Annotated in this window: 61 protein-coding genes (2 of these 61 running past the window's edge); 30 read left to right on the top strand and 31 right to left on the bottom strand. The window is 29.9% G+C overall.

The features are described from left to right. The 10 genes from AJ889_RS06875 to ileS all read right to left on the bottom strand — a co-directional run. Positions 1-865: the 5' end (the start) of an endonuclease MutS2 gene (locus AJ889_RS06875; RefSeq protein ID WP_074484710.1), read on the bottom strand. The gene continues 1,346 nt to the left of window position 1, outside the view; the window shows 865 of its 2,211 coding nt (coding positions 1-865); the start codon lies at positions 863-865; its stop codon lies off the left edge, out of view. After that, a complete protein-coding gene (locus AJ889_RS06870) occupies positions 855-1,205 on the bottom strand; it encodes a hypothetical protein (protein ID WP_002783335.1) in 351 nt (116 codons plus the stop codon). Before AJ889_RS06870 ends, AJ889_RS06875 begins: the two co-directional genes overlap by 11 nt. Further along, positions 1,198-2,496: a UDP-N-acetylmuramate--L-alanine ligase gene (gene murC / locus AJ889_RS06865; protein WP_074484709.1), complete on the bottom strand. Its 1,299-nt coding sequence runs from the start codon at positions 2,494-2,496 to the stop codon at positions 1,198-1,200. The genes AJ889_RS06870 and murC overlap by 8 nt, the downstream gene beginning before the upstream one ends. Before the next feature lie 63 nt (positions 2,497-2,559). Then, positions 2,560-4,533, bottom strand: coding sequence for an LTA synthase family protein (locus AJ889_RS06860; protein WP_070293327.1), 1,974 nt, complete (start codon positions 4,531-4,533; stop codon positions 2,560-2,562). 11 nt (positions 4,534-4,544) lie between these two features. Continuing rightward, positions 4,545-5,321 carry a carbon-nitrogen hydrolase family protein gene (locus AJ889_RS06855; RefSeq protein ID WP_002852935.1) on the bottom strand — a complete coding sequence of 259 codons (777 nt, stop codon included), beginning with the start codon at positions 5,319-5,321 and terminating at the stop codon, positions 4,545-4,547. Further along, a complete protein-coding gene (gene xseB / locus AJ889_RS06850; protein WP_002853034.1) occupies positions 5,314-5,487 on the bottom strand; it encodes an exodeoxyribonuclease VII small subunit in 174 nt (57 codons plus the stop codon). Before xseB ends, AJ889_RS06855 begins: the two co-directional genes overlap by 8 nt. Beyond that, the gene (guaB, locus tag AJ889_RS06845; protein WP_002852968.1) at positions 5,484-6,941 is read right to left on the bottom strand and encodes an IMP dehydrogenase; all 1,458 of its coding nucleotides are present in this window, start codon (positions 6,939-6,941) and stop codon (positions 5,484-5,486) included. The genes xseB and guaB overlap by 4 nt, the downstream gene beginning before the upstream one ends. A gap of 9 nt (positions 6,942-6,950) precedes the next feature. Further along, positions 6,951-8,312 carry an Asp-tRNA(Asn)/Glu-tRNA(Gln) amidotransferase subunit GatA gene (gatA, locus tag AJ889_RS06840; RefSeq protein ID WP_002852939.1) on the bottom strand — a complete coding sequence of 454 codons (1,362 nt, stop codon included), beginning with the start codon at positions 8,310-8,312 and terminating at the stop codon, positions 6,951-6,953. Next, positions 8,309-8,419 (bottom strand): membrane protein, encoded by a 111-nt coding sequence (locus tag AJ889_RS06835; RefSeq protein WP_002869114.1) that lies wholly within the window; start codon positions 8,417-8,419, stop codon positions 8,309-8,311. Before AJ889_RS06835 ends, gatA begins: the two co-directional genes overlap by 4 nt. Further along, positions 8,413-11,166, bottom strand: coding sequence for an isoleucine--tRNA ligase (gene ileS / locus AJ889_RS06830; protein ID WP_070293325.1), 2,754 nt, complete (start codon positions 11,164-11,166; stop codon positions 8,413-8,415). The genes AJ889_RS06835 and ileS overlap by 7 nt, the downstream gene beginning before the upstream one ends. Positions 11,167-11,265: 99 nt before the next feature. Here ileS and AJ889_RS06825 point away from each other — a divergent pair, with 99 nt between their 5' ends. The 10 genes from AJ889_RS06825 (at position 11,266) to rpsR (ending at position 17,998) form a co-directional block, all read left to right on the top strand. After that, the gene (locus AJ889_RS06825; protein WP_070293323.1) at positions 11,266-12,354 is read left to right on the top strand and encodes a CinA family protein; all 1,089 of its coding nucleotides are present in this window, start codon (positions 11,266-11,268) and stop codon (positions 12,352-12,354) included. A gap of 11 nt (positions 12,355-12,365) precedes the next feature. After that, entirely contained in the window at positions 12,366-12,791 is a 426-nt protein-coding gene (locus tag AJ889_RS06820; protein ID WP_002859154.1) for an N-acetyltransferase, read from the top strand. A gap of 63 nt (positions 12,792-12,854) precedes the next feature. Further along, on the top strand, positions 12,855-13,475 hold the full coding sequence (locus tag AJ889_RS06815; protein WP_002852938.1) for an NAD(P)H-dependent oxidoreductase: 621 nt from the start codon (positions 12,855-12,857) through the stop codon (positions 13,473-13,475). Then, positions 13,475-14,080 carry an NAD(P)H-dependent oxidoreductase gene (locus AJ889_RS06810; protein WP_032586321.1) on the top strand — a complete coding sequence of 202 codons (606 nt, stop codon included), beginning with the start codon at positions 13,475-13,477 and terminating at the stop codon, positions 14,078-14,080. Before AJ889_RS06815 ends, AJ889_RS06810 begins: the two co-directional genes overlap by 1 nt. Before the next feature lie 124 nt (positions 14,081-14,204). Further along, positions 14,205-14,741 carry a CDP-diacylglycerol--glycerol-3-phosphate 3-phosphatidyltransferase gene (gene pgsA, locus AJ889_RS06805; RefSeq protein WP_002853053.1) on the top strand — a complete coding sequence of 179 codons (537 nt, stop codon included), beginning with the start codon at positions 14,205-14,207 and terminating at the stop codon, positions 14,739-14,741. After that, a complete protein-coding gene (gene rseP / locus AJ889_RS06800; RefSeq protein ID WP_002852927.1) occupies positions 14,738-15,844 on the top strand; it encodes an RIP metalloprotease RseP in 1,107 nt (368 codons plus the stop codon). Before pgsA ends, rseP begins: the two co-directional genes overlap by 4 nt. Further along, on the top strand, positions 15,837-16,703 hold the full coding sequence (locus AJ889_RS06795) for a VirK family antimicrobial peptide resistance protein (RefSeq protein WP_002859152.1): 867 nt from the start codon (positions 15,837-15,839) through the stop codon (positions 16,701-16,703). The genes rseP and AJ889_RS06795 overlap by 8 nt, the downstream gene beginning before the upstream one ends. A gap of 86 nt (positions 16,704-16,789) precedes the next feature. Further along, positions 16,790-17,167: a 30S ribosomal protein S6 gene (gene rpsF, locus AJ889_RS06790; RefSeq protein ID WP_002853062.1), complete on the top strand. Its 378-nt coding sequence runs from the start codon at positions 16,790-16,792 to the stop codon at positions 17,165-17,167. Between the two features lie 8 nt (positions 17,168-17,175). Beyond that, positions 17,176-17,727, top strand: a complete 552-nt coding sequence (locus AJ889_RS06785) for a single-stranded DNA-binding protein (protein WP_070293321.1) — start codon at positions 17,176-17,178, stop codon at positions 17,725-17,727. Between the two features lie 10 nt (positions 17,728-17,737). Beyond that, on the top strand, positions 17,738-17,998 hold the full coding sequence (gene rpsR / locus AJ889_RS06780; RefSeq protein ID WP_002853032.1) for a 30S ribosomal protein S18: 261 nt from the start codon (positions 17,738-17,740) through the stop codon (positions 17,996-17,998). A 60-nt stretch (positions 17,999-18,058) separates the two neighbouring features. On the opposite strand, the gene lon is transcribed toward rpsR, so the two are convergent. Beyond that, complete coding sequence (gene lon / locus AJ889_RS06775; RefSeq protein ID WP_002853487.1) at positions 18,059-20,434, bottom strand: endopeptidase La; 2,376 nt, start codon at positions 20,432-20,434, stop codon at positions 18,059-18,061. A gap of 16 nt (positions 20,435-20,450) precedes the next feature. Beyond that, positions 20,451-21,098 carry an outer membrane protein assembly factor BamD gene (locus tag AJ889_RS06770; RefSeq protein ID WP_002860191.1) on the bottom strand — a complete coding sequence of 216 codons (648 nt, stop codon included), beginning with the start codon at positions 21,096-21,098 and terminating at the stop codon, positions 20,451-20,453. Positions 21,099-21,258: 160 nt separating this feature from the next. Between AJ889_RS06770 and fliW the strand changes: the two genes are divergently transcribed. The 5 genes from fliW to AJ889_RS06745 are packed head-to-tail and all read left to right on the top strand — an operon-like array spanning position 21,259 to position 23,786. After that, positions 21,259-21,648 carry a flagellar assembly protein FliW gene (gene fliW / locus AJ889_RS06765; RefSeq protein WP_002852982.1) on the top strand — a complete coding sequence of 130 codons (390 nt, stop codon included), beginning with the start codon at positions 21,259-21,261 and terminating at the stop codon, positions 21,646-21,648. Then, a complete protein-coding gene (locus AJ889_RS06760; protein ID WP_002859150.1) occupies positions 21,648-22,379 on the top strand; it encodes a pyrroline-5-carboxylate reductase in 732 nt (243 codons plus the stop codon). The genes fliW and AJ889_RS06760 overlap by 1 nt, the downstream gene beginning before the upstream one ends. Next, positions 22,376-22,678, top strand: coding sequence for a type II secretion system protein (locus AJ889_RS06755; RefSeq protein ID WP_002853046.1), 303 nt, complete (start codon positions 22,376-22,378; stop codon positions 22,676-22,678). Before AJ889_RS06760 ends, AJ889_RS06755 begins: the two co-directional genes overlap by 4 nt. Then, the gene (locus AJ889_RS06750; protein WP_002858296.1) at positions 22,675-23,337 is read left to right on the top strand and encodes a hypothetical protein; all 663 of its coding nucleotides are present in this window, start codon (positions 22,675-22,677) and stop codon (positions 23,335-23,337) included. The genes AJ889_RS06755 and AJ889_RS06750 overlap by 4 nt, the downstream gene beginning before the upstream one ends. Beyond that, a complete protein-coding gene (locus tag AJ889_RS06745) occupies positions 23,334-23,786 on the top strand; it encodes a hypothetical protein (RefSeq protein ID WP_002859148.1) in 453 nt (150 codons plus the stop codon). The genes AJ889_RS06750 and AJ889_RS06745 overlap by 4 nt, the downstream gene beginning before the upstream one ends. Here AJ889_RS06745 and AJ889_RS06740 read toward each other — a convergent pair. Genes AJ889_RS06740 through yajC form a run of 15 tightly spaced genes read right to left on the bottom strand, consistent with a single transcriptional unit; the run spans position 23,783 to position 39,719 of the window. Next, positions 23,783-24,412 carry a uroporphyrinogen-III synthase gene (locus AJ889_RS06740; RefSeq protein WP_002869541.1) on the bottom strand — a complete coding sequence of 210 codons (630 nt, stop codon included), beginning with the start codon at positions 24,410-24,412 and terminating at the stop codon, positions 23,783-23,785. The two genes, AJ889_RS06745 and AJ889_RS06740, sit on opposite strands and share 4 nt — an antisense overlap. Further along, positions 24,390-25,022 carry a thiamine phosphate synthase gene (gene thiE / locus AJ889_RS06735; RefSeq protein WP_002852670.1) on the bottom strand — a complete coding sequence of 211 codons (633 nt, stop codon included), beginning with the start codon at positions 25,020-25,022 and terminating at the stop codon, positions 24,390-24,392. Before thiE ends, AJ889_RS06740 begins: the two co-directional genes overlap by 23 nt. Beyond that, positions 25,012-25,824: a bifunctional hydroxymethylpyrimidine kinase/phosphomethylpyrimidine kinase gene (gene thiD, locus AJ889_RS06730; RefSeq protein ID WP_002869542.1), complete on the bottom strand. Its 813-nt coding sequence runs from the start codon at positions 25,822-25,824 to the stop codon at positions 25,012-25,014. The genes thiE and thiD overlap by 11 nt, the downstream gene beginning before the upstream one ends. Then, on the bottom strand, positions 25,821-26,507 hold the full coding sequence (locus AJ889_RS06725; RefSeq protein ID WP_002852847.1) for an endonuclease III domain-containing protein: 687 nt from the start codon (positions 26,505-26,507) through the stop codon (positions 25,821-25,823). Before AJ889_RS06725 ends, thiD begins: the two co-directional genes overlap by 4 nt. After that, complete coding sequence (locus AJ889_RS06720; RefSeq protein WP_032585146.1) at positions 26,504-27,265, bottom strand: ATP-binding protein; 762 nt, start codon at positions 27,263-27,265, stop codon at positions 26,504-26,506. The genes AJ889_RS06725 and AJ889_RS06720 overlap by 4 nt, the downstream gene beginning before the upstream one ends. A gap of 1 nt (position 27,266) precedes the next feature. After that, positions 27,267-30,203, bottom strand: a complete 2,937-nt coding sequence (locus AJ889_RS06715) for a DEAD/DEAH box helicase (protein WP_032585148.1) — start codon at positions 30,201-30,203, stop codon at positions 27,267-27,269. Beyond that, positions 30,203-30,598: a polymer-forming cytoskeletal protein gene (locus AJ889_RS06710; protein WP_002859143.1), complete on the bottom strand. Its 396-nt coding sequence runs from the start codon at positions 30,596-30,598 to the stop codon at positions 30,203-30,205. The genes AJ889_RS06715 and AJ889_RS06710 overlap by 1 nt, the downstream gene beginning before the upstream one ends. After that, entirely contained in the window at positions 30,535-31,437 is a 903-nt protein-coding gene (locus AJ889_RS06705) for a M23 family metallopeptidase (RefSeq protein ID WP_002853442.1), read from the bottom strand. Before AJ889_RS06705 ends, AJ889_RS06710 begins: the two co-directional genes overlap by 64 nt. Further along, a complete protein-coding gene (locus tag AJ889_RS06700) occupies positions 31,424-32,608 on the bottom strand; it encodes a folylpolyglutamate synthase/dihydrofolate synthase family protein (RefSeq protein WP_074468975.1) in 1,185 nt (394 codons plus the stop codon). The genes AJ889_RS06705 and AJ889_RS06700 overlap by 14 nt, the downstream gene beginning before the upstream one ends. Further along, positions 32,574-33,971 carry a hypothetical protein gene (locus AJ889_RS06695; RefSeq protein WP_002856019.1) on the bottom strand — a complete coding sequence of 466 codons (1,398 nt, stop codon included), beginning with the start codon at positions 33,969-33,971 and terminating at the stop codon, positions 32,574-32,576. Before AJ889_RS06695 ends, AJ889_RS06700 begins: the two co-directional genes overlap by 35 nt. Then, positions 33,955-34,467, bottom strand: coding sequence for an LPS assembly lipoprotein LptE (lptE, locus tag AJ889_RS06690; RefSeq protein WP_002860199.1), 513 nt, complete (start codon positions 34,465-34,467; stop codon positions 33,955-33,957). The genes AJ889_RS06695 and lptE overlap by 17 nt, the downstream gene beginning before the upstream one ends. Beyond that, positions 34,464-36,893 carry a leucine--tRNA ligase gene (gene leuS / locus AJ889_RS06685; protein ID WP_070293318.1) on the bottom strand — a complete coding sequence of 810 codons (2,430 nt, stop codon included), beginning with the start codon at positions 36,891-36,893 and terminating at the stop codon, positions 34,464-34,466. The genes lptE and leuS overlap by 4 nt, the downstream gene beginning before the upstream one ends. 9 nt (positions 36,894-36,902) lie before the next feature. After that, complete coding sequence (secF, locus tag AJ889_RS06680) at positions 36,903-37,874, bottom strand: protein translocase subunit SecF (protein WP_002853635.1); 972 nt, start codon at positions 37,872-37,874, stop codon at positions 36,903-36,905. After that, positions 37,874-39,454: a protein translocase subunit SecD gene (secD, locus tag AJ889_RS06675; protein WP_032585150.1), complete on the bottom strand. Its 1,581-nt coding sequence runs from the start codon at positions 39,452-39,454 to the stop codon at positions 37,874-37,876. The genes secF and secD overlap by 1 nt, the downstream gene beginning before the upstream one ends. After that, the gene (gene yajC / locus AJ889_RS06670; protein WP_002786346.1) at positions 39,447-39,719 is read right to left on the bottom strand and encodes a preprotein translocase subunit YajC; all 273 of its coding nucleotides are present in this window, start codon (positions 39,717-39,719) and stop codon (positions 39,447-39,449) included. Before yajC ends, secD begins: the two co-directional genes overlap by 8 nt. Here yajC and AJ889_RS06665 point away from each other — a divergent pair. Next, positions 39,692-41,017, top strand: a complete 1,326-nt coding sequence (locus tag AJ889_RS06665) for an apolipoprotein N-acyltransferase (RefSeq protein WP_002853913.1) — start codon at positions 39,692-39,694, stop codon at positions 41,015-41,017. The two genes, yajC and AJ889_RS06665, sit on opposite strands and share 28 nt — an antisense overlap. A 236-nt stretch (positions 41,018-41,253) precedes the next feature. On the opposite strand, the gene metK is transcribed toward AJ889_RS06665, so the two are convergent. Beyond that, positions 41,254-42,450 carry a methionine adenosyltransferase gene (metK, locus tag AJ889_RS06660; protein WP_002852836.1) on the bottom strand — a complete coding sequence of 399 codons (1,197 nt, stop codon included), beginning with the start codon at positions 42,448-42,450 and terminating at the stop codon, positions 41,254-41,256. A 139-nt stretch (positions 42,451-42,589) separates the two neighbouring features. Between metK and sstT the strand changes: the two genes are divergently transcribed. The 13 genes from sstT to aat are packed head-to-tail and all read left to right on the top strand — an operon-like array spanning position 42,590 to position 54,838. Beyond that, complete coding sequence (sstT, locus tag AJ889_RS06655) at positions 42,590-43,813, top strand: serine/threonine transporter SstT (RefSeq protein WP_032585153.1); 1,224 nt, start codon at positions 42,590-42,592, stop codon at positions 43,811-43,813. A 9-nt stretch (positions 43,814-43,822) separates the two neighbouring features. Further along, a complete protein-coding gene (locus tag AJ889_RS06650; RefSeq protein WP_002934671.1) occupies positions 43,823-44,710 on the top strand; it encodes an aspartate carbamoyltransferase catalytic subunit in 888 nt (295 codons plus the stop codon). Between the two features lie 3 nt (positions 44,711-44,713). Next, positions 44,714-46,435, top strand: coding sequence for a M3 family oligoendopeptidase (locus tag AJ889_RS06645; RefSeq protein WP_052775742.1), 1,722 nt, complete (start codon positions 44,714-44,716; stop codon positions 46,433-46,435). Further along, positions 46,429-46,866: a hypothetical protein gene (locus AJ889_RS06640; protein ID WP_002861821.1), complete on the top strand. Its 438-nt coding sequence runs from the start codon at positions 46,429-46,431 to the stop codon at positions 46,864-46,866. The genes AJ889_RS06645 and AJ889_RS06640 overlap by 7 nt, the downstream gene beginning before the upstream one ends. Continuing rightward, positions 46,863-48,938, top strand: coding sequence for an ATP-dependent helicase (locus AJ889_RS06635; RefSeq protein ID WP_060809531.1), 2,076 nt, complete (start codon positions 46,863-46,865; stop codon positions 48,936-48,938). The genes AJ889_RS06640 and AJ889_RS06635 overlap by 4 nt, the downstream gene beginning before the upstream one ends. Continuing rightward, entirely contained in the window at positions 48,935-49,753 is an 819-nt protein-coding gene (gene truB / locus AJ889_RS06630) for a tRNA pseudouridine(55) synthase TruB (RefSeq protein WP_002852653.1), read from the top strand. The genes AJ889_RS06635 and truB overlap by 4 nt, the downstream gene beginning before the upstream one ends. Beyond that, complete coding sequence (csrA, locus tag AJ889_RS06625) at positions 49,747-49,974, top strand: carbon storage regulator CsrA (RefSeq protein ID WP_002852854.1); 228 nt, start codon at positions 49,747-49,749, stop codon at positions 49,972-49,974. Before truB ends, csrA begins: the two co-directional genes overlap by 7 nt. Next, a complete protein-coding gene (locus AJ889_RS06620; protein ID WP_002934676.1) occupies positions 49,971-50,738 on the top strand; it encodes a 4-(cytidine 5'-diphospho)-2-C-methyl-D-erythritol kinase in 768 nt (255 codons plus the stop codon). Before csrA ends, AJ889_RS06620 begins: the two co-directional genes overlap by 4 nt. After that, entirely contained in the window at positions 50,735-51,187 is a 453-nt protein-coding gene (smpB, locus tag AJ889_RS06615; RefSeq protein ID WP_002860207.1) for an SsrA-binding protein SmpB, read from the top strand. The genes AJ889_RS06620 and smpB overlap by 4 nt, the downstream gene beginning before the upstream one ends. Before the next feature lie 10 nt (positions 51,188-51,197). Continuing rightward, positions 51,198-51,800, top strand: coding sequence for a TlpA disulfide reductase family protein (locus tag AJ889_RS06610; RefSeq protein ID WP_002867200.1), 603 nt, complete (start codon positions 51,198-51,200; stop codon positions 51,798-51,800). Then, positions 51,800-52,090: an ATP-dependent Clp protease adaptor ClpS gene (locus tag AJ889_RS06605; protein ID WP_002852892.1), complete on the top strand. Its 291-nt coding sequence runs from the start codon at positions 51,800-51,802 to the stop codon at positions 52,088-52,090. The genes AJ889_RS06610 and AJ889_RS06605 overlap by 1 nt, the downstream gene beginning before the upstream one ends. Then, positions 52,087-54,216, top strand: a complete 2,130-nt coding sequence (locus AJ889_RS06600; protein WP_014516801.1) for an AAA family ATPase — start codon at positions 52,087-52,089, stop codon at positions 54,214-54,216. Before AJ889_RS06605 ends, AJ889_RS06600 begins: the two co-directional genes overlap by 4 nt. Then, a complete protein-coding gene (gene aat / locus AJ889_RS06595) occupies positions 54,191-54,838 on the top strand; it encodes a leucyl/phenylalanyl-tRNA--protein transferase (protein ID WP_002826100.1) in 648 nt (215 codons plus the stop codon). Before AJ889_RS06600 ends, aat begins: the two co-directional genes overlap by 26 nt. A 21-nt stretch (positions 54,839-54,859) precedes the next feature. On the opposite strand, the gene cetZ is transcribed toward aat, so the two are convergent. The 3 genes from cetZ to AJ889_RS06580 form a co-directional block, all read right to left on the bottom strand. Further along, positions 54,860-56,149: an energy taxis response protein CetZ gene (cetZ, locus tag AJ889_RS06590; RefSeq protein ID WP_002860211.1), complete on the bottom strand. Its 1,290-nt coding sequence runs from the start codon at positions 56,147-56,149 to the stop codon at positions 54,860-54,862. A gap of 80 nt (positions 56,150-56,229) precedes the next feature. Next, on the bottom strand, positions 56,230-56,856 hold the full coding sequence (locus AJ889_RS06585) for a MarC family protein (RefSeq protein ID WP_002860212.1): 627 nt from the start codon (positions 56,854-56,856) through the stop codon (positions 56,230-56,232). A 14-nt stretch (positions 56,857-56,870) separates the two neighbouring features. Next, positions 56,871-57,230, bottom strand: a complete 360-nt coding sequence (locus AJ889_RS06580; protein WP_002935045.1) for a methionine-R-sulfoxide reductase — start codon at positions 57,228-57,230, stop codon at positions 56,871-56,873. Between the two features lie 89 nt (positions 57,231-57,319). On the opposite strand from AJ889_RS06580, the gene AJ889_RS06575 reads away from it, so the two are divergent. Then, on the top strand, positions 57,320-57,671 hold the 5' end (the start) of the coding sequence (locus AJ889_RS06575; protein ID WP_002935041.1) for a ferritin-like domain-containing protein. The gene runs 446 nt beyond the window's last position; only the first 352 of its 798 coding nucleotides appear in the window; its start codon is at positions 57,320-57,322; its stop codon lies beyond the right edge, outside the window.

Genomic DNA, 57,671 nt, shown 5'->3' with positions numbered 1-57,671 from the left:
CGAAATTTTTAAGCACTAAATCCGTACTTTGATCACACAAAACAAATTCAAAATCCCTTTTTTTAGCAAGCAAAACCCTAGCACTATAATGATCAAAAAGATCAAAGGCTGTATTGATAAATTTTAAAAAAGGTAGATTTTTTACTAAAAAAGCTGAGAAATTTTTAGCGTATTCATAATAAATTTCTTCTTTTTGATTTTTGATTTTTTCTATATCATTTTGCAAATTTTCAACACTTAAAGGCACGATATAAAAGCCACCGCCATTACTTCTGCCTATGATTTTTGCTTTAATAGCGTGATTAAACCCGCCTCTTACAAGCAAGGCTTCAAGATTGTTTATAAGATGGATTTGTGTATCGATAAGATAAGGCATTAAAGCTTTTGTATAGCAAAATTTCTTAAACTCAGCTATTATGCTTTCATTTTTTAATCTTAGAGCGGCATTAAGATTTACAAGTCTTTCATCTAAACTTTCTTTTAACTCCCCTTTTTCATCGAAATTCAAACAAAGCTCCAAAGCCCCGCTAACAAATTCTATCTTTTGTAGCCAAGAGTCTAAATTTGTTCCTAGTTTTATTTTTTTTAACTTTTCAAAATAACGAAAAATTTTTACAAATTCAAAAATTTCATCTAAATGCAAAATTCCTTGCTTACTTAAATGAACCAAGGCTTTATCAAGATTGCTAAGCTCTGGCATAGTAGGAAATTCCACCTCGCAAAGCTCATGTATACGTTTAAAATGAAGATCAGAATCTCCTTGCAAAAAAATCTCCTTATCTCTTGCAAAAAGAGCTTTAAACTCTTCTAAATAGCTGTTTAAATCAAGCTTTGAGATCAATTCTTCTTTTGTATCATTCATCATTTAACCTACAATCTTTAATATCTATGATTAAAGAATTAAAACTTTGATTATTATCCTTTGAAATAAAACTTCCTGTACCAAATTCATAATTAAAATACGCCTTAGAAACATTGATATCTTTACATAAAATATTTTTATTTTGATTAAAAGCTACGATAATATCTGTTCTTAAATGACTTTTTTGTGTGTTTTCAAATTCAAAAAATACTGCTAAAACAATAAAAATCACAAGCAAAATACCAAAAAAAGGTTTAGTTTTTTTGCCTAATTTTTCACGCAAAGCAAAAGTGATTAAGGCTAAAATTAAAATAATTAAAAAATATAAAAAAAACCTACTCATTTTTTTGCCTTAATTTATTACTGATATCTCCTGCACCAAAACCTATAATAAGCCCTTCTTCAAAAACTTGCTCCTTAGAAGCCACCAAAAATTTACCCTCTCTTTTGATATCTTCTACAAATAAAGCCTTAGGAAAAACTGCTTTTAAATCAAGCCCTATAGGCTCTTCTCCTGCAGCATAAACAGGTAAAATTATAAGCTCGTCTACACCTTCAAAAGCCTTTGCAAATTCCTTTAAATTTGCAGCCAAACGCGTGTAGCGGTGGGGTTCAAAGATAGCTGTGATTTTCTTATATCCGCCTAATTTTGCGTATTCTTGTGCTGCACTTAAAGTCGCTTTTATTTCGGTGGGATGATGACCATAATCATCGATTAAAACCAAATTTTCATCAGCATGTAAAATATCAAAACGCTTTTTAATACCTTGATAATTTTTAAGCCTAGTTCTTATCGTTTCTATATCTAAGAAATTTAAAGCCGCCAAAATCGCCAAAGACGCATCAAGGGCTAAATGATATCCCATGCCAAAAACCTTAAATTCACCTAAATCTTTCAACTCAAAGCTTGTAAAAGGTTTGAAATTTTCTATACGCATGGTGCAGTTTTTGATATCTTTGCTCGGATAAAGCTTGGTTGACTCATTTTTATAATTTTTCAAAAACTCATCTTCAGCATTAATCACGCGAATTTTAGCCGTATCTAAAAACTCCGCATAAGCATGATGGAGTTTTGAAACTTCATTGCCATAATGATCTAAATGCTCTGCTTCTGCATTAGTAACTATAGCCAAATAAGGATTTGAATTTAAAAAAGAACTATCGCTCTCATCAGCTTCAAAAACAAGGTTTTGGCTTTCTTTATAAATCATATTTGAACCAAATTCTTTTAAAATCGCTCCGATGATCACAGAAGCATCATCAAGCAAAGAAGCCAAAATACTTGAAGTTGTGCTTTTTCCATGTGCTCCTGCAACTGCAAAAACGCGCTTATCTTCTAAGATAAGAGGTAAGGCCTCCTTGCGTGAAAGGCATTTAATGCCTAATTCTTTAGCGTGTTTAAATTCAGGATTTTCTTCTTTGATAGCAGCAGAATAAATAACTAAATCTTTGTTTAAAATATTGTCTTTATGATGAGGGATACTGACCTTAACCCCTTCTTTTTCTAGTTCTTTAGTGATTTTACTCTCTTTAAGATCACTTCCGCTAATTTTAAAACCTTTTTCTTTTAAAAATCTTGCTAAAGCGGAAATTCCTATACCGCCTATGCCGATAAAATGGATATTTTGCATCATTTAAACCTTTATACTTTAAAGGCTAAATTTTAGCACTTTTTTACTAAAAAGAAAATATAAATCCTATTTTGAAATGCCTAAACGCTCGGCTAATTGATATAAATTTAACTCTCTATAAAATTTATCAAAGTCTTTAGTATAAACATCAAGATTAAAAGCTTTATTCATATCTTTTAAAGTATCATTACTTTCAAAATAGTACCCTTTACCGCCACTATAAATACCTTTTTTATCAATCCATACAGCATCGTTGATCCCAAATTCTAATTTCTCATCACTTGGTCTTGCTAACATATTTCTTCCGCCTACGCTTAAATACTTGACATTATTTAAACTTAAAGCATAAAGAGTTGGAAAAATATCTTTATGAGATCCTACACGATCTTTATCATAATAAATATTATCTTGCAAATCCTTAGGAATATAAAGATAAAAAGGTACACTATAAGCAAAAGCTTTTTGGGAATTTAAATCCATACTCATTTCGCGTACTCTATGATCTCCAGTTGCTGCTATAATAACACTATTCTTAAATGGACTTTGTTTTACTTTATCTAGAAATTTTCCAAATTCATTATTTGCATAAGTATAAGCTTTGATAATATTATCTTGTTTATCTTTTTCATAAGGAAGCATATTAAGCAAAGTTTGTGGAATGTTTTCTAATTTTGGCAAATCATTTTGTGGAATTTTATAAGGTGGATGATTGGATATGGTAAGAGCAATTATAAGGGTGTTGTGTGGATTTTTTTGAAGCAAGTCATAAACTTTTTTATATAAAAACTCATCAGCTACTCCATAACCATTTTCACTATCTTTTGCTCCATTATACTCTTTCATTAAAATATTTTCATCTATAATCTCATCTACTCCCAAAATACTGAGATAATTTTTAATATTTTGCCAAGATCCATTACCTGCACTTACAAAAATCACCTTATATCCTGCTTTCTTATAAATAGCAATAGGTGTTAAATCCAAATAAGTTTTCTGAAATTTGCTTGTAGAAATATTAGAAAATGGACTTACAAAAAATAAGTTTGCAAAACTTGGTATAGTTCCATTACTAGAACTTAAAAAACGTTTGAATAAAAAATCTTGCTTAAAATGTTTATCTAACGAACCCAAAAAATTATGTTCTGTATTTGCAAAATCAGCCAAATTAAGCCCAAAACTTTCCATTAAGTTAACAAATACACTAGGATGATTCTTTTCAGCTTTTAGATTTATAGGACTTTGATGCAAATAATCAAAAAGTTTTTCTTTAAGTTCTTGTGCTTTTAAAGGTGTGATAGCCTTCAAAGCTGCTTCTTCTTTATATTGTTTTAAAGCCCAAGAAAATGCCATAATTGGATTTAACATTGTATCATTTACAACACTATATTCGCTAAAAGAATAATTTTGCACATTTATAGCCACATGCTTAAATGGACCCCTTAAGGCTACAACATAAACAATAATTAATATTAAATTTAAAGCTATCAAGGGAAATAATCTTAAATTAACAGGTTTTAGCTTTAAATTTAATATTTTCAAATTTAAAAAAACTACAAAAACTCCAAAAATCAACATTAAAGCTAAAATTTTTAAAATTGGATAATCATGATAAATAATACTTAAAATAGTTTTTGCGTTATCATCTTTTAGAGTAAACATAAAAATATCAAATTTAGTCTTGTAAATTTCGTAATAATAGTATTTTGCATAAGAAAATCCTATACAAAGACAAGAAATAACAATTATATAAATGCTTGAAAAAATGAAATAAAAATTTTTACTATATATTATTAACTTATTATTTATTTTTATATTAGAAAAAATTAAACTTAAAAAACCACAAAGCAAGAATGGTAAAAACGCTGCGCTTAAAAATCTTATATCATGAAAAACACCCAAAAGATACATTAAAAAGATTTCATTTTTATCACTAATTAAACCAGTAGGGATGAAAGAATTTTGCATTAAAATACGATTAATGGCAAAAGTTACTATAAATAATACGCTAAAAATAAAAATTTGAAGTAAAATTTTTCTCATATTTACCTTCTTTAAAAATTCTTAAGAATTTTATCAAAACCCCAAAGTTTTCTTGCTTCATCACTTTTTTTAGGCTCTATAATAAGCATTTCTTCTTCAGAACCTAATTTACTTTCTATCTCGCCAAAAGCATTAATAAACAAAGTATCGCCGTAAAAATTCCACTCATCTTTTGTTTTGCCTATGCGATTTACTCTTAAAATGCTTGTAGAATTTAAAAAAGCTCTTGTTTTTAAAAGTTCTTCCCATCTTTGTTTGCTTTCAAAGGTACAAGCACTAGGAACGATAACCAAATCAATTTTTTTCGCCATAATCTGTTGCCAAAAAATATCAAAATGTGTCTCAAAACCAAAAAGCAAAGCACATTTTAATTTTTCATAATTAAAAGTAAAAATTTTTAATTCTGATGGAGTTTTGTTGCTGAAAAATTTTTCTTCATTCCAATGTTCATAAGGCATTAAAATTTGCTGTTCATAACTTTTCACACCATTTGGAGTAACTTTTAAGCAAAGTTTTTTATAACTTTTAGCTTCAACGCTTACATAAGGAGCGATGATTTCTAATTCGTATTTTTTAGCAAGTTTAATCAAGCTTTCTTTTTTAGCTTCGCTTTGTTCTTTTATCATATTTTTTGGCATATGCAAAAGTTCTGTAAAAAAACTGTTGATCACATATTCTCCCAAAACTACTAAATTTACTCCATTGTCTTTTGAAGCTTTAAGATAATAATCAAGCCTTGATTCACTTAAAGCTAAAGTTGGAAACTGTAAAGCTGCTATTTTACTCATCAATTTGCTCCACTTCTAATTTTGCTTTTTCAAGCTCAAGTCTTGCTTTTTTGATACTCTCTAAACCTTCTTTATAAATTTTTACACTTTCATCTAAGGCAAGCTCTTGATTATTTAATTTTTCCAAAGATTCATTAGCGTGTTTTAAATTTTCTTCAAAACTCATTGATGATTAACCTTGTAGTTTGGTGCTTCATGAGTGATAGTAACATCATGCACGTGACTTTCTTTAAGTCCTGCAGTGGTAATTTCAACAAATTCGGCTCTTTTTTGAAAATCTTCTATATCTTTAGCCCCAACATAACCCATAGAAGAACGCAAACCTCCTAAAAGTTGATGCACCACGCTTCTTATACTTCCCACATAAGGAACACGCCCTTCTATACCTTCAGGAACGAGTTTATCTTGGGCAGTACCTTGCTGAAAATATCTATCCGAACTTCCCTTTTGCATAGCACCAAGTGAGCCCATACCACGATAAGACTTATATTGTCTTCCTTGATAAGTAAAAAGCTCTCCTGGACTTTCATCTGTTCCAGCTAAAAGAGATCCTATCATAACAGAACTCGCACCCACAGCTAAAGCTTTTGCGATATCACCTGAATATTTGATCCCGCCATCGGCTATCACAGGAACGCCAAATTTATTTGCTTCTTCTACGCATTCATCAATGGCTGAAATTTGAGGCACGCCCACACCTGAAACAATACGTGTAGTACAAATACTTCCTGGCCCAATACCTACTTTAACCGCATCTACTCCTGCTTCACAAAGTGCTTTTGCTGCAGCTGCAGTGGCGATATTTCCTGCGATAAGATCTAAATTTGGATATTTAGCCTTAATTGCTTTTACTGTATCAATAATACCCTTAGAATGCCCATGCGCAGAATCAAGCACAACAACATCAACGCCTGCTTCAACTAAAGCATCCACACGATCCATTTGCCCTACTCCTATAGCCGCACCCACGCGTAATCTTCCAAAATTATCTTTATTGGCATCAGGATATTCTTTGCGTTTTTTAAGATCTTTTATAGTGATAAGTCCTTCCAAGCGTCCTTGTTCATCCACTATAGGAAGTTTTTCTACTTTGTTGGTACTGAAAATTTTTTCCGCATCATCTAAAGTACAACCCTTTGGAGCAGTGATTAAAGGCATTTTAGTCATAACATTTTCAACCAAATTTGAAAAATCACTCTCAAATCTTAAATCACGATTGGTGAGTATGCCTATTAGTTTCTTATCTTCATCTACTACAGGAACACCTGAAATTCTATACTCTGCCATAATTTCTAAAGCCTCCGCAACACTTGCCTTAGGACTTACAAAAATAGGATCGATAATCACCCCGCTTTCGCTTTTTTTCACTCTTTTTACTTCTCTAACCTGCGAGGCTATATCCATATTTTTATGAATCACTCCAAGTCCTCCAAGTCTTGCCATCATGATAGCAGCTCTGTGTTCGGTAACTGTATCCATAGCCGCAGAGATTAAAGGCATATTTAAAGTGATATTTTTTGTTAGTTTAGTGTGAATTTTTACTTCCTTAGGTAGAACTTCAGAATACCCAGGACGCAATAATACATCTTCAAAAGTTAAAGCTCTTTTTACAATTTTCATCTTTCATCCTTAATGTTTAATCATTTGTTCTAAACTTAAAGCCCCATCTAACAAGGTTTGTTCATCATAAGCTTTGCAAATCAGTTGTGCTGATATATTAAGCCCTTCTTTATCTTTTGCAACAGGCACACTAATGCCTCCAAGTCCTGCTAAATTTACAGAGATAGTATAAACATCTTCTAAATAAGTTTGCATAGGGCTTTTTTGAGTATCAAATTTAAAAGCCGTTGTAGGAGTTACAGGCATAAAAATAAGATCACAATCTTGCAAAATTTCTTCATATTTTGCCTTAATAAAAGCTCTAGCTTTTTGTGCTTTAATATAATACGCATCATAATATCCACTGCTTAAAACAAAAGTTCCTAACAAAATTCTTCTTTTTACTTCTTCTCCAAAACCTTCGCTGCGTGTATTTACATACATTTCTTTTAAATTTTGGATATTTTCAGAACGCTTGCCATAACGCACCCCATCATAACGACTTAAATTTGTACTTGCTTCAGCTGTTGCGATGATATAATACGCCGCAATATCAAACTTAGAATCAAGCAAATTTTTATATACAATCTCATGTCCATTAGCTTTTAACATATCTATGGTTTTTAAAAGTGCATTTTTTACTTCACTATCTGCATCATTGACATAATTTTCAATCACTGCAATTTTTAATTTTTTATTTGCATTTAAATTTGGAGCGGTTTTGATAAACTCGATATTTGCACTCGTGCTATCCATTTTGTCATATCCTGCGATCGCATCATATAAAATTGCCGCATCTTCTACATTTTGCGTTAAAACCCCGATTTGATCCAAACTTGAAGAATAAGAAGCTAAGCCATAGCGACTCACTCTTCCATAACTCGGTTTAAATCCTACGCAACCACAAAAAGCTGCAGGCTGACGTACAGATCCTCCTGTATCAGAACCCAAACTTGCCAAAGCCAAGCCACCCGCTACCGCAGCAGCACTTCCGCCACTTGAACCACCTGGCACACGCTCAAAATTTAAAGGATTTAAAGTTTTGCCATAATAAGAACTCGCTGTTGAACTTCCCATAGCAAATTCATCCATATTGCAACGCCCAAAAGGAGAAAAACCATTAGCTTTTAAATTAACAATCACACTTGCATCATAAGGGGCGATATAACCTTGTAAAATCTTACTCGCACTAGTAAGCTCCCAGCCCTTTACGCTGATATTATCTTTTATAGCTACAGGCACACCTTCACCTGAAACACTTAAGTCTTTATCTAAAAATTGTTCGATATAAGCACCTATTTTTTTTTCTTTTTTTGCTTTTTCATTGAGTTCTTTTTTTAAATTTTCAAGTTCTTCTTTGGAGTATTTTAAAGCTTCTTTTAAAGTTATCATTTATTTTCCTTTGTTTTTTTGATCAAAAATACTGCTAAAGCACTAAAAGCCAAAACCACCGCTATAGTTGTGATGATAATGCTATTTGGAATAGGATTTTCTAGCATTGAACTCCTTTTAAAACTTCTTCACATCTTAAACAAGGTGTTTCTTCATCTTTACTTTGAAGTTTCCAACATCTTGGGCATTTACAAAGTGAAGCTTTGGTGATTTTAAATTTCTCATTCTCTACTTCAAATTCAGCCAAAATTTCTTCATTTTCATTGCTGATTTGACTTACCATAAACCAATCGGCTAATTCCTCATTTGGGAATTTATTAAAACTGATGTTTAAATTTAATTCCAAAGTAGATTTAATGATTTTATCTTTTTTAAGTATATCAATTTGTTCAAAAAATTTCTCTCTAGCACTCATTAAAAATGTATCATCTATACCAAAATCATAATCAAAATCCTGAGTTAAACTTAGATCAAATACATCTTTTGCATCGCCTTTGATTAAAACATTAGCATGTTCTAAAGCCTCATCTACACTATAGCTTAAATTTGGAGCAAGTAAATTTAAAAGCTCTTTTGCTATCAAAGCCATAGCCACTTGAGCAGATTTTCTTCTTTGGGCATTTTCGCTATCACAATAAAGTCTATCTTTACTGATATCAAGATAAATCCCACTTAAATCCGCACTTAAGAAATTTAAAAGCAAACTAAAACCTTTAGCAAATTCATAAGCAAAAAATGCCTCTTTGCTTGCTTTAAAAACTTTAGTTGCACGGCTTAATATCCATTTATCGATAAAGCTAAATTCTTTAACTTCTAAATCTTTTAAGTCATTTGTATTGGCAAGTAAAAATCTTATAGTGTTTCTTATTTTGCGATATTGTTCACCCACTTGTTTTAAGATATTGTCTGAAATTTTTAAATCACTTGAATAATCACTTAAAAGTATCCAAAGTCTTAAAATTTCAACTCCATAGGTTTTTGCTACATATTCAGGAGCGATCACGTTGCCTTTAGATTTAGACATTTTTTGCCCTTTTTCATCGGTGGTAAAACCATGAGTTAAAATGCTTTCATAAGGTGCACTTTCATTGATCGCTGTACCTACAAGCAAAGAGCTTTGAAACCAACCCCGATGTTGATCGCTTCCTTCTAAATACATACTTGCTCTTTTTTCTCCTGCGTCATAAAGTCCGCTATTTAAAACCGCATTAAAAGTACTTCCACTATCAAACCAAACATCTAAAATATCATATACTTTTTCTAAATTTTCAGCGTTGTATTTTGAATTTGTAGGAATTAAATCTTTGATTTCAAACTCCCACCACGCATCAGCGCCGTGTTTTTCAAAAATAGCCGCTACAAAGTCAAAAAGCTCATCATCAAAAATGACTTCTTTAGTGTTTTTATCTCTAAAAAAGGCTATAGGCGTTCCCCAGTCCCTTTGTCTTGAAATACACCAATCTGGGCGATTTTCCACCATAGAACCTATTCTTTTTACCCCACTTTGCGGATAAAAAGCTGTTTTTAAAAGTTGTTCTTTTGCACACTCTCTTAAGGTTTTTCCTTGAAGTTTTGGCTCATCCATTAAAATAAACCATTGTTTAGTAGCTCTATAGATTACAGGTTTATGTGTTCTCCAGCAAAACGGATAAGAGTGTATAAATTTAGAAGAATGTAAAAGTTTTTCGCCTAAAAGTTCTAAAATTTTTTCATTGGCCTTAAAAATATGAAGACCTATAAACTCTTCAAGCAAATGAGAAGGCAAAAGCTCTTTAGCTCTTAAAGTTTCATCATAACATCCACCATCATCAACAGGCATTAAAACTTCAATACCGTATTTCAAACAAGCATAGTAATCATCTTCGCCATGTCCTGGTGCAGTATGCACAAGTCCACTTCCACCATCCATCAATACATGCTCACCCATAATTAAAACAGATTTTCTTCCATTTAAAGGATTGATAGCTTCAAGTTTTTCAAATTCTTTTGCGTTTAATTCTTTTTGAATTTCTCCACTTGTAAGTCCTTTTTCTACCATACTTTTAAGTAAAGCACTTGCAAAAATCAAACCCTCTTTGGTGATCACATAATTTTCATTAGGATTTAAAGCTATAGCTTGATTAGCCACTAAAGTCCAAGGCGTAGTTGTCCATATCACTGCGCTTGCTTTTGAAACACCTAATTTTTCGCAAGCTTTTACATCTAAATCAAAAGCCACAAAGATAGAATAATCTTCTTTATCTTGATACTCTACTTCAGCTTCCGCTAAAGCTGACTTTGCCGCCCAACTCCAAAAAACAGGTTTAGAACGCTCGCAAAGTAAGCCTTTTTTAGCAATCTCACATAAAGTTCTATAAATCGCTGCTTCAAACTCAAATTTCATAGTCAAATAAGGCTTATCCCAATCCGCAATAATGCCTAAATTTTTAAATTCTTCTCTTTGGATATCTACAAATTCACTCGCATGTTGTCTGCAAAACTCACGAATTTCTTTTTTACTTAAGCTTTTTTTCTTTTCTCCAAGCTTTACTTCTACTTGTTGTTCTATAGGTAAACCATGACAATCCCACCCTGGAGTAAAACGCACACTCTCACCTTTAAAATAATGCGTTTTGATAATAGTTTCTTTTAAAATTTTATTTAAAGCATGTCCTATATGGATATGTCCGTTAGCATAAGGGGGGCCATCGTGTAAGGTAAAACTTTTTTTCGCATTTTTGCGATTTTCTTTCATTTTTTCATAAGCATAATTTTGCTCAAACCATTTTTTAAATCTTTGCGGTTCAAGTTCCGCTAAATTCGCCCGCATAGCAAAAGTAGTGCTGGGCAAAAGTAGAGTTTCTTTGTAGTCCATTTTTTCCACCTAATTTTTAATAATCTTAAATTCTACTCAAATTAGCTTTAATTTCTACTTTGTTTTTGGCTATAATTATAAGAAAAAAAAGGAAAATTTATGAAACATTTGCTTTATCTTATAGGAGATGAGCTTACTATAAACGAAAAATTCAAAAATTATATTTATAGAACTTATGAAGAAAAATTTAAAGAAATCAACGAAATTCGCATACAAAGTAAAACCGATAAAGATTTACCTTTTTTACTTGAAAATCTCTTAAATCAGTATGATTTTATCACTTTATTTACAAGCCCTTTGCATTATGCGACTGTTGCTAAAATTTTAGCAACTTTAAATGATGATAATCTTATCTTAAAAGATGATACCTTGGTTCCAGATAAAGCAGAATTTAGTAAAAATAGCTTTGTGTGTAATTTTTCAAATTCAAAAATCAATGTCGTTAAAATAAATCCAAGCGAAAAATTACCCAATCTTCTTGGGCATATAAAATTAAATTTTGCATATTTTTGCATTTTTGGCATGGATGATGAAAGCGCTATATTACTACTGCAAACCCTAACAAAATCTTATGAGATAAATATAAAATTAACCAAGCTTTTAGATAATCTTGTGCTTATTAAGGCCACTTGCGCTAATTTTGGAAAACTTGATGGTTTTTTAAATAGCGTAAAAAATCTTTTTGGACAAAAGGTGTTTTTAGGTAAAGATCCTATACATTTTATAAGCTCTAAACTTTTAGAAAAAAAATTAAAAATTTCTTTTGCTGAAAGTTGCACAGGTGGACTTTGTGCAAGTACCTTAACCAAAATTTCAGGTGTAAGTGAAATTTTTGAAGGTTCTATTGTAAGTTATTCCAACCGCATCAAACACGAATGGCTTGGAATTAGCGAAAGCGTCTTAGAAAATAATGGCGAATACAGTGAACGTTGTGTTTATTTTATGCTAAAAGGTATTTTTAAAACAGCTAATCCTGATTTTGCCTTAGCTATTAGCGGAGTAGTTGGCGAAAAAGATGAGGGAAAAATAAAATCAGGCACTATTTATATAGGTGCAATGTTTAGAGATGGAACTTTTATCCAAGAAACGCTTTATTTAGATGGAGATCGTGAATTTATACAAGAACAAGCTGTTTTGGCAACTTTTTGCTTACTTTTAAAATTAAAACCTGAAATTTTTGAAATTTAAGGGATTTAAAAATGAAAGAAATTAAGCTAAAAGAAGACTTGGAAAAAATTTATCCCTTGATAAAACAATTAAGAAATAACCTATCTTTGAAAGATTTTTTAGACAAAATCCAACTTGCTACACAAACTCAACATTATAAACTTTTTGCCTATGAAAATGAGGGAAGCTACAAAGCAGCTTGTGGAGTCATGCCCTTTAATGTACTTTATCATAATCATTGTCTTTATATTTGTGATTTTGTCGTAGATGAAACTTTAAGAGGAAAGGGTATAGGTCAAGCTTTTTTGAAAAAAATCCAAATTTGGGCAAAAGATCGAGGATATGAAGAATTAGAACTAAGTTCAAGTTTTTTTAGAACACAAGCTCATGAATTTTATATCCAAAAAATGGGTTTTGAAAAATCCGGTTTTGTTTTTAAGAAAAATATCAAACTATAATATTTTTTGATTAAGCTTTGCATTTTATAATTAATATTATTATTTTTGATTTTAAGGAATAAAATGAATTTTAAAGAACTAATTTCAAAACGCAGAGCTTGTAAACTTTTTAATGATAAAAAAATCAATGAAAAGGATTTGCATTTTATCTTAGAAAGTGGAGTCTTAGCCCCAAGCTCACATGGATTTGAGCCTTGGAAATTTGTAGTATTAGAACAAAAAGAACATAATCTTAAGCTCTCAACTCTATGTTACAATCAACAAAATGTAGCAAGTGCGAGTCATAATATTATTTTTCTAGCAAGAAAAGATCTTCAAAGCAAAGATGAATTTGCACAAAAACAAGTGCGTCGTTTCTCAGGTTCTAGCGAAGAAAATTTTCAAAAAATTTTAGAAATTTATACTCATAAAACCAATGCAATGAATGATAATGAACTCTATCATTATGCACAACTTCAATGCTATCTTGCTATGATGCAAATGTCACTAGCTGCAATGAGCTTAGGTATTGATTCTTGTATGATAGGTGGCTTTGAAAAAGCTAAGGTTGATGATTTTCTTAATTTAACTTATCCTTTTGAAACTGCTGTAATTTTATCCTTAGGATATAAAGCCCATGAACCAAAATATTCTACTCAACGCTTAAATTTTAATGAAGTCGTCGAATTTTACAAGGAAAAATAATGAAAAAAGAACTTGAAATTTTTAGTACAAGATATTCTTGTAGAAATTTTAAAAATGAAAAACTCAAAAAAGAGGATTTAAATTCTATTTTAGAAATAGCAAGATTAAGCCCAAGCTCCTTAGGACTGGAACCTTGGAAATTTATAGTAGTGCAAGATGAGAAAAGAAAAGAAGAACTTTCTAAAATTTGCAACCAGCAAAAACATGTAAAAGATTGCGCTGCGTTAATTATCATCATTTCAAGACTTGATTTTTTGGATTATTTTGAAGAAAAACTTAGAAAAAGAGATATGAGTGAAACAGAAATTCAAAAACGCTTAGATGCTTATATGCCTTTTTTAAAATCTCTAAATCAAGAAGAAAAAATATCTTATGCAAGTGAACAAGCTCATATAGCTCTAGCTAGCATACTTTACAGTGCTAATGCTTTAAATATAGCAAGCTGCACTATAGGTGGTTTTGATAAACAAAAGCTTAATTCTTATTTATCACTTGATATTCAAAAAGAAAGATCAAGTTTGGTGGTGGCTTTAGGATATTGCAACGATGAAAAAAATCCTCAAAAAAATCGTTTTAGTTTTGATGAAGTTGTAAAATTTATTTAAATTTTGCTTTTAAGCAAAATTTAAATAAAAATAAACTGATTCTTTTTTGTATTTTTACTAAGTCTTTGCTTAAATTTTATACAATTTTGATTATAATTTTACATTTAATTTCACAAGGCTTGTTATGAATTTACCCAATATCTTGGCGATTTTTAGAATGGTTTTAGCGCCTTTGCTATTTTTTTTATTAATTCATCATTTTGAAAATATTCATCAAAGTTGGATTAACTATTTTGCTGCTTTAACTTTTTCATTAGCAGCTTTAAGTGATTTTTTTGATGGATACATCGCAAGAACTTGGAAACAAACTACAAAACTGGGTGGAATCTTAGATCCATTAGCCGATAAAATGCTTGTTTTAGCAGCTTTTTTAGGGCTTTTACTTACAGGAAAAGCTAATGAATGGGTAATTTATATTATATTAGTAAGGGAATTTTTTATCACAGGTTTTAGAGTTGTAATGATTAGCGAAAATTTAAATGTCAATGCTTCTTTTGCAGGCAAACTTAAAACCGCTTTTCAAATGACTGCGATAGGATTTTTAATCATGGAGTGGATAGGCGGTGAAATTCTACTTTACATAGCTTTGATTTTAACTCTTTATTCTGGATTTGAATACATCTATACTTATATAAAAGCTCAAAAAAAAGGAGAAAAATGAGATCTTTATTATTTTTAATTGTTATTTTGATTTTGGGAATTAAATTTTATTCTATTGAATTTTTAGCAACTGTTTTAGTCATCTCATTTTTAATTTTCTTTCACGAATTAGGACATTTTTTGGCTGCAAGATCTTTGGGTGTAAAAGTTGAAGTTTTTAGTATAGGATTTGGAAAAAGTCTTATAGAGCGTGAATTTAAAGGCACAAACTATCGCTTAAGCACTTTACCACTTGGAGGATATGTTAAACTTAAAGGACAAGATGATATGCGTCCTGGTTTTGAAAATCTAGACAAAGATAGCTATAGCATTTTAAGCCCTTTAAAAAAGATTTATATTCTTTTTGCTGGACCATTTTTTAATCTAATTTTAGCTTTTTTTCTTTATATTATCATAGGAAATTTAGGTCTAAACAAACTTGCTCCGCAAATAGGAAACATAGCGCCAAACTCTGCTGCACAAGAAATAGGACTTCAAAAAAATGATACTATCTTAGAAATTAACGGTATAAGAATTCAAACCTTTGATGAAATTTCAAAGCATTTAAGTTTAGATCCTTTGAAAATATTAATCAATAGAGAAGGAAAAAATTTAGAATTTATTTTAACTCCAAAAATAGGACAAGGATACAATGACTTTGGACAAATCGTTGAAAAACCTCAACTTGGAGTCAGTCCAAATGGGACAAGCACTCTTGTAAAACACCAAGGTTTAGAAAGTTTTAAATATGCCGCACAAGAAAGTTTTCAAGCTTCTACACTCATCATCAAGGGTATTGTAAAACTCATAAGTGGTGAAGTTGAAGCAAAAAATTTAGGCGGTATTATCACCATGACTGAAATTACCTCAAAGGCTGCACAAAATAGCTTTACTTTGCTTTTATTTATCACTGCTTTAATTTCTATAAATTTAGGCATTTTAAATCTTTTACCTATTCCTATGCTTGATGGAGGACATATACTTTTTAATCTTTATGAAATGATTTTTAGACGCAAAGTTCCACAGCGTACTTTTGAATATTTAAGCTATACAGGCATGGCAATACTTTTAAGTTTAATGCTCTTTGCAACTTATAATGATATATCAAGGATTATAGGTGAATAAAAAATTTTCCTACCCTATTCCAAATTTTACTGATAGAAGAAAAAGTATAATCTTTTGGCGCTATTTGCGTTTTCAAGCAAGAAAAATTTTATATTTTCCTCAAGTAAGACTTCTAGAAAAAACGCTTAATAAAGAAAAAAATAAACATTTAAAAGACTTTTTCTCTCAAAGACCCTATGCTTGTTACAATGCTACAAGAAGATTTTGCGATAAAAGTTTTAAAGCAAATGAACGTGTTAAAACACTTATTTATGATGTTGATAAGGGACTCGCTTGTTTTAAATTTCTTCCCGAGGAACAAATAATTTTTTCTTTTGATGAAGATTTTGAGCTTTTTTTAGGATATAACTATAATGTTTGCGAAGAAGGTTTTTGGGCTTTTTCTTTAAAATTTAAAAAATACACAATCTTACAATGTAATTTTTGCTTTACTTTAGAAAACAATCTTCTACTTTCTTGTATACAAGGACATAAATACAAAGATTTTAATATTTTAGAAATTAATAAAATTTTAACTAAAAAATGTCATGGTTTGCGCCCTGTTGCTTTACTTATAGAATGCTCTAAGATGCTTTGTGAAATTTTAAAACTTCAAACTACTTTAGGTGTACATGAAAAAAATCAAATCCGTTCTCAAAAAGGAAAAGAAAAAGGCTATTTTGTAGATTATCAAAAAATTTGGCTAGAAAATGGTGGAGAATTAATAAAAATCAATAAACACAAATACTATAAACTCCACCACTCTCAAAAAAACCTAGAAGAAATCCCTTCGCAAAAACGCTCCATGTATAAAAAACGTTTTGCTATGCTTGAAGAAATCAAAACAAATTTAGATAAAACCTTAAGTATTCAAGACTAATTAAGTATATTTTGATATAATCTAGTCTTGCTTTATGCAAAATCCTTGCTCATAAAAATGGGCTTTAATATCCATAAGGAGAAAAGATGAAACATTATGAGGTTTTATTTATCTTAAAACCAACACTTACTGAAGAGGAAGTGAATGCGAAGTTGGAATTCGTTAAAGAAGTCCTAACCAAAAATAGTGCAGAAATTGAAACTGTTGTTCCAATGGGTACTAGAAAATTAGCGTATAAAATCAAAAAATACGAAAGAGGAACTTATTTTGTGATTTATTTCAAAGCTCCTACAAACTTGATCGCTGAGCTTGAAAGGGTGTTAAGAATCACTGAAGAGGTAATAAGATTTTTAATCGTAAAATATGAAAATAAAAAAGAAATTGCAGCTTGGGAAAAACTAAGCCACGGGATTAAGCAATCTAAAAAAGAAATTAAACCTTTAGATGCTCCTGAAATTCAATAAGGAAAAAGATGTTTAACAAAGTTGTTTTGGTTGGAAATCTTACACGTGATATAGAAATGCGTTATGCACAAAGCGGTAGTGCTATTGGAGCTTCCGCTATAGCAGTAACAAGAAGATTTACCGCAAATGGAGAAAAAAGAGAAGAAACTTGCTTTATTGATATAAGCTTTTATGGTCGCACCGCAGAAGTTGCAAACCAATACCTTACAAAAGGTTCAAAAGTACTCATAGAAGGACGTTTGAGATTTGAACAATGGAGTGATCAAAATGGACAAAATCGCTCTAAACATAGCATTCAAGTTGAAAATATGGAAATGCTTGGCAATTCCAATACTCCACAACAAGGCGGAAATTTTGGCAATAATAGCTTTTCAAACAACAATTATAGTGGAAACTATGAAAATCAAAGCTATGATCCTTATATGAGTGAAAATCAAAATTTTAATAAAGCAAAAGCAAACCCTGCTCCACAGAGAAACCAAAGCCCACAACACGAAGAAAAATTAAAAGAAATTGATATCGATGCTTATGATAGCGATGATACTAATTTACCATTTTAAAGGATAAACTATGGCAGAAAAAAGAAAATACTCTCGCAAATATTGCAAATACACTGAAGCAAAAGTTGAATTTATTGATTATAAAGATACAGCAATGTTAAAACATGCTTTATCTGAAAGATTTAAAATCATGCCACGCCGTTTAACAGGCACAAGCAAAAAATACCAAGAAATGGTAGAAGTTGCAATCAAACGCGCAAGACATGTAGCCCTTATCCCTTATATAGTGGATAGAAAAGAAGTAATCAACAATCCTTTTGAAGGACTATAATCTTTTAAAAGCAAACTTGTAAAAAGTTTGCTTTCTTATACATTTATTCTCAAAATAAAATTAAACCAAAGTATATTCTAAAACATCACTGAAAGTATCGACAGCAATGATTTCCATATTGTCTCTAACCTCACTAGGAATATCTTTTAAATCTCTTTCGTAATTTTTTCTTGGAATTAAAGCTGTTTTTATATCTGCTTTATAAGCTGCAATTAATTTTTCTTTTAATCCACCTATTGGTAAAACTTTTCCTTTTAAATCTATTTCACCCGTCATTGCAACATCTGCTTTAACCTTTTTATCACTAAAAATAGAAGCAATAGCTGTGCTTATCGTAATACCTGCACTTGGGCCATCTTTTGGAGTAGCTCCATCTGGCACATGTATATGAATATTATAACTATCATAAACATTAACTTTAGGATCAATAATTATTTTTTTAGGTATTTTTATTTTTCCTTCATCGATTAAAACTTTTATCATGCTAAAAGCAATTCTAGCTGATTCTTTCATTACATCACCCAAACTTCCTGTGAGCGTTAATTCTCCTTTACCTTTAATTTTTACAGCCTCTACTTTTAAAACATCTCCACCTACGCTTGTCCAAGCCAAACCATTGACCTGACCTACTTGATTTTCTCCATTATTTTTTTCTATTTCAAAAACTTTTTTATCTAAAAATTCATTCAAATTTTTTGTATTAATAATGACTTTTTTAATATTTTCTAAAAGTAGTTTTTTAGCACTCTTACGACACAACTCTGCCACTTTGCGACGCAAATTTCTAACTCCTGATTCACGAGTATAATCGCTAATGATTAGCTCTATAGTTTCATCATCAATAAATAATTCATTGGATTTTAAGCCATGTTTTTTAAGCTCATCTGGAATTAAATATTTTTTCATTATATGAAATTTTTCACTTGGAGTATAAGAGCTAAGTTCTATAAATTCCATTCTATCTCTTAAAGGTGCAGGAATATTGCTAATATCATTTGCCGTTGCTATAAAAATGACTTTACTTAAATCAATATTAAAATTTAAATAATAATCCCTAAATTTAGAATTTTGCTCTGGATCTAAAATTTCTAAAAGCACCGCACTTGGATCGCCTCTAAAACTGCGATTTAATTTATCAATTTCATCCAATACAATTACAGGATTAATTTGTTTTGCCTCTATGAGTCCTTGAGTAATACGTCCAGGCATAGCGCCTATATAAGTTCTACGATGACCACGCAGCTCATTAACATCTTCAAGTCCACCTAAAGCTATACGAATAAGCTCTCTTTTTAAAGCTTTTGAAACAGAATTTGCCAGTGAAGTTTTACCAACGCCAGGAGGCCCATAAAGACAAAGTATAACTTTAGCACCATCTTTTTCTGCTATTTTTCTTTTTTCTAAAAGTTCCCTAACTGCAAAATATTCTTCTATGCGTTCTTTTGGTTTATTTAATGCATAATGATCATGGTTGAGCTGTTTTGAAACTTCCTTAATATCAAGTTTTTTCTTAGAAATTTTTTCAAAAGGAACATCTAATGCTGTTTCTATGTAAGTTTGAATCATCGATGCTTCGGAATTATCTTGATGAATGCGTTCGAATTTTTCAATTTGTTTTTTGATTTCTTTATAAGCGTCTTCGTGCATAAATTTCTTCTTTAACTCCAGACGCTTTTGATACTCTCTAACCTCATCTTCTTTTTGCGTATCAGAACCAAGCTCTTTTTGAATTTGTCTTAATTGTTCTTTTAAAAAATATTCTTTATTTACCTTATCAATACGAGAATGTACTTTATTTTTAATTTCTTTTTGAATTTTATTAGCTTCTATTTCTTGAGCAATTAAATCTATTAATTTTACTAATTTTTGCTCAAGATCTGTTAAAACAAAAAACTCATAAGCAACTTGTTTTTTAATACGCACAGTATTTAAAATCAAATCGCAAATCCTAGATGCATCAAAACCTTCTTCAATTGTTCTTAAAAGATCTGGAGAAAAATAATGACTAATATTTGCCAAATTTTTTACTTTCTCTTTTAAAACTTCAAGAAGTGCTTCTTTTTTAGTTCCTTCTAAAAAGTCTTCTTTTATAAGTTCTATCTTGGCTTCTAAAGGTTTATTAGAAATTTGCTCTATAATTTTACCCTTGGCATATCCTTGAAAAAGTATTTTCACTCTTCCATCAGGCAAAGGAACTTTTCGCATGATAGTCCCAATCACTCCGCAATTATAAATTTCATCAAAATTTCTTCCATTTTCCAACTTTGAAGGTGCAACAAAAAGCATGCTATCATTTTTAATCGCAAGATCTAAAGCTTTCATATTGGATGAATCGTTAATAAAAATAGGAGTTATCATAAAAGGATATAAAAATAATTCATCTTCAACCAATACTGGTAAATTTGCTGGATAATTTTGTATCTCTTCAATCTGCATTTATTTTCCTTGTTTATTAAAATCTTTCAAATATACTTCTATACCAAGGAAGCTCAGGTTTGATAATACTTTGCTGATAAAATTCACTTTCTTGAAGTCTTTGTTTATAAATTTGTGCACTTTCATCATGCCCTATGCGCTGGTATAGATTTTCTATAGTACTATTAAGATAAAAAACCGCTAAATTAAATTTTGTAAGCATTGTTTGAACCAAAGGTTCATATTCTGTATAAGGATAATCTTTCAAAAAAGTATCTATTTCTTTTTGGCTTTCAAGCATTAAAGCCTGATTACGATTTGGCACTGCAAATGCATCAAATTTTGCCTTAATTTTAAGATAACGAATATAATCAGCATTGCGTGAATTTCCAAATTTTTTATTATATTCATCTAAATAAAATTCAGCTAACTTATATTCCTCTTCATCCATATGAGCTTGTGCTAAAATAATTAAAATAGTTTCCAATAAAGGATCGGCAACATGCTCACTTGCCATACCATTATAATGATCATCAGCTTTTTCCAAATCCTTGTCCTGCAAATCTTTAATAATTTGCTTATACCACTCACTAGCACTAAGATTGTATAAACCTTCATCATTTTTCGTACTACACGCACTAAAAAAAACACTTAAAAAAACCAATAAAAAAATACCTTTTTTCATACTTCACCTTGATTTATATTCTCAAAAATATATATTTTAACGATTTTATAATTATGTTCTTCTAAAATTATAATAAAATTAATTAAATAATTTAAAATTTTGGAATGATTATTGCTTATTTTATGTTAAAATATTAAACATTATAACTTGAGGAGAAAACATGACCCTAGCTGTTAAATGCCCTATCTTAGGTTTTGAAGAAACCAAAAATATGGAATTTTCAACTATCGATGAAGTATTTGTAAGACTTAAAAGTCTTGATGGTAAAGACTTTTCTTTTGTTTTAATTAATCCTTATTTGATTAGACCTGATTATGAATTTGATATACCAACTTATTATCAAGAGCTTCTTTCTTTAACACCTGAATCTAATATGAAAATTTTTAATATAGTAGCCATAGCAAAAAGCATTGAAGAATCGACAGTGAATTTTCTAGCTCCAGTAGTCATTAATCTTGATAATAATACTATGGTACAAGTGATACTAGATACAGTTAATTATCCCGACTTTTTTCAAGCTGATCAAATTGCTAATTATATTAAAAAATAATGCTCTATATACTTGCAAATGGATCTATGGCAACAGCCTTAGCCTATGGGTTAAAAGATGATTATGAAATTTGTATAGTAGGAAGAAGTATAGAAAAACTTCAAGCCCTCGCCAAAGAAGGCTTTAAAACCTTACTTTACAAAGATTTTAACATAGAAGGTAAAGATGTTATTTTAGCATTTAAACCTTATGCTTTAGAAAATATTGCTCAAATGCTAAAAGGACAAGCACGTATCTTAATCTCTGTTTTAGCCAATGTTGATTTTGAAAAACTACAAACCATCAAAGCTCAAAATTATGTTAGAATAATACCCAATACAGCAGCTAAATACAAGGCTTCAACCACACCATATATACTTAAAAACTCTCATTTTGAAAATGAAATTTTAGACATTTTAAAAACTTTTGGCTCGGCTTATAAATTAGATAATGAAATACAAATGAATGCAGCTATGGCAATTAGCGGCTGCGCTCCTGCTTTTTTAGCACTTATAGCAGAAAGCATTGCTAATGCTGGAGTTTATGAAGGTTTGTCAAAAGAACTTAGTCTCAATCTTACGCGCTCTTTATTTAAAAGCTCTAGTGCTTTACTAGAACATGAACATCCAGCTATTATCAAAGAAAATATTTGCTCCCCTGGCGGAGTTACAATAAAAGGCATAAAAATACTCGAACAAAAAGGAATTCGCGGAAGTTTTTTTGAAGCCATAAATGCTAGCAGCGCTAAATGAAAAAGGCTTTCATACTTATAGAAAGCATTAGTGCTATAACGATCATATCTTTAATTTTCATTGGCATTTTTTATTACTATATTCAACTTTACAAAAACTATGAAAATTTAAATATTTTTGAAAGACTCTATAAACTTCAAGAAGAATTATATGAAAAGCCTATTTTTAAAACCATCATACTTCAAACTTCAGCCTTAAAACCTATAGTTTTACAAGAACAGTTTGTTAATGATGGTATATTTCAATTTCAAAAATTATACTTTCAAGATCAAAATTATAGCGTTTATTTTAAAGAATGAGCAAAGCTTTTACACTTTTTGAACTTATAATATCACTAATACTTTTTACTTTTATAACTAGCTTACTTTCAAAACCTTTAATGGATTTTTATCATTTAAATTTTACTGCTTTACATACAAACAATCTTATCACTCAAGCACATTTAAACTTGCTTAAAATAGAAAAATTAATACAAAATTGTATTAATATTACATTTTCACAAAATACATTAAAATGTCTTTTAAAAGATGAGTTAATTAGCCTAAAAGATAATAAACTTTATCTTATTAATTCTGCTCTTATTTTAGAAAATAATCATACACTTTATTCACCTCATTCTGATTTTAAAACACAACTCCAAAATAGAAAAGATTTATATAACGACAATGAACATATTAGCTATGCTTATAAAATTAATAAGATTGAAAAAATATCTATCTTGGAAAATGGTATATCTGCAAATTTTACAGGTAGTTTTATTCCTTTGCAAGCTCAATTAGTTATCAAATTGCAAAATGAAGAACTTATATATGAAATAAAGCCAAAATTTAATGAACAATTAAACCAACAAGGATTAATTTCTAAAAACATAAGCTCATTTAACCTGCAAAACAATAAATTAAAAATTTGCCTAAAAAGACAAACAAAACATTGCCTTGAAAAAAGAATTTTACTGTGAAAAAAGCTTATGTTTTAATTTGGACAATTTTTTTAATACTACTAATAAGTCTATGGATGAGCTTGACCTTAAACATATCCAGCTATACTCCAAAAATAATCCAAGATAGTTATTACTACCTTCAAGCTCAAATTTTAAGTCACAATGCAACGCAATTTTCTAAATATTTTTTATATCAAGCAAAGCAAGAAAATAAAGAATGTTTAGACAATATATATTTTAATTACACAAAAGCTTTGATTAAAATAAAATATTTTTATCCTATTGCACAATGTGTTAATTTTAAATTTTCCAACTTCAATCCCGATGCAAATTTAAGCAAAGATGGTGTTATTATAGCCCACATTAGCATTGCTTTAAATCGTGATAAAAATGTCAATGATGAAATTTTACTCACAAAAAGCATTATTATTTATCCCAAAGAAAATTTTTGGAATTTAAAAAATTAAACCAAAGTCTTAGCGAGCTTAACACAGTCTAAAAGACTTTGATTTGCGCATATATAAAGATTTTTAAAATTTAAAAGCTTCTTTGCTGTGCTTTGCCCTATAACTACAACCTTATCTTCTTCTTTTAAGCTATAAAATTTTAAAAAATTTTCTACACTTAAAGGAGAGGTGAATATAAAAATAGCAGGATAGATAAGCTTTTTGTCGCCTTTTTTAAAAACATTTTCATAAACAATCATTTCATCTAAATCCACACCTACATTTTTAAGATCCAAATTTAAAGTTGAAACAATATTTTTAGCCCTTAAATACAAACATTTTTGCATTTTTAACTCCTCTTTAAATTCAAGAAAAAGATCTTTTCCATAAGCCTTTGATGGAATTTTAATCTTTTTAAAACCTAAATTTTTAGCGTATTGAGCTGTACTTTGTCCCACAGCGTATAAATTGAGTTTGAAATTTAAAGTGATTTTTGCATGTTGTAAAGCTTTTAAAGCATTTTTTGAAGTGCAGATTAAAGCATCATACAAACTCAAATCCACACTAAAATCATAAAAAACAATCTCATTTAAAATAAGATTTTCCACCCCTTCAAAAGGAGTTTCATTTAAGAGATAAATTTTCATAGATTTTACGCTTTAGCTCTTTAGCTGCCAAAAAAGCATCTTTAGCATCCATGATCGCCCTAACCACAGCCACACCGCTTAAATTTATACCCTTTAACTCAACAAGTGCTTCTTTGTCAATCCCACCTATGGCTACAACCCCTATAGGGCTTTTATCACAAATTTGACTTAAAAGCTCAAGGCTTAAAAGCGAACTTTCTTTAGTAGGCGTTGCCTTAATAGCTCCACAACCTAGATAATTTACTCCTTGTATAAACTCAAGTTGTTCTAACTTTTTAAGACTTAAGCCTATGATTTTTTCATCTCCTAAAAGCTTTCTAGCTAATTTTGCTTCTAAATCTTCCTGTCCTAAATGCACCCCATCAGCATCTAAGGCTAAAGCTATATCCACCCTATCGTTAATCAAAAAAGGTATTTTATAAGACTTGCAAAGTTTTTGCACCTTTAAGCCTAGTTTATAAAATTCTCTTGCATTAAGCTCTTTTTCACGAAGTTGTATGATACTTACTCCGCCTTTTATAGCATTTTCTAAAGTATTTAAAAAACACTCCTCGCTTTTATTTCCCTTAGTAGCAACCAAATAAAGGCTAAGATCTAATTTATTTTTCATCTAGAAACTTGAAAAAATGATTTGTAGGACCACAACCTTTTCCAAGATTAAGTGAATAATAAATCGCATTTCTTACATACTCTTTAGCTTCACTAACAGCGTGAAATAAATCCTTGCCTTTAGCTAAATTACTAGCAATAGCCGAAGAAAGCGTACAACCTGTACCGTGAGTATTTTTAGTTTCTATGCGTTCGCCTTTTAAAATATAAATTTCTTTTCCATTATAAAGCACATCATTGGCATTTGCTTCACTATGTCCGCCTTTAAGTAAAACTGCCTTAGCCCCCAAGCTGCATAAATGCTTAGCTGCTTTTATCATCTGCTCTTCATTAGCGATCTTAAAACCACATAAAAACTCTGCTTCAGGAATATTAGGAGTAAGAATGTCTGCAAATTTTATTATAGTTTGTTTGAAAAAATCACAATTTTCTTGCGGCATTAAAGCATAGCCATTTTTGGCAAACATTACAGGATCAATAACTACATTTTGAGGTTTAAACTCGCTTAAATTTTTAGCTACACAGCTCATTAATTCACAAGAACCTATTATTCCGATTTTAGTTGCCTTTGGCACTATATCTTCAAACACGGCAAGCATTTGTTCATCCACGCTTTGAGTAGGTATATCGTGTACAGAAATCACCCTTGCGGTATTTTCAGCTACCACACTTAAAACCACACTCATACCAAAAAGATTGTGTGCACTAAAGGTTTTAAGATCGGCTTGTATCCCTGCTCCACCACTACAATCACTCCCTGCTATAGTTAAAACAGGTATAAGTTCACTTCCTTTTGCTTTCATAAATCTTCCTTTAAAATTTTGATCCATTCTTCACCCTTAGGGCTTAATTTTTGTCCTTTAAAACTCTGTTTTGCAAAAGCTACAATCAAAGCATGAAAAATTTGATAAAGTTCGTAAAGTTCGCATTTTTTTCCTAAAATTTTATACAAATTTTCTTGCTCACTCTCTATGTCACTTTGAAAAAATTCTCTTAATTCTTCATAATTTTCAAACTCATAACCTAAGTAAAAAGCCAAACGCAAACTATAATTATCTACAACCAAAATCTCTCTTTTGCAAAGATAGTTTAAAATACTATCAACGCTTTCAAAACCTAAACCTTTGATATTTAAAAGCCATTCTCTGCTTGCATTTGTTTTAAAATTTTCTAAATTTTCATAAGTGTTTATGATACTTTCTACCAAACCTTTTAAACGCTTAGTTTTGGTATTATAAAATCCGCTAGGCTTAATTAAAGTTGCAAGTTCTAAATTGGATAAAGTATTGATTTGTTCTAAGCTTGCAATATTTTCTTTTTTTAAATTTTCTAAAGCTTTTAAGACATTTTTCCAATTTGTATTTTGAGTTAAAACGACAGAAATTAAAAGCTCAAATTCACTCAATCCTTGATTTTCAAGCCAATCAAAATCATGATAATTTAAATCCAAATTTAAAAGCTTGGTAAAAATTTGTGCTCCAGTCATTTAAAATTCTCCTTAAAAGCTAAATAAAATTGCTTTGCGGTACGACCACTTCTACTTGCTCTTAGAGTAGCAAATTCTTTAGCTTTAGCGTACAAAAGCTCTTTATCACAAGAATAATCTTTAAAATAAAAATCTATCATCTTTAAATACTCTTCTAAATTTCCCTGATAAAAACTTAACCACAAACCAAATCTATCACTCAAACTTAATCTTTCTTCAGCAGCATCGCTTAAATGAAGTTCTGTATGTGTGATTTGCGTATCAAGATTATCAGTAATGCTTTCACTTAATAAATGCCTACGATTTGAACTCGCATAAATAATTACATTATTTGGGGCTTTTTCTATGCTTCCCTCAAGTAAAGGTTTTAAAAATTTATAACTATCATCTCCCTTTTCAAAAGAAAAATCATCACAAAAAAGTATGAATTTAAAATTTTCTAATCTGATTTCATCGATGATATCTGCTAAGGCAAATAAATCTTCTTTATTTAATTCGACAAGTCTTAAGCCCTGTTCTTTAAATTCATTAAATATAGCTTTAATTAAACTTGATTTTCCAGTGCCCTTAGATCCCCATAAAAGTGCGTGATTTGCTCCCTTATCTTGAATGAAATTTAAAGTATTTTCATAAAGTGCTTTTTTTTGACTTTCCATACCTACTAAATCTTTTAAAGCAATAGGATCGATTTCAAAAATAGGCTTTAAATAATCTTTTCTTGCTCTATAAATTGCTGCATAAGTTTTATTCCAATCCATTTTAAGCCTTTCTTAAATGCGTTAAAATTGCCTCTAAAATATCATCATCATCTTTGCTTTTTGCCTTGATGAGTTCTTTTTCATCATTTAAAGCAGTAAATTGAATATTTTGCTCATAGTTACTAATGCTTTTAAATTTATTTAAAGCTAAAATTTTAATAGTAATCAAAGATAAAAATTGCTTAGTATAAATGTCAAGTTTTCCAAAGCGATCTTCAATTTCACCTTCAATCTCATAAACCTCATAAACTTGCTCACACTTGCTAAGTCTTCTATAAAGTTCTAATCTTAAGCGATCTTCGCTGATAAGCTCACTATTTAAAAAGGCATTAACATTGAGTTTTAAATCAAGTTTATTTTCTTTTTGATCCACTTCATTTTTACTTAAAGCATTAAGTTCATCTTCTAACATTTTAAGATATAAACTATATCCAATTTGCTCGATACGTCCACTTTGATCCACGCCTAATAAATTTCCACCGCCACGAATTTCAAGATCATGATAAGCCAAAACAGAACCTGCGCCTAAAAAAGAATTACTTTCTAAAGAAACTAGACGCTTTAAAGCATCTTTTGTGATAGCATTTTTATCTTCGATTAAAAAATAACAATAACCTTGCTTATCACTTCTTCCTACACGTCCACGCAATTGATGCAAATCAGCCATGCCAAAACGATCGCTTTTTTCTACTATGATAGTATTTGCATTTGGTAAATCAATCCCACTTTCTACGATAGAGGTACTTAAAAGCAAATCATATTCTTTGTTTTCAAATTTCAACATTTCTTCTTCTTGTACCTTAGCATCGATTTTAGAATGTAAAATCAAAATACGCAAAGTAGAAAAAAGTTCTAATAAATGTTTTTTGCATTGCTCTATACTTGCAATATGATTATGAATATAAAAAATTTGCCCACCACGTCTTAACTCTCTTGCTATAGCTTCTTTTAAAAGTGCGTCATCATTTTCTTTGACAAAAGTTCTTACATCCATTCTATCTTCTGGTGGAATTTGCAAAACACTATAAGATTTTATAGAACTTAAAGCTTGATTTAAGCTTCTTGGTATAGGGGTTGCTGACATGGATAAAATATGTGAATTTTGAGTGATTTCTTTAAGCTTTTCTTTTTGCTTCACTCCAAATTTATGCTCTTCATCAATAATAACAAGGGCTAAATTTTCACATTCTACACTTAAAAGTGCATGAGTTCCTACAACTACACAAGCTTTATTTTCTTTTAAATTTTGTAAAACTTGTTTTTTTTCTGCACTACTTGTAAAGCGATCCAGTTTAAAAACCTTTATATCAAAAGGATCAAAACGCTTTTTTAAGGTTTTATAATGCTGATGAGAAAGCAAAGTCGTAGGCGCAAATAAAAATGCGCAAAATCCACTTTTAACTACTGGATAAATAGCATTCATAGCGACTTCTGTTTTTCCAAAACCCACATCACCGCTTAAAAGCCTATCCATGACTTTTCCACTTTGAAAATCTTGCAAAATTTCATGACAAGCTTTATCTTGATCGCTTGTATAAATAAAACCCGCACTAGCTATAAAATCAGTCTGTCTATTTAAATCCACTGTAATTTTTTTTGCTTGCACCAAAGATCTTTTAGCCGCCATAATAACAATTTCAGAAGCTATGGCTAAAAGTTTAGTCTTTAATTTTTCTTTAAGTTTAATAAAGCTTGTTTTACCTAGTTTATCTAAGCTTGGAATAGATCCACTCACGCCCAAATATTTATCAATCAAATAAAGATTTTCCACTGGTAATAAAAGCTTATCAGAATTTTGATACTCTATAGCAACAAACTCTTTTTTTGCTCCGCTTATCACTATCATCTCAAGACCTAAAAATTTACCTACCCCATAATCTTCGTGTACTATATAATCCCCATTTTTAAGCTCATCTATAATCAAACTAGCTTTTTTTCTTGTTTTTTGTTTTTCTTTTTGATTTAAAGAAATAATTAGCTCTTCAGGACTAATAAGATTAAGCCTTAAATCACTTTTTACAAAATGGATATTTTGAGTATCTTCAAGCTCTAAAGCTTTAAATAAAGCTTCGTTTTTAGCTAAAAGTATGATTTTTTTATTTTTATGAAATTCAAAAAAATCTTTATTGTAAGAACTTTGCAATTCTTTAAATTTTTTAGCTTGAGGTAAAATTTTTGCATTCACAAAACTTATATCTTTTTCATATTCATTAATATCAAACTTTTCACAAGCTAAAAAATCAAGTTCTAAATAATCAAAAAAATCATCAATACACCAAAAGCCTAAAGAATTGATATCATGTATTAAAGTATCGCTTTGAAAATCTTCTAATTTGTCCTTAAAAATTTCATAATTTTCTTTGTCAAAATATTTTAAAAAAGGACAAATTTCAAAATGTTCTAGTTCGTTAGGAATAGACTTTTGACTTTGCAAATCAAAATATCTTATACTTTCAATCTCTTCGCCAAAAAGTAAAATTCTAATAGGATTTTCTTCATTGATACAAAAAATATCAATAATATCCGCACGAATTGAAATTTCACCTTTATCCTGAACTATATCTACAAATTCGTATCCCAATCTTGAAATTTCATCTTCAAAACATTTCAAATCAAAATTTTGTTTTTTATCGATATGATAATTTTGTAAATGTTTTTTTGAAGGAAGTTTTTTTAAAACAGTATTTAAAGGAGAAATAAGGATTTTTTTTTCTTCTTCTTTATGATAAGCATTTAAAATCTTACAAAGATCAAAAAGTTCTTTAGAAAAAGCCCTTAAATCATCTCCAAACTGCGCTCTAAAATCAGGTAAAACAAAGGTTTTTAAACCCTTAAATCGTGAAACTTGAGCGAGTAAATCTGCTTGTTTTTCATCTTTACAAAGAAAAAGTTCACAAATTTTTGGATTTTGTAAGTATTCATAAAATGAAGCTTGCATTATTCTTCGTTGTTATTTTCAATAAGTTTGATAGTATCTTCTTTAATTTTACTAGTTCCATTAAAGCGACCGCCATTTTCTATAGAAATTTTTTGCGTTGAAATATCACCATTAACAACTCCGCCCGCTAAAATTTCTAAACTATTAGCCTCAAGTTGCCCTTCAAAACACCCATTTACTACAATTTTATCTGCTTGTAATTCACCTTTTAAATTTCCATTTTTTCCGATAACCACAATGCTTTCAGAATGAATAATGCCACTTAACTCTCCATCAACATGGAGCATAGAAGCAAAATAAAATTTACCCTCAATTCTCGCACCTGAAGAAATTACTGTTGTTTCTGAGCTAGAGCTGGATGTTGGGCTGATACCGCCTTTATTAAAGATTGCCATGGAACTCTCCTTTCTTGATTAAAAAAATCATTCATATTTTTTCTTTGCAAATTTAAAAAATACAAAGGTTCTAAAGTTTTATTAATAAACCTTACCTCATAGTGCAAATGCGGCCCCGTAGAAAGACCTGTATTGCCACTATAACCTATCAACTGCCCTTTATTAACAAATTGACCTGCTTTGACCACTTCTTTGCGCATCATATGAGCAAATACTGTTTTAAAACCAAAATTATGCAATAAAATTACATTATAGCCATAGCCATTATCACTATAACCTGAAAATTCCACTACTCCACTTGCTGGTGCATAAATAGGGGTACCAATTTCTGCTCTTAAATCAATACCAGGATGAAATTCCCTTCTTTTTAAAAGCGGATGCTCTCTCCAGCCAAAATTTCCTGTAATGCCTTTATTTTCAATAGGCCATCCATTAGGAATTTGTCCCAAAATTCCAAGTTGCTGCTCATTGGTAAGCTGAAGATTATCAAGTCTTGCACTAATTGTAAGATTATTTTCTACTTCTAAGCCCAAAGCCTCTTCAAAAGAAGCTATTTTATCTTCTATAGCTGCATACTGCTGAGTTTTTTCTTCTATGCTTTTTTGCATTTGCGAATTAGATAATTCCAATTCTTTGCTTTTTTTCAAAAGCTCCTCACGCTTTTCACTGATATCGCTAAGTTTGCTATCGAGATATTTGATATAAAAACCACTAAAAACTAAAAATAAAACAATAAAAGCAATAGTATAAAAAACTATTTTTTTGATTATTTGATTTAAATAAAAATGTCTTGAACCGTTAATATCTGTAATGGTAATAGTGAATTTATTTTTTACCACACCACTCCTTTAAAAAATTTTCTACCAGCATAAAAGAACCAAAAACTAGATTTTTTTTATTCTCTTCTAATTTTACAAATTCTTTGCATTGTATACCTAGCTTTGATGCAATACTATAAATTTCATCATCGGCCAGCTTTCGTTCTGCACTTTTATATTTATATATTTGTATTGTATCAATAATAGGCTTTAATGTATTTAAAATTTGAAAAATATCCTTATCCAAATAAGCATTATAAATAAGATTTATTTTTTCTCCTTGAAATTTATCAAGCATAGCCTTAGCAGCCATGGGATTATGACCCACATCAACAAAAAAATTTGGAGAAATTTCTTGGCATCTTCCTTGTAAATTTAACTCTTGTAACTTTTTTAAAGCTTCTAAGGTTTTTTCTTGTGAAGTTAAAATTTCACAAGCCTTTAATGCAAGCTTTAAATTATGCTTTAAAAAACAAGGTAAAACAAACTTTTCACAATAAATCTCAAATTTTTCTTTCAAAAAAGGATTTAAGGAAGAAACTTGCAAATTAGCTTTTTTTAAAAAAGCAATTTTTTTTGCTAAATTTAAAACATTTTGCTCTTGCTCATCACTTATAAGTGCTATAGGCGCCATAACTTTAAGCTTGGTTCTTGCAATATCTTCTAAAGAATTGCCCAAAATTTGAATATGGTCAAATCCAATTCTTGTAAAAATATTCATTCTTCTTTCAAAAACAGAAGTAGCATCATATTCTCCACCCACTCCTGCTTCTAAAACAATAAAATCACATTTTTGAAATAAAATCATAGCTAAAAAAGTAGCATATTCGAAATAACTTAATTTTTGCAAGTCTTGTTTAAAAATTTCTTCAAGTCTTATATGAGCTTGTTCTAATTCTTCATCATTTGCAATCTTACCATCAAGATAAAATCTTTCATTAAAACTGAAAATGTGCGGACTAGTATAATGCCCTATTTTATAATTTAAATTTTCTAAAAGTTGGGTTAAATATCTACCCGTGCTACCTTTACCATTTGTGCCTATAAGTTGAATTATGGGAATATTTTTAAAATATTTCTTATATTTTTCATACATTCTAAACATCAAAAAACGATCAATTTTATCGTAATTTATACTTTTTTGAGCTAAAAAATTCTCAACTTTCATTATATTGTTCATTAACCGCTGCAATTTGCTTTATTAACTCATCTAAAATATTAATACTTGGCTTACTTTGCTTATCAAGATAAGCCACGTGAATTTTAGGAGTTATAATATCTTGCTTATAAATAAATCTAAAATTTTCTATAGTTTTAAGATTTGTATTTACAAGCTGTGTAATTTCATCTTTGCTTTTTCCTGGCGAAACAATCAAATAACTCTTTTCATCTATCATCCACAGTTCATCAAATTCGCTACAAGAATCTTTTAAAATTTTTTTAAATCGAACAAAAATTTCATTCAAACTTCCCATACCGTATTTTTCCATAATGAAACGGTAATTTACTATAGAAAATAAAGCTAAAGAATAATTAACTTTATACTTATTAAAATTTTCATCCATTTTATCAAGCTCTTTAAGAACACTCCAAGCCTCTCTCTCTTCTAAGCTTTGCGTGAATTCAATTTGATTATTTAAAGATGTAATTTTTTCTCCAAGTTGTTTAAATTTTAGTTTTAAATCCTCAAAACTAAGTTTTACTTCCCCATTTTCATCTGGTTTTAAAGTATTGATAAAATCCATATTTTTTTCATTCGATTTATTAAGTAAGACAAGCAATTCATAGATTTTTTTTAGATTATCATTAAAAAAATTTAAATTTTTTTGGACATACATATTATCAACCATTATACGATGATTTATAAATTCCATTAGTTCATTTTTAAAATTTTCTTCGCCTATTACAAAAGGCTTTTGTGTTAAATTTTGTATAAAACCTTGAATTTTTAAATCTTCTACCAATGAAGGATTTAAACCCAAGCATAATAATTCACTAAAGTGCTCATAACTACGCTCTTCAAGTTTAACTAAGAGTTTTTTAATCACGCTATCATAATCATCATATTTACTAATACCATATTTGCGAGCTTGTTCTTCTAAGTCATTTTCATCGTAATTTCTTTCAAGCTCTTTCCATTTTTTAGTAAGCAAGTAAATACTTTCACTATCCATAGTTTTAGAAATTCTAATCGAAGTCACCTTAGCCAAATCTCTTATCTTTTTATCCTTACTTATTTGCAAAGTTTTAGATATGGTATATAAAAAATCAAAAAATTCACTAAATTGTTTTCCGCTTTGTCTATTTAAAACAGAAATTAAAAAACTAATTAGTTCTTCTAAACTTCTTATAGTTTTAGAATTTAATTCTTGTTGATAAATCGGTAAAAGCAAGGTTTTGTATTTATCAAGTTTAGCCTTATTTGAACTTGTAATACCATATTTTAAAGATAATTCTTCAAAAATTTCCGTATAATTTTCAGGAGTTGGTTTTAGTTTTCTTTCTTTTAATGCAATTAAAGTTTGCTTTGCTATTTCATTAGTATTTGGAATCACGTTTTTGCCCTTTAATAGCAATTACGGAAATAAACTCATCAAATGCCTCGCTTGAAGCTGCTCGAATAGCCTCATACCTTGCAGAATCACTAATAATACTATTTGGAGAAATTTCAAAATTATAACTTCCACTTGTACTAAAAGCCTGACTTGAACCATCTTTAAAGACAACATTAAAATCTAAATTTAATTTAGCTTTATAACTAATAACATAGCCATTTTTATCATAAGCTAAAGGAATAAATTCTAAATTATTCATTTTAACATTGATTACATCATCAGCTTCATGTTTTAAAGCAAGTTTACGCCCTAATTTTGAAATTACCATTTCTTTTAAAGTATCGGCAACATAGATACTATTTTTTGGGTCTTGTTGACTTAATTCAACATTAACATAAACCTTCTCATCGAAAATATTATTAGCGATTTTTGATGTAGGAACATATCCACAAGCACCTAAAAATAAACCTATACAAAAAATTAAAATCTTTTTCATTTAATCACTAGATTAACTAGCTTTCCTTCCACATAAATTTCTTTAACTATACTCTTACCTTCAAGCCATTTAGCAGTATTTTCTTTTGCAAAAGCTAAAATTTCTTCTTTACTCGCACTACTTGAAATTTCAAATTCAGCCCTTTTTTTACCATTAATACTTACAGCTAAATTTAAAGTATCTTTTACAAAAACCTCTTCCTTAAGTTCTAATTTTTTGAAATTTTTACATTTAAAAAGCTCCTCGCTAAGCTCAAAACAAACATGAGGAATAATAGGCTCTAAAATATTTAAAATAATATAAAAAGCCTCTTGCTCCAAAGCTTCATTTTTACAAAGCGCTAAAGCATTTAAAGCTTCCATGCAAGCTGCAATTAAAGTATTAAAAGCAAAACTTTGATGATAAACTTCAAAAGATTTTTTCAAAGCTTCATATACCTTTAATCTTGCATATTTTTCTTCTTTATTTAAATTTTCTTGTTTTAATTCTACAAGCTCACCTTTTTTAACATTTTGCGCCCTATCATAGAGTTTACAAATAAATCTATAAGCCCCTTCAACCGCATCATCATTCCATTCAAGCTCTTTAGCCGGAGGCGCAGCAAAAAGTATAAAAAGTCTTGCGGTATCAGCACCGTATTTTTCTATAATCTCATCAGGATCTACAACATTGCCTTTTGATTTTGACATTTTAGCTCCATCTTTTAACACCATACCCTGAGTTAAAAGTCTATCAAAAGGTTCATTTTGTGTTAAATAACCCAAGTCTCTTAAAACTTTTTGGAAAAATCTCGCATAAAGCAAATGCAAGATTGCATGTTCAATACCACCTATATATTGATCCACACTCATCCAATACTTTACACTTTTTTCATCTAAAGCTTTTTCCTGCCAAGTTTTCTCATCACTTGCGAAACGTGCAAAATACCAAGAACTTTCAAAAAAAGTATCTAAAGTATCACTTTCTTTTTGAGCCTCTTTGCCACATTTGGGACAAATACAATTTTTCCAAGTTGGATGTTTATCAAGTGGATTACCCTCACCTGTAATTTGCACATCTTCAGGTAGGGTAATAGGTAAATTTTCTAGTTTTTGAGGCACTATACCACAAATTTGACATTTAATCATAGGAATAGGCGCACCCCAATATCTTTGGCGTGAAACACCCCAATCACGAATTTTAAAATTTACAACCCTTTTTCCTATATTTTTAGCTTCAAACTGAGAAATAATTTTTAATCTTGCCTCATTACAATCAAGATTATCAAATTCTTGACTATGGATTAACTTTCCTGATTTTTGCGTATAAGGTAAATTTTCTTGAGTTTGAATAACTTGTTTGATAGCAAGATTATATTTTGTTGCAAATTCAAAATCTCTTTCATCATGAGCTGGAACAGCCATAACCGCTCCACTACCATAATCAGCCAAGACAAAATTAGCCACCCATAAAGGAATTTTTTCTCCGCTTAAAGGATGAATAGCATAAATTCCTAAAAAATAGCCTTCTTTTTCAGAACTTTGTCTTTCTCTTGGACTTTGATTTTGAATAGCTTTGATTTTATTTAATACATCTTGATTTAATAAATTTTGTGAAAGCAAATTTTGAACAATCTTATGTTCTGGAGCTAAAGCGATATACGAAACTCCATAAATTGTATCTGCTCTTGTAGTAAAAACTTCTAAAGAACTTTCTTTGGTTTTTTGCTTGCTTTCTTCGTCTAAATTTAAAGAAAATTCCAAACCTTCGCTTTTACCAATCCAATTTTCTTGCATAGTTAAAACTTGATTAGGCCATTTATCTTTTAATTCTTCTAAATCTTTTAAAAGTTCCTCAGCATAAGCAGTAATTTTTACATAATAACCTGGCATTTTTTTCTGCACTACTTCATGACCACAACGCCAACATTTTCCGTCTTCAACTTGCTCATTAGCCAAAACCGTTTGATCTTGTTCACACCAATTTACATTTGCTTCTTTAGTGTAAATCAAACCTTTTTCAAACATCTTAATAAAAAATTCTTGCTCAAATTTTGTATAAAGTGGATCTGAAGTAGCAAGCATTCTTTTTTTAGAAAAAGAAAAACCTAAAGAAAAAAGTTCTTTTTTCATATAAGCTATATTTTCATAAGTCCATGACTTAGGATGAATTTTATGTTTAATAGCTGCATTTTCAGCAGGCATACCAAAACTATCAAAACCTATAGGATGTAAAACATTAAAACCTATCTTGCGATAATATCTTGCTAAAACATCACCTATAGTATAATTTCTTACATGCCCCATGTGAATGCGTCCGCTAGGATAAGGAAACATCGATAAAATATATTTTTTAGGCAAATTTAAATCATCTTTTGGCTCAAAATATTCATTTTCATCCCAAATTTTTTGCCATTTTTTTTCTATTAAACTTGCTTCATAAGCCATAAATTCTCCTTACACTGTTCCTTTTTCATACATTGCACGATTGCGTTCTTTATCTTGTTTTCTTTTTGCTTTTTCAATTTCTTTATTTCTAAACTCAAGCACACTAAATTTAAACCATAATAATGTCGGACTTGCAACAAAGATAGAGCTTAAAGTTCCCGCTATAATACCTACAATTAAAGCCAAAGAAAATCCTTGTATCATTTCCCCGCCAAAGAAATAAAGTATCACAACGGTTGCTAAAGTCAACCCTGAAGTTAAAACCGTTCTTGATAAAGTTGCTGAAACACTTTCATTGATAATAGGTGCAAGTTCGGTTTTTTTACTTGTTTTAATGCCTTCTCTGATTCTATCAAAAATAATAATTGTATCATTCAAAGAGTACCCAAGCACAGTTAAAACAGCAGCCAAAGTATCTAGATTGACATCAATTTTAAATAAAGAAATTGCCCCTAAAGTAATCACAACATCATGAATTTCACTGATTATAGCCGCAAGAGCAAAACGCCACTCAAAACGCAACGCTATATAAATTAAAATTGCTATCAAAGATACAGCTATAGCCATAAGTCCTTTATTTCTAAGTTCATCACCTACTTTTGGACCTACCACATCAGCACGACGCACTTCAAATTTTCCCGTATCCTTTAAAAGAGTGCTTATATGCTCGCCTATATCATTGCTTACATTATCATTACTTCCTAAAAAGCGTATGGTTACTTCTTCATTACTTCCAAATTCAGTTACAGATAAATTTTGAAAAGTTCCTTGTTTTTCTAAAATTTCTCGAATTTGTGTTATAGGAGCTGCATTTTCATATTTAAGCTGAACTAAAGTTCCTCCGCTAAAATCAATGCCATATTGCAAACCCCTATCCCAAAGCAAATAAATAGAACCAAAAAACAAAATAAAAGAAAGAGAAATAGCAGCAAAACGCATTCTCATAAAATCATAAATTTTCTTTTCGCTAAAAAACTGCATTATCTTCTCCTATAGCCAAACCAAAATCTTGCATTATTACTTTTTTCTATGCGTTGCATAAAATAATCAAACATTCCATGAGTTCCCAAAATAGCTGTAATCATAGAAACAACGATACCAATTCCCAAAGTCACAGCAAAACCTTTAACTGCTCCTGTTCCATAAGCATAAAGTGCTACCGAAGTAACCAAAGAAGTGATATTTGAATCTATAATCGCACTCATAGCATTTTTATAACCTTGTTCTATACTAACTCTTATATTTACTCCATCTCGCAAGAGTTCTCGTATACGCTCATTGATAATCACATTTGCATCTACTGCCATACCCACAGTTAAAACAAGTCCTGCCATCCCTGGTAAAGTTAAAGTTGCTCCAAACATAGCCATAACGGCAACTACTACCAAAACATTAACTAGCATTGCAATATTTGCAAAAATTCCTGCCACACCGTAATACATCATCATAAATACTACAATAAAAACCGATGCACCGATTAAGGCTATCATACTCATTTTAATACTATCAGCACCTAAAGATGGTCCTATGCTTCTTTGTTCAAGTAATTTTACAGGCGCAAGCAAAGCTCCACTTCTTAAAGCTACCGCCACATCGCGTGCTTCTTCTTGAGTAAAAGCTCCACTGATTTGCCCACTACCTCCGCCTATGCGTTCATTGATAGATGGAGCAGAATATACTTTATTATCAAGTACAATAGCAAGACGCTTTCCAACATTTGCTCCTGTATAATCAGCAAATTTTTTAGAACCCTCGGCATTTAAAGTAAAATTAATCACAGGATAATTACTCTTATCGCTAAGTCCTACTCTAGCATCAGTAAGCATAGATCCATCTAAAATAGGTATACTTTTTAAGGTATATTTTAAATTTGGATTTCTAGAATCAGGCACTAAAATCAGTCCATAACTCGCAGCCTCAGCATCGCTCATTGTAGAAGCTTGACCCATTTTAGAATCATCAACTTCCATAAGTTGCAAATGTGCTGCTTTTGTGATGCGTTTTTTTGCTCTTAGTTCATCTTCTTTGGTTTTAATCCCTGCAAGTTCAACCAAAATCTTATCATCACCTTGTTTAGCAACTGTTGGCTCTGCTAAACCAAATTGATCAAGCCTATTTCTTATGGTTTCAACTGCTTGCAAAAGTGCAAAATTTTCTATATTTTTTACTTCTTCTGAGGTAAAAGAAATTTTATAGTGCATATTTTCACTTTGTATATTAATTCCTTTTATTTCTTTAAGCAAATTTTCAACTTTTGCAATATCTGCATTATCAAGCAAAGTAAATTCTAAAATATCATCATGGGTATTTAAGCCATCATTTAAAATATTTTCTTTATTAAAAGAATAACTCAATGAAGATGCAATTGATTTTATTTTAGATTTTACAGCTTCTTCATTATCTACACCTAAGAGCATATAAAGCCCACCTTGCAAATCAAGCCCTAAATTAATCTTCGCACCACGTTCTGACTGCAAAAAAGAAGGGAGTGAAAAAGCCACTCCAAAAATAAATACCGCTATAAAAATAATCAAGCGATAATTGATTTTAGAATTACGCATCAATTTTCTTTGCTATAAATTCTCTTGAAATTTTTGCAGTAACATTGTCTTCATTAAGCTTAACTTTGATAAAATCCTCCTCTGGTTTTACGACTTCACAAATAAGTCCGCCATTAGTGATGATTTTATCTCCTTTTTGCAAAGACTCAAGCATTTGTTTATGTGCTTTTGCTTGTTTTTGTTGCGGTCTGATCACCAAGAAATAAAAAATTGCAAATAACACTACAAGAGGTAACAATGAAGTTAAAATTGAATTTTCTGCCATATTTTTCCTTTATTCCAAAAAAATTAAACACTAATTCTATCATTTTTAAAATAATAAAAGTCTTTTTTATTGCAATTTTACTTTCAAATTCTATTTATCTATCATTTTTTGAAAATATTTTTACACAAACTATTAGCCCATTTTTAGCTATTTGGGGGTTAGTTTTACTTCTAAAAAGTAAAAATTCTAAACAATATTTTTGGATAGGTTTTTTTGTAGGGATTCTTTGGTTTTGGTGGATTGGTTTATCTTCAATTTATTTTAATCTAAACTATTTAGTACCAATTATACCAATTATCATTGGTTTTATTTATGGACTACTTTTTAGATTATGTTATTTATTAAAATTTGATTTTTTAAGGCTTTGTGGAATTTTTTGCATAAGTTTTATCCATCCTTTAGGATTTGATTGGCTTAATTGGGGAATTTTTACAGTTTATGGTTTTTTTGACCCAAGTTATCGTGGTATTATTTGCATATTTTTAATAGCATATTTCATCTATGAGGGTTATATATCAAGATATTATAAAATAGCGATTGTTCTTATTTTATTCTTTAGTGGATTTCAATATAATGAAAAACAAGCTCAAACTCTTAATTTAAACTACAAACTCATCAATACTAATATCTCTCAAAATCAAAAATTTTTACAAGAAAATTTAAAATCAAATTCTGATATCTTAATTCAAGATATACTTCAAGCTATAAATGAAAAAAAAGAACTTGTAATCTTGCCTGAAACCGCTTTTGCTTTTGATTTAAAAAATACCAAATATGAGCTCATGCTTAAAGAATTATCTTATAAAATCACCATTATTACAGGAGCATTTCATGTTGAAAAAGAGCATACTTACAATAGCACTTATATCTTTAAAAAAGGCAATGTCTATATTTTAAATAAGCATTTTTTAGTTCCCTTTGGTGAAGAAATTCCATTTTTTAAAGACTTAACAAAAAAATATTTTCTCAAAAATATTGAAGAATTTTCCAAAGGTCCTATACAAAGCAAATATAAATTAGATAATCAAATTATCACAAATGCAATTTGTTATGAAGCTACCAAAGAACAAAACTATCAAAATTCACAAATTATTATAGCCCTAAGCAACAATGCTTGGTTTAATAATAGTAGCGAATACAAACTCCAGCAACTCTTAATGAAATTTTATGCAAGTAAATATGGGGTTAGTGTTTATCATGCTACAAATGGCAAAGAGAATATAGTTATACTCCCTAAAAAGCTTTTGAGCAAAGATTGGAAAAATTTATCCAAAGAAATATTTAATGATAAAAAATAATATTAAAATTTTAATTTTAAAGTAATTTAAGTTATTTTATATTATAATTCTGTCAAACAATATTTTGACTTAGAGGGGTTTTTACCCCAAAGCTAAATTAATTTAGCTTCCTTCCTAACTTTTATATTTATGAGGGATATTGAAAAATATCCCTCTAAGTCAAAAATTAATATAACTTTATTAATTCTTTATAATTATACAAGCCTTGTTTAAGCTTGTATAATATTGTTAATTTTTTAAAGTAGCTTTTTAAACTGTTCTAGAGCATCAAGTTTTTCCCAAGGATAGTCCTTTTGTCCTACTTGCCCACGAGCTGCTACATCCGCATAAAGAAAAGTTTCTTTACTTGGTTTATCCAGATGAAATTTATCACGGATCCAATTTGGCGTTAAAGAGAAATTTTGCATTACAAAATCACTTAAAACATCGTCATTTACACTGGTATTTGTGCCCATACAATCCACGCTTACCGAAGTAGGTTTTGCAACACCTATAGCATAACTAAGTTGAACTATACATTTTTTAGCAAGCCCTGCTGCAACTATGTTTTTAGCTAACCATCTACCTGCATAAAGTCCACTTCTATCAACTTTAGTATAATCTTTGCTCGATTGCGCACCACCACCTATTGGAGAATAACCTCCAAAACTATCTACTATAAGTTTTCTTCCTGTTAAACCACTATCATGTAAAGAAGAATGATTAACATATTTACCAGTTGGATTGATTAAAATTCTAGTCTTATTAGGATCAAAAAGTTCTTTTGGTAAATTACTATCTAAGATAAGTTTCATCACTAAAGATCTTAAATCTTCTATTTTCATACTTTCAACACAAGGTGCAGAAACTACTATAGTATGAATACTTTGCGGTTTGCAATTTTCAAAATTCGCCTTAGTGCCATAATCTATAGTCACTTGAGTTTTAATATCCACTCCAAGTTCATGTGGATTTGCTTTTGCATAAGCATAAACTCTATCACATAGCATTCTTGCATAACTAATAGCTGCTGGCATATATTCCTCAGCTTCACAACTTGCAAAACCAAACATAATGCCTTGATCACCTGCTCCTGTTTCGCCATCTTCTTGATCGACACCTTGGTTGATATCAGGGCTTTGTTCATTTAAAAACACCATAACATCAACCTCATCAGGATGTAAACACTGCTCTTTGCTAAAATGGCCTGCTCCGTCATAACCAATGTTTTTTAAAACATCTTTAACTAAATTATCGTAATCAGCTTTACTAAGTTTGTGATTTGACTTAACTTCGCCTCCTATCACAACCTTATTTCCTGCGACAAAAACCTCACTCGCCACCCTTGAATTTTTGTCATTTTTCAAGAGTATATCCACTATCGTATCAGCGATTATATCAGCGCACTTGTCTGGATGACCTGCACTTACGACTTCTGAAGTGAATAGATACATAAAAAGTCCTTTCATTTAAAATGAACCACAATTGTATCCAAATAAACTTATCAAAGCTTGATAAATTAAAAATTCTCTAAAATTAAGCAAAAGTTAGTTAAAATCAACTTTTGATATAAAAAATATTTAAAAGGTTTTTATGTTTTCTAAAATCATTCAAAGCTACGCTAAAGGCAACCTCATAGTTCAAATTTGCATAGGTATAGCACTAGGAATACTTATAGGCATTAGCTCTAAAGAAATATCTGAAATTGCAAATTTACTTGGAATACTTTTTACAAGTGCCTTAAAAGCTATCGCTCCTATGCTTGTTTTTATTTTAATTTTAACCTCAATTTGCACTAAAGATTTTTCTCAAAGTGGTACTAAGATCAAAAATATTATCATTTTATATATAGTAGGCACCTTTTTTGCTTCAGCTTGTGCAGTTCTTGCTAATTTTTTCTTCCCTGTAAAGCTTGTTTTAGATGGAGTTCAAACTGCTACAAACTCATCTCCAACCCACATGAGTGATATTTTCAAAGATCTTTTATTTAAAATTGTCGATAATCCCATAAATGCTCTTTCAAGCGGAAATTATTTAGGAATTTTAACTTGGGCAATAGCTGGAGGTATAGCATTAAAACACTGTTCTAACGAAGCAAAACAAGTTTTTATAGATATCAATGAAGGGGTTTTAAAAATCGTTAAATTTGTAGTAAAACTTGCCCCTTTTGGAATTTTTGGACTTGTGGCTAATTCTGTAGCACAAACAGGAGCACAAGGTTTGCTAAGTTATGTAAAACTTTTAATTTTACTTGTAGCTACTATGCTTTTTGTTACTTTTGTTATCAATGCCTTAATAGTCTTTTTTTATACAAGAAAAAATCCTTTTCCTTTAATTTTTATCTGCTTAAGGCACAGTGCATTTTTTGCCTTTTTTACAAGAAGTTCAGCGGCAAATATTCCTGTAAATATGGCACTTTGCGCTAAACTTGGCATAGATAAAGAATTTTATGGCATTTCTATACCTTTAGGAGCTACTATCAACATGGCAGGAGCAGCAGTTACTATAGCTATTTTAAGTCTTACTGCAGCCAATACCGTTGGTATAGAAATCAGTCTTTTACAAGCCTTTTTATTAAGCATTATTGCCACCTTTGCAGCTTGTGGGGCTAGCGGAGTTGCAGGCGGATCTTTACTGCTTATACCTTTGGCTTGTTCTTTATTTAATATAGACTATGATATTGCTATGAAGGTAGTTGCCATAGGTTTTATTATAGGAGTTATTCAAGATAGTGTTGAAACTGCTTTAAATAGTTCTACAGATGTTCTTTTTACAGCAATTTGTTCTAAAAATGAATTAAATTACAATATCAAATAAGGTAAAAACATGCGTCATCTCATCACTACAAAGGATTTTAATAAAGTCGAAATTATGGAGCTTTTTAAAGAAGCAAGTGATTTCTTAGATGAAAAACCTAGGACTTTTCTTGAAGGAAAAAGCATCACGACAATTTTTTTTGAAAACTCTACACGCACCCTTTCATCTTTTGAAAGCGCTGCAAGAAGATTAGGTGCTAGGGTTTTACGCCTTGATGTTTCAAGATCAAGCTCTAGCAAAGGAGAAACTCTTTATGATGCTGCTGCTAATTTAGATGCCATGAGTCCTAATGCTATTGTTGTAAGACACGCAAACTCAGGAGTTCCTTTGATATTAGCAAAGCATATGCATTGTCCAGTTGTTAATGGAGGAGATGGAAAACACGCCCATCCTACCCAAGCTTTACTCGATTTGTTTACGATTTATAATCATTTTCAAGGTAATGTTGAAGGTAAGAAAATTTGCATCGTAGGTGATATTAAAAACTCTCGTGTAGCAGCGTCCAATATAGAGCTTTTAAGTAGATTTAATCTTGATATTACCCTAGTAGCTCCACCACATTTTATGCCTAATACCCATCTTAAAAAACATTATAAGCTTGATGAGAATATCATAGCAAATTCAGATATTATCATGAGTCTTAGAACACAAACAGAAAGACATAATAAAACCGTTTATGCTTCACTTAAAGACTATGCAAATGATTTTTGCATTCAAAAAAGCTTAGTAAAGGATAAAAAGCTTATTTTACTACATCCAGGCCCTGTAAATCGCAATATTGACATAAGCGATGAAATGATGAGCAATGAAAGGACTTTAGTTTTAAAACAAGTTAAAAATGGAGTGGCTATTAGAATGGCTGTTCTTAAAAAACTCATACTAGAAAATGAAGGATAAAAAATGTTAGAATGGGATTTAAGTGCTTTATTTCACGATAAAGAAGCATTGCAAAATTTTACACAAGATCAAATCCAACAAAGTTTAAATTTCAAAAAAAACTATGAAAATAAACTTTATACATTAAATACTAATGAGTTTTTGCAAGCTTTAAAAGATTATGAAAATTTAAATCAAGCCCTTGGCAAAATCATGACTTATGCTTATTTGCTTTTTGCTAAAAACACTCAAAATGGTTCTTTTTATGCACAATACGAAGAAGAATGCAAAAAAATAGAAGAAAATTTACTCTTTTTCGAGCTTGAATTTTGCGAGTTAGCTCCTGAGAAAAGTCGAGAATTTACAACTTTTTGCAAAGATTATGATTTTTATCTTTCTAATTTATTGCAAAACAAACGCTATAATCTTAGCAAAAACGAAGAACGCATTATGCTTTATCTTTCCAATACAGGTGCAAATGCTTTTAGTAGACTTTTTGATGAAAGTATGAGTGCTTTAAAAATCCCTTTTGAAGGTAAAAAACTTAGCGAAGAAGAAATTCTAAGCAAAATGTATGATGAAGATAGAAAGATACGCAAAAAAGCTGCTAAAAAATTCAGTAAAGTCTTACAAAAAAATAGCAGACTTTTAAGTTTTATTATCAATATGATAAAAACAGAAAGAAGAAATATAAGCTTATTAAGAGGTTATGAAAATGCTGAAATTTCAAGACATATCAGCAATCAAATTTCACAAAAAAGCGTTGATTCTTTGATAGCAAGTGCGCAAAAACATTTTAACTTAGTATCGCAATTTTACAAAAGAAAAAAACAAATTTTAGGCTATGATGAGCTTAAAGACTATGACAGATATGCACCCATAGGAAAAGAAGCAAGTTTTGATTTTAAAACAAGTAAAAATATTGTTTTAGAGGCATTTCAAGCTTTTTCTCCTCAATTTTATGATATAGCAAAAAATGCTTTTGATCAAGATTGGATTGATGTTTATCCGCAAGAAAATAAACAAGGGGGTGCTTTTTCGCATTCTGCAACTTCTGATGCACATCCTTTTGTTTTATTAAACTACACCAATAAAAGACGCGATCTTTTTACACTTGCACATGAATTAGGACACACTATCCATCAAAAACTTTCTTATAATGTAAGCTATTTAAATCAAAATACACCTTTAACCACCGCAGAAACAGCTTCAGTTTTTGCCGAAATGCTCGTATTTGATTTTATTAAAGATAAGTTAAAAAAAGAAGAACTCTTATCTTTATATGCAAATAAAATCGAAGATATTTTTGCAACTTTTTATAGACAGATTAATTTTACTTGTTTTGAAAGACGCTTACATGCTCAAGAAAATGAACTTAGCACCGAAGAAATCAATAAAATTTGGATGGAAGAATCTCGAAAGATGTTTCAAGACAGCGTAAAACTTACAAAAAATTATGCTTCTTGGTGGAGTTATATTCCTCATTTTATCCATTCTCCTTTCTACTGCTATGCTTATGCTTATGCACAACTTTTAGTTTTAGCTCTTTATGGACTTTACAAAAGTAAAAAATGTGAAAATTTTAAAGAACTTTATATCAAAATGCTTTCTTTAGGCGGAAGTGTGAGTCCAAAAGAACTAGTAGGAATGTTTGGCTTTGATATAGAAGATGAAAATTTTTGGGAAATAGGCATAAAAGAAATTCAAAAACTCATCAATGAATTTATGGAGTTACAATCATGCTAGAAACAATCTTAAAAAATGAAAATTTTATCCATACCATGCAAAAGCATTGCTATGAAGTTATTTCACACCTTATAGAAGAAAATATAGAATTTTCCATAGTTGCAAATACAAATTTCATAGATTTTAACCCTGAACTTCCCAAAGAGCTTGATGTTAAACAAAATCCTTATGCTCTTTTTGCTCTTGGAGGATACACCTTTGAATCCATACAACTAAATAAAGATTTCATTCAATTTCACGCAGGTTTTGGAAATGATGATTTTGATAGTTTTGTAAAGGTTGATTTAGGAGCTATCACGCAAATTCAAATAGAAAATAGCATTTTATTTGTTAATTTTAGCCTTTATAAACGCGAAGATAGTAAAAATTTACAAAAATCTAAAAATATATTTTTAAATAATCCAAAAAATAAAGATATTTTCAAAAAATGAATCTATTTGAAGATTTAAATGATAGTCAAAAACAGGCAGTAAGCCACATTGATGGAGCTATGCTTATCCTAGCGGGTGCAGGTAGTGGAAAAACCAAAACTATCACCACTCGTCTTGCTTATCTTATCGGTGAAGTAGGCATCCCCTCGCATAACACTCTTACTCTTACTTTTACAAATAAAGCAGCTAGTATTATGCGTCATAGAGCATTAAATTTTCTACAAGGCAATCACAATCCTTTGCTTTGCACCTTTCATAAATTTGGACTTTTATTTTTAAAACTCCATTTTGAAAGATTGGAGCGTAAAAATAGTTTTATTGTTATCGATACAGATGATACAAAAAAAATAATTAAAGACTTAATCCATGATAAAAACAAAGATAATGTCTATGATATTATCCAATACATATCTTATTGCAAAAATGAAGGCAAAAGAGTAAGCAATGTCTTTGAAGATTTAAATTTACTAAAAGAACATAATTTTGAAAAATATCAAAATGAATACAAATTTGCCAACTATTACCGTGCCTATGAAGAATACTTATTAAAACAAAATTTTGTAGATTTTGATGATCTTTTATTGCTAAGCAATCTCATTTTAGAAAATGATATAAATTTTGCCAAAGAACAAAGCTTACTTTATAATTACATTACAGTTGATGAGTATCAAGATACTAATACCTTGCAATATAAAATTCTAAAAAATCTATGTTGTATGCATGAAAATATCACAGTTGTTGGTGATGATGATCAAAGTATTTATAGTTGGCGTGGAGCAAAAATTGAAAATATTTTAAATTTTCAAAATGATTTTAAAAATGTTAAACTTGTAAAACTTGAACAAAACTATCGTTCAGTAGGGACTATTTTACAAGCAGCAAATAATCTCATATCTCACAATGAGCAACGACTTGGAAAAACTTTAATCTGCACTAAAGATACTGGGGAAAATATTAAAATATTAAAAAACGAAAACGAAAAAGATGAAGGTTTATATATCGCTCAAGAAGTGAAAAAATTGCTAAATTCTGGAGTAGAAGCTAAAGAGATCGCCATTTTATTTCGAGTTAATGCACTATCAAGAGCAATAGAAGAAGCATTTATGAAGAAACAAATTTCTTATAAACTACTTAGTGGTATGCGTTTTTATGAGAGATTAGAAATAAAAGATTTAATCTCGTATCTTAGACTTATCTTAAATCCAAGCGATGATTTGTCGTTTAAACGTATTATTAATCGCCCCAAAAGATCCATAGGAGAAAAAGCCCTAAAAAATTTAGAAGAATATGCAAAAAAACGTCAAATTTCACTTTTTGATGCCCTATGCGAAAGCGATGGTGGTGTAGGAATTTTAACAACAAAAAAAGCACAAAATGAAGCAAATATTTTTATACAAAATATTCACACTCTAAAAAGCTACGATAATGCAAAAAAGGTTTTTGACAATATAGAAGAATTATTTAAAATTAAAGATTATTTTTCAGAGCAAGATGATGGAGATGAAAGAATCAGAAATCTTGATGAGTTTTATGCTAATCTAAGAGAAAAACTCAAAGAAGATCCCAAAGCTTCTTTAGAAGATCTACTTAGTGAAATTTCTTTATTAAGCGATCAAGATAATTTAGATGAAGAATGTGTTTGCTTGATGAGCATTCATGCTAGCAAAGGTTTGGAATTTGATTATGTTTTTATAATAGGCTTTGACGAAGGATTTTTTCCTTTAAATAGCGAAGAAAATCTCGAAGAAGAACGCCGTCTTGCTTATGTTGGCATCACTCGCGCCAAGAAATTTCTCACAATAAGTGTTGCAAATTCTCGTTTTTATCATGGTTCAAGAGCAAATATCAATCCTAGTCGCTTCTTAGAAGAAAGTAAATTAATCAATGAAAAATCAAAAAATCAAAATATACAAAAAACTAGTTTTTGCAAAGGAGATCTAGTTAAACATAAAATTTTTGGCATTGGCAGGGTTGTTGAAGTTAATAAAAGCGGAAAAGAGGAAAAGCTTAATATTAATTTTGGTGGTATAATGCGTGTAATCATGGCAAGCTTTGTGGAAAAAGCAGTATGAACAAGATCTTTGCAGCCTTTAAACCAAAGGGTTTGAGTTCTAATGCCTTTTTAAGTACTTTAAAGAAAAAATATAAAAATAAAAAAGCAGGATATTCTGGCACTCTTGATCCTTTCGCCAAAGGGGTTTTAATCGTTGCATTTGGACAATATACAAAACTTTTCCGTTTTTTAAAAAAAACTCCAAAAACCTATAAAGCTACTTTATGGCTTGGAGTTTACTCCTTAAGTCTTGATGATCAAAATATAAAAGAAATTCAAAATATAAAAGAATTTGATCTTGCAAATTTAAAACAAATCATTGATCAAATGCAAGGAATTATCTCCTATACACCACCTCAATTTAGCGCCAAAAGAATCAATGGAACTCGCGCCTATGAACTTGCAAAAAAAGGTATAGAAGCAAATTTAAAACCTTGTCAAATGGAAGTATTTGATTGTAAGATCTTAAGCTATAATCATCCTTTTTTAAATATTGAAATCACAGTCAGTGAAGGTGCTTACATAAGATCTTATTGTGAACTTTTTGCTAGAAAACTAGGTATTAATGCGACTTTAAGCTCTTTAGAGCGCATTAAAGAAGGCAAATTTGTTTATAATAATGAGAAAAGCTTAAATGTGTTAAAATACATTAACCTAAAGCCAAATTTTATCAAGGATTTAAATAAACTCGAAAATGGTGCTAAAATTTTTGTCGAAGAATTAGAATTTCATGATGAAGGAGATTATTATATTGAAACAGAAAAATATTTTAGCATAATTAATATTAAAGAAAATACAGTAAAATATCTTCTAAATAAGGTTGAAAAATGTTAATATTATCAAGAAAAGAAAATGAAAGTATAATTATCGGAGAAGGTATAGAAATCAAAGTCGTTCAAACAGGGAAAGGATATGCCAAAATAGGCATAGAAGCTCCAAAATCCCTTATGATACTTAGAAAAGAACTTGTTCAACAAGTAAAGGATGAAAATTTGCATTCTGTTGTTCAGAATGATATTAAACTTGATGACTTAAGCAAAAAACTAATCAAATGAAAGCTTACGCTAAAGCAAATATTTTTTTAAAACTTACCGGTTTTGACTCAAGAAAATATCATCTTTTAGAATCACGATTTATACTTTTAAAAGATCTTTTTGATGAGCTTGAGCTTGTTGATAAAGAATTAGATTCTAAAAAAGAATTTGAAATCATTAGTAATTTTAAATGCGAAAATAATATTATTCAAAAGGCTTATTTGCTACTTTCTAGAAGATATAATAACGAATTAAAAGAATTATTTAGCAAAAAAAGCCTAAAACTCACAAAAAATATCCCAGTATGTGCTGGACTTGGCGGTGGAAGTAGCGATTGTGCGAGTTTTTTACTACTAATGAATGAAACCCTAAATTTAAAATTAAACCTGCAAGAACTTATAAATTTAAGCACGCAACTAGGAAGTGATATTGCCTTTTTTTTAAGTGGCTTTCACTCTGCTAATGTAAGTAGCTGTGGCGAAATTATAGAAGAATTTGAAGATGACATACCTAATTTAAAATGGACTTTTCCACAAATATCTTGCCAAACTAAAGCTGTTTATGATGAATTTGATAGAGAAATATTTGACTTTCAAAAAAACAATAATCAAGCGCAAATCTACAAAAAACTCAGCACAAAAGAGTTGTTACAAAACTTTAAAAACAAAGAATTAAATGATTTATTTACTCCTTGTGCAACTTTATATCCTAAAATGAAGTCTTACTTGCAAGAAGATTTTTTTCTAAGCGGTAGCGGTAGTAGTGTTTTTAAGGTTGATCGATGAAAATTATTGCGAGAAATAAAAAAGCTTTATTTGATTATAGCATCATAGAACGCTTTGAAGCCGGAATTGTCCTTAAAGGAAGTGAAGTTGTAGCCTTAAGAGCAGGAAGAGCAAATCTTAAAGACTCTTTTGTTCGCATTATAAAAAATGAGATTTTTTTACTTAATTCTCATATTTCATTGCTCCATACTACACATTCTTTCTATAAACACGAAGAAAGAGGTGCTAGAAAGCTTTTAATGCATAGAAAGCAAATTGATAAATTATTAGGTAAAGTAAGTATAGAAGGATATACTATCGTTGCATTAGATCTTTATTTTAACACAAAAAATAAAGTAAAAGCTACCCTTGCTTTAGCTAAAGGGAAAAATTTGCACGACAAGCGTGAAACTTTAAAGAAAAAGCAAGCCGATTTAGAAGCTAAAGCTGCTATGAAAAATTACAAATAAAGGAAAATAAATGAAAAAAATTTCAGCCCTATTTTTAATAAGTTTAGCATTTTTTCTTAATGCTTGCTCCAAGGAAGAAGAAATTCAAAATGATTTTATGTTTGAAGAGTATCACAAAGGAGATAAAATAGTCTTAAATAGTGTAAATGGTGGAAGCAAAACTTTAATAAGAACAGATAAAGGTTTTGTGGTGGAAGGAGAGGAAGGAAAAGTTCTAATGTTTGATTTTTTTGGCACTTTTTGCACCCCATGTAAAGAAGAAGCTTTAGATCTTAGCAAACTTTGGAAAAATAATTCTAGCAAATTTATCATTATAGGACTTACACATTTTGAAGATGTTAGCGATGAAACAGTTAAAAAATTCGCGGATGATTATGGTGCTTACTATTTTCTAAGCAATGACAGCTCTAATGATCGTATTATTGCTCAAATTTTAAAAGATATAGACTATCAAAATATGGAGCAACTTCCTTTTAAAGTTGTTTTAAAAAATGGAATTTATCAAAAAATAAGCGATTACTGGAATAATAATACTCCAACAAATTTTTATCTTGGTAAAATTCCAACAGAACTCATGCAAGAAGATTTAAATAAAATCTACAAAGGAAAATAATGCCAAAAACCCAAACTCTAGAGCAAACAAAACTTAGTGAACCAAAAATGTATAAAGTTATACTCTTAAATGATGATGTAACAACCATGGATTTTGTTATAGAAATTTTGATGAATATTTTTCATCAAAACCTTGAGAAAGCAAGTCAAACAATGTTAGAAATTCATCACAATGGTTCTGGAATTTGTGGCATTTACACCCAGGAAATAGCTCTTTCAAAACAAAAAAAAGTTATGGATGCGGCTAAACTTGCTAATTTTCCACTACAAGCAAAGGTGGAAGAAGAATGAAATACCAAGAAAATTTACAAAAATATCTTGATAATGCCAAAAATCTAAGCTTAATAAATCACCATGAATTTGTTACCTGTGAGCATGTACTGTTTGCATTACTAAAACTAAGCACTGATTTTAAGGATATATTTGAAGAATTTTCAGATGGAGATCTTGAACTTCTAGAAACTGAATTAAAAAATTACATTTCTCAAAACAATCAAGTTATTAAACAAGAAATAGAACCTACAATATCTGTTGTTTTAGATGAAATCTTACTTTCATCTAAAAATAAAAATAATGAAATTAAAATTATAGATTTTTTAGAAAAGCTCATACAGGATTCAAGAAGTTATTCTAGCTATCTCTTAAAAAAACACAACATAAATCTTAACAAAATTCAAGAACTTCAAAATCATGAAAATATACAAAATTTAAACAACCACACAAGTGATTTAACACTTTTGGCTCAAAATGGCAAGATTGATCCTTTAATAGGAAGAAAATTTGAACTTGAAAGAATGATGCAAATTCTTTCACGTCGCAAGAAAAATAATCCTATTTTAGTAGGAGAAGCAGGAGTTGGCAAAACGGCCATTGTAGAAGGATTAGCATTAGCTATTGCGGAAAAAAAGGTGCCTAAAAACTTACAAAATGCAAAAATTTTTAGTCTTGATATGGCTAGTATACTTGCGGGAACAAAATACCGTGGAGATTTTGAGAAAAGAATTAAAGAAATTTTAAATGAACTTGAGAAAATACCCAATGCTATTTTATTTATTGATGAAATTCACACTATAGTAGGAGCTGGAAGCACAGGAGAATCTCATACTGATTTTTCCAATCTTTTAAAACCAGCTCTAAGTAATGGAACTTTAAAATGCATAGGTGCAACAACTTTTATGGAATATAAAAATACTTTTGATAAAAATAAACCCCTAAGTCGCCGTTTTGCTAAAATAAATGTAGATGAACCAAGCCAAGAAGAAAGCTTGCAAATTCTTAAAGGATTAAAAAACAAATATGAAGAATTTCATCATATAAAATTAAACGATGAAATTCTTCAATATGCTGTAATTTGGGGTAAAAAATTTTTTAATGATAAATTTTTACCTGATTGTGCTATAGATCTGATCGATGAACTTGGCGCTTCTTTTGCTTTAAATCCAAAAGCTAAAAAAAATGCCAATTTAAAAGATTTAGAAAATGTTTTAGCAAAAATGACCCACCATCACAAAATATTTGAATTCGATCAAAATAAAGCTTTAATGAATTTAAAAACAAATTTAAAAGCAAAAATTTTTGGCCAAGATGAAGTTATAGATAGCCTTGTTTCATCACTTAAGCAAAGTTTTGCGGGATTTAAAAATTCTAATACACCACGCGGAGTGTTTTTGTTTACTGGATCAAGTGGAGTTGGAAAAACAGAACTTTGCAAAGCTTTAGCTGAATTTTTAGGTTTAAATTTAGAACGCTTTGATATGAGTGAATATGCAGAAAAACATACTATAAGTAAACTAATAGGATCTCCAGCTGGATATATAGGTTTTGAAGAGGGTGGACTTTTAAGCAATGCTATTCGCAAAAATCCTTTCAGTCTTGTTCTTTTTGATGAAATAGAAAAGGCTCATCCTGATTTAAGCAATACCTTTTTACAGATTTTTGACAATGCTGAACTCACCGACAATAGCGGTCTTAAAGTAGATTTTAAAAATACAATCATTATTATGACATCTAATCTAGGACTTAAAGAAAGCAATGAGCTTGGTTTTTTAAGTAAAAATGAAGAAAAAAGTAATCGTGCTATCAAAGATTTTTTTGCTCCAGAATTTATTAATCGCATTGATAAAATTTTACATTTTAATGATTTAAACGATGCTATACTTGTTAAAATTATCGAAAAAGAACTTGATGAAATTTCTAAAAATTTAAATAATATAAAATTATCAATGGATGATAAAGCCAAAATTTATTTAGCTAAAAAAGCCTATAATAAAGAATTTGGAGTAAGGCTTTTAAAACGCATAATTTCTGAGGAAATAGGAGAAAAAATCAGTGATGAAATTTTATTTGGAAAGCTTAAAAAAGGTGGTATAGCTAAAATCAAACTTGGTAAAAATGGAAAGCTCAAATTTATATTCTAAATTACTCAATGCGCCTAAAAATGCTCCTGTATTTTTAAGTCAAAATTTAGAAGCTGATTTTATTGTAAAAGCTTATACTTTTGGTCTATTCCCATGGACAAGTAAACCTGTAACTTGGTGGTGTCCAGATCCTAGATGCATTTTAATTCCAAATCAAATTCACATCCAAAAAAATATGAAAAAATTTATTAATCTCTATCAAATTAAACTTGATTATGATTTTTTAAAATTAATTACATTATGTCGCGATACACGCTCTCAAAGCTGGATAGATGATGAATTTATTACCACTTATTATAAGTTATTTACCCAAGGCTATGCGCATAGCCTTGAACTTTATGAAAATAATGAACTTATAGGTGGAATTTATGGTTTAATTTTAGGCAAGGTTTTCTTTGGTGAAAGCATGGTAAGCATTAAAAAAAATGCATCTAAAGTTGCCATGATTAAACTTTGTGATTTATTAAAACCTTATGATTTTATCATAGATTGTCAAGTTTATAACCAACATTTAGAATTTATGGGTGCTCATAATATTTCTAGGAAAGAATTTTTAAATATTTTAAAAGAAAAATGCAATCAAGAAAGTGGTTTTAAAAATTTTAAAGATTTAATTACTTAAAAATAAGCGTGAAAATCACGCTTATGACATCGCTTTAGCAACTTCAGCAGAGCTTTCACGAATTTTCTCCATACACTCTCTTGCTTCTTTTGCAAGTTCAACACTCTGATTAACATCCTCTAAACCGCTTTTAATACTCTCAACCACTTGTGATGTAACATTGCGAATAGAATTAATCGTAGTGGTAATTTCATTAACCGAATGCCCTGTTCTTTCAGCTAAATTTCTTACTTCATCAGCAACAACAGCAAAACCTCTACCATGTTCACCAGCACGTGCTGCCTCAATAGCAGCATTTAAAGCAAGCAGATTAGTCTGATCAGCAATATCACTAATAGTTTGAATAATAGATTTAATTTCATCTGATTGTTGATTTAAAGAGGAAACAAGATTTGAACTTTGAGACATCATATCAGCAATATTCTGAACATTTGAAACAGTGTTTTCAATTACACGATCTCCATCTTGAGTAAGATTATCATTTTTTTCTGCAAGTTCGCTTATGAGACGAAGTTTTTCTTGATCTTTTTTAACTTGTTCGCTTATATCTGTAGCAAATTTAATAACCTTGTAAATTTTTCCATCATCATTTTTAACCGGATTATAACTTGCTTCAAGGTATACTTTTTTATTATTTCTTCCGTATCTTATATATTTACCTGATTGAAATTTACCCTCTCTTAAATCTTCCCAAAATTGAACATAGTCCTTAGAGTGTCTATAATTAGAATCACAGAACATACTATGATGCTTTCCTTTAATCTCATCAATATTAAAATCCATAGTTCTTAAAAAATTTTCATTAGCCGTAATAATAGTCCCATCAGGTTTAAATTCAATAATAGCCATAGAACGATTAGCAGCAGCAATAGTATTTCTAAGATCAAGCATTTCATAATGTCTTTGAGTTATATCATTGGCAAATTTAATAATTTTATAAACATAACCATTATTATCACTAATTGGAAGATAATTTGCTTCTAAATAAACATCTATCCCTCCCTTAGCTATACGTCTAAAAAGACCACTTCTAGCTTTTCCATCTCTTAAATCTTTCCAAAAATCACTATATGCTGAAGAATTAACAACTTCAGGCAAACAAAACATACTATGATGCTTACCCTTGATCTCTGAAAGGGAGTATTTCATAGTTGTTAAAAAATTTTGATTTGCCTCTAAAATAACGCCATCGGTAGTAAATTCAATTACCGCCATGGTATTCCCAATAGATCTTAAAATATCTCCTAAACCATTACATTTTTTTTCAAGTTGTTCAATTATTTTAGTATTATTTTTCTTAGCACCAAACATAAAACTCACCTTTTTAATAATAAATTATTTTAAAATTATATCATATTTATATAGTATTATTTACTTAAAATTATATTAATTTATAAGTTAAATATATCCTTTAAACCTACAATAATCATCTTAAACCCCATAGCAACAATAAATACTTGTGCTATACGAGAAAAAACATGTAAAATCAATTTTCCAACTATTTTTTCTATAGTAGCTGCAAAATGAAAAAGTATAAACATAAAAATAAAAGCTATCATTACTCCGCCAAGAGCAACATCAAGCCCACCATCTTCGGCTATAACAATAACGCTAGCTAAAGTTCCAGGCCCAACAAGCATAGGAAATGCCATAGGTATTAAACTCTGTCTTAAAATTTCCTTATCATCCATATCTTGATAAGAACTAAAATCCTTAGTTGCAATTTTTGTTGAAAAAAGTAAATTTTTAATAGCCATTATAATAAGAACCAAACCACCAGAAACCCTTAAATCATCCAATGAAACTCTAAAAATATAGTTCATAAATAAAGGTCCTGATAATAAAAACACCAAAACTATAGTAAAAGCTGTATAGAGAATAGTTCTAAAAAGTTTTTTTCGAAGCATTAAAGGCAATCCATCACTCATAGCCAAAAATTGAGTTAAATTACCAAAAGGATTTAATATAGCAAGTAAAGTAATTGCAGCAAAAAACATCAAATAAAGCTCAGAACCCATACTAGAAAACACTATCAATCCTTAGCTTTTACAAATTCCAAAGAAATAGAATTTACACAATGTCTTACATTTTTAGCAGAAAATCCTTCTCCTTCAAAAACATGACCTAAATGTCCATTGCAATTTGCACATACAATCTCGGTTCTAATCCCATCTTTATCAGGAATTCTTTTAACAGCCCCTTTTATTTCATCATCAAAGCTAGGCCATCCACAACCTGATTTAAATTTATCTTCGGATTTATAAAGCGAAGCTCCACATTGCTTGCATTGATAGATTCCTTTTTCATAAAAATCATTATATTTCCCACTAAAAGGAGCTTCTGTTCCTTTATTTAAAATTACTTTTTTTTCTTCTTCATTTAATTCTTTCATGATCTACCCTTGTAAAATAATTTTTATATTATATAATTAAAATTTCAATTTTAAATGATAAATTTTTATAATTTTCAAGAAAGTTTTAAATGCAAAAAGAATTTTTTCAAGAACTTCAAGATATTTTATATGAAAAAAATATAACTATAAAATTTCACTCTTTTCAAAATTTTTATGAAGACTTTAAAAGCCACAAATTGATTTTTAATCACGAGCATCAAAGCATTTTCAAAAAAAATACATCACAACAAATTACCTTGCTTCATCCTACGCGTATAAGAAGGCCTAAATTTGTCAATTCAACTCATGCGCTTGCTAAAATAATTCATTCAGTCGCTCATATAGAATTTAATGCAATTAACCTGGCTCTAGATGCGAGTTATCGCTTTAAAAATCTACCTTTGCAATTTTATTACGATTGGCTGGAGGTAGCAGATGAGG

Origin of the sequence: Campylobacter sp. BCW_6468 (assembly GCF_001762865.1) — a bacterium.
Taxonomy (GTDB): Bacteria; Campylobacterota; Campylobacteria; order Campylobacterales; family Campylobacteraceae; genus Campylobacter_D; species Campylobacter_D jejuni.
Note: the sequence above shows the minus strand (reverse complement) of the source record. Positions and strands in the feature narration are given on the sequence as shown.

Coding starts and splice junctions, on each gene's coding strand:
- AJ889_RS06870 (WP_002783335.1), bottom strand. CDS start 1,205: ATGAGTAGGTTTTTTTTATATTTTTTAATTATTTTAATTTTAGCCTTA.
- murC (WP_074484709.1), bottom strand. CDS start 2,496: ATGATGCAAAATATCCATTTTATCGGCATAGGCGGTATAGGAATTTCC.
- AJ889_RS06860 (WP_070293327.1), bottom strand. CDS start 4,533: ATGAGAAAAATTTTACTTCAAATTTTTATTTTTAGCGTATTATTTATA.
- AJ889_RS06855 (WP_002852935.1), bottom strand. CDS start 5,321: ATGAGTAAAATAGCAGCTTTACAGTTTCCAACTTTAGCTTTAAGTGAA.
- xseB (WP_002853034.1), bottom strand. CDS start 5,487: ATGAGTTTTGAAGAAAATTTAAAACACGCTAATGAATCTTTGGAAAAA.
- guaB (WP_002852968.1), bottom strand. CDS start 6,941: ATGAAAATTGTAAAAAGAGCTTTAACTTTTGAAGATGTATTATTGCGT.
- gatA (WP_002852939.1), bottom strand. CDS start 8,312: ATGATAACTTTAAAAGAAGCTTTAAAATACTCCAAAGAAGAACTTGAA.
- AJ889_RS06835 (WP_002869114.1), bottom strand. CDS start 8,419: ATGCTAGAAAATCCTATTCCAAATAGCATTATCATCACAACTATAGCG.
- ileS (WP_070293325.1), bottom strand. CDS start 11,166: ATGGACTACAAAGAAACTCTACTTTTGCCCAGCACTACTTTTGCTATG.
- AJ889_RS06825 (WP_070293323.1), top strand. CDS start 11,266: ATGAAACATTTGCTTTATCTTATAGGAGATGAGCTTACTATAAACGAA.
- AJ889_RS06820 (WP_002859154.1), top strand. CDS start 12,366: ATGAAAGAAATTAAGCTAAAAGAAGACTTGGAAAAAATTTATCCCTTG.
- AJ889_RS06815 (WP_002852938.1), top strand. CDS start 12,855: ATGAATTTTAAAGAACTAATTTCAAAACGCAGAGCTTGTAAACTTTTT.
- AJ889_RS06810 (WP_032586321.1), top strand. CDS start 13,475: ATGAAAAAAGAACTTGAAATTTTTAGTACAAGATATTCTTGTAGAAAT.
- pgsA (WP_002853053.1), top strand. CDS start 14,205: ATGAATTTACCCAATATCTTGGCGATTTTTAGAATGGTTTTAGCGCCT.
- rseP (WP_002852927.1), top strand. CDS start 14,738: ATGAGATCTTTATTATTTTTAATTGTTATTTTGATTTTGGGAATTAAA.
- rpsF (WP_002853062.1), top strand. CDS start 16,790: ATGAAACATTATGAGGTTTTATTTATCTTAAAACCAACACTTACTGAA.
- AJ889_RS06785 (WP_070293321.1), top strand. CDS start 17,176: ATGTTTAACAAAGTTGTTTTGGTTGGAAATCTTACACGTGATATAGAA.
- rpsR (WP_002853032.1), top strand. CDS start 17,738: ATGGCAGAAAAAAGAAAATACTCTCGCAAATATTGCAAATACACTGAA.
- lon (WP_002853487.1), bottom strand. CDS start 20,434: ATGCAGATTGAAGAGATACAAAATTATCCAGCAAATTTACCAGTATTG.
- AJ889_RS06770 (WP_002860191.1), bottom strand. CDS start 21,098: ATGAAAAAAGGTATTTTTTTATTGGTTTTTTTAAGTGTTTTTTTTAGT.
- fliW (WP_002852982.1), top strand. CDS start 21,259: ATGACCCTAGCTGTTAAATGCCCTATCTTAGGTTTTGAAGAAACCAAA.
- AJ889_RS06760 (WP_002859150.1), top strand. CDS start 21,648: ATGCTCTATATACTTGCAAATGGATCTATGGCAACAGCCTTAGCCTAT.
- AJ889_RS06755 (WP_002853046.1), top strand. CDS start 22,376: ATGAAAAAGGCTTTCATACTTATAGAAAGCATTAGTGCTATAACGATC.
- AJ889_RS06750 (WP_002858296.1), top strand. CDS start 22,675: ATGAGCAAAGCTTTTACACTTTTTGAACTTATAATATCACTAATACTT.
- AJ889_RS06740 (WP_002869541.1), bottom strand. CDS start 24,412: ATGAAAATTTATCTCTTAAATGAAACTCCTTTTGAAGGGGTGGAAAAT.
- thiE (WP_002852670.1), bottom strand. CDS start 25,022: ATGAAAAATAAATTAGATCTTAGCCTTTATTTGGTTGCTACTAAGGGA.
- thiD (WP_002869542.1), bottom strand. CDS start 25,824: ATGAAAGCAAAAGGAAGTGAACTTATACCTGTTTTAACTATAGCAGGG.
- AJ889_RS06725 (WP_002852847.1), bottom strand. CDS start 26,507: ATGACTGGAGCACAAATTTTTACCAAGCTTTTAAATTTGGATTTAAAT.
- AJ889_RS06720 (WP_032585146.1), bottom strand. CDS start 27,265: ATGGATTGGAATAAAACTTATGCAGCAATTTATAGAGCAAGAAAAGAT.
- AJ889_RS06715 (WP_032585148.1), bottom strand. CDS start 30,203: ATGCAAGCTTCATTTTATGAATACTTACAAAATCCAAAAATTTGTGAA.
- AJ889_RS06710 (WP_002859143.1), bottom strand. CDS start 30,598: ATGGCAATCTTTAATAAAGGCGGTATCAGCCCAACATCCAGCTCTAGC.
- lptE (WP_002860199.1), bottom strand. CDS start 34,467: ATGAAAAAGATTTTAATTTTTTGTATAGGTTTATTTTTAGGTGCTTGT.
- leuS (WP_070293318.1), bottom strand. CDS start 36,893: ATGGCTTATGAAGCAAGTTTAATAGAAAAAAAATGGCAAAAAATTTGG.
- secF (WP_002853635.1), bottom strand. CDS start 37,874: ATGCAGTTTTTTAGCGAAAAGAAAATTTATGATTTTATGAGAATGCGT.
- secD (WP_032585150.1), bottom strand. CDS start 39,454: ATGCGTAATTCTAAAATCAATTATCGCTTGATTATTTTTATAGCGGTA.
- AJ889_RS06665 (WP_002853913.1), top strand. CDS start 39,692: ATGAAGTTAAAATTGAATTTTCTGCCATATTTTTCCTTTATTCCAAAA.
- yajC (WP_002786346.1), bottom strand. CDS start 39,719: ATGGCAGAAAATTCAATTTTAACTTCATTGTTACCTCTTGTAGTGTTA.
- metK (WP_002852836.1), bottom strand. CDS start 42,450: ATGTATCTATTCACTTCAGAAGTCGTAAGTGCAGGTCATCCAGACAAG.
- sstT (WP_032585153.1), top strand. CDS start 42,590: ATGTTTTCTAAAATCATTCAAAGCTACGCTAAAGGCAACCTCATAGTT.
- AJ889_RS06650 (WP_002934671.1), top strand. CDS start 43,823: ATGCGTCATCTCATCACTACAAAGGATTTTAATAAAGTCGAAATTATG.
- AJ889_RS06645 (WP_052775742.1), top strand. CDS start 44,714: ATGTTAGAATGGGATTTAAGTGCTTTATTTCACGATAAAGAAGCATTG.
- AJ889_RS06640 (WP_002861821.1), top strand. CDS start 46,429: ATGCTAGAAACAATCTTAAAAAATGAAAATTTTATCCATACCATGCAA.
- AJ889_RS06635 (WP_060809531.1), top strand. CDS start 46,863: ATGAATCTATTTGAAGATTTAAATGATAGTCAAAAACAGGCAGTAAGC.
- truB (WP_002852653.1), top strand. CDS start 48,935: ATGAACAAGATCTTTGCAGCCTTTAAACCAAAGGGTTTGAGTTCTAAT.
- csrA (WP_002852854.1), top strand. CDS start 49,747: ATGTTAATATTATCAAGAAAAGAAAATGAAAGTATAATTATCGGAGAA.
- AJ889_RS06620 (WP_002934676.1), top strand. CDS start 49,971: ATGAAAGCTTACGCTAAAGCAAATATTTTTTTAAAACTTACCGGTTTT.
- smpB (WP_002860207.1), top strand. CDS start 50,735: ATGAAAATTATTGCGAGAAATAAAAAAGCTTTATTTGATTATAGCATC.
- AJ889_RS06610 (WP_002867200.1), top strand. CDS start 51,198: ATGAAAAAAATTTCAGCCCTATTTTTAATAAGTTTAGCATTTTTTCTT.
- AJ889_RS06605 (WP_002852892.1), top strand. CDS start 51,800: ATGCCAAAAACCCAAACTCTAGAGCAAACAAAACTTAGTGAACCAAAA.
- AJ889_RS06600 (WP_014516801.1), top strand. CDS start 52,087: ATGAAATACCAAGAAAATTTACAAAAATATCTTGATAATGCCAAAAAT.
- aat (WP_002826100.1), top strand. CDS start 54,191: ATGGAAAGCTCAAATTTATATTCTAAATTACTCAATGCGCCTAAAAAT.
- cetZ (WP_002860211.1), bottom strand. CDS start 56,149: ATGTTTGGTGCTAAGAAAAATAATACTAAAATAATTGAACAACTTGAA.
- AJ889_RS06585 (WP_002860212.1), bottom strand. CDS start 56,856: ATGGGTTCTGAGCTTTATTTGATGTTTTTTGCTGCAATTACTTTACTT.
- AJ889_RS06580 (WP_002935045.1), bottom strand. CDS start 57,230: ATGAAAGAATTAAATGAAGAAGAAAAAAAAGTAATTTTAAATAAAGGA.